Genomic DNA, 54,733 nt, shown 5'->3' with positions numbered 1-54,733 from the left:
TCGATGCGCAGGCCTTTTTTTCAGTTCGGCGAGGCTACAGGATCCGCTTGAACATGGTGCGGCGCGTGTTGCGGAACGACGGCCGCACGCGGCTGCTCCAGTCACTGGCGCGCACGGCCAGCCAGGGCGGGCTGCCGAAGGTCTCGCGCGTGTGCAGGTCGTAGCAGGCCAGGTAGCGCGGCGACTCGTCGCGGCATTCATAGCGCATGGCGCGCACCGTGCCAGGCACGGACGCCAGGCCCGGCAGATGCTCCTGGTCATACCAGGCATTCAGGTCGGTCTCCGCCTCGGGCAGCACATCGGTTTCGACAATGTAGTGCCACGGCGCGTCCTGCCCCGCCGAGGCGCCGGCCAGGTCCAGCGTCAAGTGCAGCACGCGGCTACGGGCGCCCGGAAAGCTCTCGGCCAGGCGGGCCCGCGCTTCCGGCAACGCGGCCGCCGGACCGCGCAGATAGACGTAGGTTTCGTCTTCTTCAACGGCGGCGTACGCGGCGGCGCGCAGGCCTTGCAATCCTTGGGTCAAGGTCCGCCCAAGTTCACCTGCCCGCGGTTCGTCGAAGCGCTCGCCCAGCGATACCAGCAATACGGTTTCCTGCACTCCAGTCTCCTTTTCAATGTCCGACGCGCAAGGCCACCAGGAAGCGCGAGACCATGTTGTACGCGCCCACGGTCGCCGCCAGTTCCACCAGCTGCGTGTCATCGTAGCGCGCGCGCAGCGGCGCGAACACGGCGTCCGGCACCTCGATGTCGCGCGTCATGGCGTCCGTCAGCGCCAGCACCTCGGCCTCGCCCGGCTCCAGGCCCTGCAATTCCGCAGGCGCAGGGCCGCCGCGCAATTCGTCGACCAGCGCTTGCGACATGCCAGCGGCCAGCGCGTGCGGCACATGGGCCTCGAACTCGTACGGCGCGTTGTTCAAGGTCGCCACGCGCAGGATGATCAACTCCCGCAGGCGCGGTGGCACCGAAGTGTTCAGGCGGATCGCGGTCAGCATCGCTTCCCAACCCTGGACCACGGCCGGGCTGTTCAGCAGCACCTGGTACAGAGGCGAGATGCGCCCCCGCGCAGCCGAGATCCGCGCCTCGACTTCAGCCAGTTCCGGGCGAGTGCCGGGCGTCACGAGCCCTACTCTGCATGCGTTCATTTTCACTCCGGACGGATGTTCTTGCGCTGGATCAGCGCGGTCCACTTCTCCCGGTCCGACGCGATCAGGGCAGCCAGTTCCTGCGGGCTGCCGGGCGCGGCCTGGGCGCCAAACTTCTCCAAGCGGGCGCGTACGCTCTCCGTGTTCAGCGCGGCGCGCACGGCCTGGTTGAGCTTGTCGATCGTGGCCGGCGGCGTGGCGGCCGGCGCCACGATGCCGTACCAGTTGTTGGACTCCACCCCGGCAATGCCTTGCTCGGCCAGGGTCTTGACCTCGGGCAGCAGCGGATGGCGGGTCGGCGCGGCGATGCCCAGGGGCTTGAGCTTGCCGCCCTGGATATGGCCGATCAGGCCCGGCACGTCGCCGAAGAAGCCCGACACCTGATTGCCCATCACGTCGTTGATGACCGGGGCCGCGCCCTTGTAAGGCACATGCATCACGTTCGCCTTGCTGGAGTCGGCGAACATTTCCAGCGTCAGGTGGGGAATGCTGCCGATGCCCGACGAGCCGATCGCCACCGATTGCGAGGCGGCTTGCGACTTCTTGACGAAGTCCGCGGCGTCGACCGCCGGATTGGACGGATTCACCACGAACACCGTGGCGTTGTTCACCACCTTGGACACCGGCGCGAAATCGCGCACGGGGTCATACGGCAGGTCCTTGTACAGCGCCGGGCTGATCGCGACCGCGCCCACGCTGGTCAGGAACAGCACCGAGCCGTCGGCGGGCGACTTGGCCACGTAGGCCGCCGCGATGTTGCCGTTGGCGCCGGCCTTGTTCTCCACGATGACCTGCTGCTTCAGCTCCTTGCCTAGTTGCTCGGCCAGCACCCGGCCCACCAGATCCACCGGCCCGCCCGGCGGGAAGGCGATGATGAGGCGCACCGGCCCGTCGGCATGGGCGGAGCCCACAGCGGCCAGGCTCAGCAAGCCGGCGGACAGTATTTTCTTGAACATGATGTCTCCTGATTGAATGGAATTTTCTTGTCATCCGCGCGCCGCCTGATGGCGGCCGCGTTTGCCGCGCCTACTCGAATCCGTACAGCCGCGCCGGGTTGTCCACCAGGATGCGCTGGCGCAAGGCCGCATCGGGGCAAGCTTCGAAAAACAGGTCGACCAACTCGCCGTCATCCGGCATGTCGCCCGCCACGTTCGGATGCGGCCAGTCCGTGCCCCACAGGCAACGGTCGGGCAAAGCCTCGGCCAGCGCGCGCACAAAGGGCAGGCCCTCGGCATACGGACGCGTGCCGGACGCGATGCGGTCGATGCCCGACACCTTGACCCAGGCCTGCGGCACCTGCGCCAAGCCGAGCAGCGCCTGCATCGCCGGCGACTCCAAACCATCGGCAGCTTTCAACCGCCCCATGTGATCGACCACGAAGGGCAACGGCAGCGTAGCCAGGCGCGGCAACAGTTCCGGCAGCATCGCGCCGTCCAGATGCAGGCACAGATGCCAGCCCAACGGCGCGATCAGGGCCACCACCTGGTCAAAGACCGCCGGATCGGGCGCACCGCCCAGATGCGGCACAAAGTTGAAGCGGGCCGCGCGCACCCCGCCCTCATGCAATTGCCTGACGCCGGCCTCGGTGGCGTCAGCCCCCAGCAGCGCCACGCCGCGATAGCGGCCGCCGCTCCGGGCCAGCGCGTCCAGCAACGCCCGGTGGTCGGAGCCATGGCAATTGGCCTGCACCACCACCGCGCGCTCCACGCCCAGGCGCTCGTGCAGCGCCGCCATGGCCTGGTAAGGCGCGTCCGGCGGCGTGTACGAGCGCCCCTCGGCATACGGAAACACGCCAGCCGGCCCGAACACATGGCAATGCGCATCGCACGCGCCAGGCGGCAAGGCGTGGCGGGGACGGGACGGTGAGGCAAGCGGAGGACGGCAATCGGGCACGGGCGGGTTCCTGCGGTGAAAGCGTCATGGTCCCGGATTGCCCGCCGCCCAACAATGCTATATCTTTGATTTCAGATATAGATTTTCCAAATATCCGATGGACCTGAAGCAGATCGAATACTTCCTGCGCGTGGCCGAGAGGCGCAGCTTCTCGCGCGCGGCCGAAATGCTGGACGTGGCACAGCCCACGCTCAGCCGCCAGGTCCGCCTGCTAGAACTGGAACTCGGCCAGCACCTGCTCTATCGCAACGGGCGCGGCGCCGAACCCACCGAGGCCGGACTGCGCTTCCTGGAGCACGCCCGCGCCCTGCTGACCCTGGCCGAACGCGCCAAGGAAGACCTGCAGACCCTGCGCGAAACGCCCACCGGCAAGGTCGTGGTGGGCCTGCCGCCCCGCATCGCGCGGGTGCTGACGCCGCCGCTGGTGCAGGCTTTCCGCCGCGGCTTTCCCGAAGCCTCCATCGCCGTGGCCGAAGGCCTCAGCGCCCAGGTGCGCGAATGGCTGCTGGCCGGCCGCGTCGACCTGGCCCTGCTCTACGATCCCGCGCCCTCACCCCAGCTGGCCTACGAATCGCTGTTCCGCGAAGACCTGGTGCTGGTGGCCGCCGCCGGACACCGGCCCGCCCTGCCCGCGCGCATCGCCGTGGCGCAACTGGGCGACTACCCGCTGGTGGTGCCCAGCCTGCCCAACGCCATCCGCACCCTGGTCGAAAGCGTGTGCCGCGCCCAGGGCGTGCGCCTGACCATCGCCGTCGAGGTGGATGCGGTCCAGACCATCGTCGAACTGGCCGCCCAGGGCGATGCCTACGCCATCCTGCCGCGCTCGGCCGCGCGCGGCCCCGCCGCGGAACACGAGCTGTCGCTCTGCGACATCGTCGACCCGATCATCACCAATGACCTGGTGCTGGCCAGCGCCCGCCACCGCCCCGCCACCCGGCTGGCCGCCGCCACCGCGCTCCTGATCCGGCGGCTGGAGCTGCCAGCCCTATTCGCGCCCCCCGGCCCATCCGCGGCAAAAGAGTTAAAATAGCGTCCGTTTCTCTTGTTTGGCGGCTAGCGGCTGTCCAAGTCTGCTGTCCAAGTCCTGTTGGCGTCTCACTTCAAACAATGACCACTATTCTCCCGAACCTTCCCACCGGCCAGAAGGTCGGCATCGCCTTCTCCGGCGGCCTCGACACCAGCGCAGCGCTCCTGTGGATGCGCAACAATGGCGCCATCCCCTACGCCTACACCGCGAACCTGGGCCAGCCCGACGAGTCCGACTACGACGAGATCCCGCGCAAGGCCATGGCCTACGGCGCCGAGAAGGCCCGCCTGATCGACTGCCGCGCGCAGATGGTTGCCGAAGGCATCGCCGCCCTGCAATCGGGCGCGTTCCACATCTCGACCGCCGGCATCACCTACTTCAACACCACCCCCATCGGCCGCGCAGTCACCGGCACGATGCTGGTGGCCGCCATGAAGGAAGACGACGTCAACATCTGGGGCGACGGCAGCACCTTCAAGGGCAACGACATCGAGCGCTTCTACCGCTACGGTCTGCTGACCAATCCGGACCTGAAGATCTACAAGCCCTGGCTGGACCAGCGCTTCATCGACGAGCTCGGCGGCCGTTCCGAAATGTCGGAATACATGCGCCAGGCCGGCTTCGACTACAAGATGTCGGCTGAAAAAGCCTACTCCACCGACTCCAACCTGCTGGGCGCCACGCACGAAGCCAAGGACCTGGAGCACCTGAACTCCGGCATCCGCATCGTCAAGCCCATCATGGGCGTCGCCTTCTGGCGCGACGACGTCGCCGTCAAGGCCGAGGAAGTCACCGTCCGCTTCGAGGAAGGCCATCCGGTCGCCCTGAACGGCGTGGAATACAGCGACCCGGTCGAACTGATGCTCGAAGCCAACCGCATCGGCGGCCGCCACGGCCTGGGCATGAGCGACCAGATCGAAAACCGCATCATCGAAGCCAAGAGCCGCGGCATCTACGAAGCCCCGGGCCTGGCCCTGCTGTTCATCGCCTACGAGCGCCTGGTCACCGGCATCCACAACGAAGACACCATCGAGCAGTACCGCGAAAGCGGCCGCAAGCTCGGCCGCCTGCTGTACCAGGGCCGCTGGTTCGACCCGCAAGCCATCATGCTGCGCGAAGCCGCCCAACGCTGGGTCGCCCGCGCCGTCACCGGCGAAGTCACCATCGAACTGCGCCGCGGCAACGACTACTCGCTGCTGAACACCGAATCGCCCAACCTGACCTACGCGCCCGAGCGCCTGTCCATGGAAAAGGTCGAAAACGCCCCGTTCACGCCCGCAGACCGCATCGGCCAGCTCACCATGCGCAACCTCGACATCGTCGACACCCGCGGCAAGCTCTTCACCTACGTGAAGACCGGCCTGCTCGCCTCCTCCGGCAGCTCGCTGCCGCAGCTGAGCGACGAAGGCAAGAAGAAGTAATTCTTCAAGGCCCAAAACAAAGCCCTTCGGCATGCCGAAGGGCTTTTTGCTTTACAAACACCAATCGCAAGACACCGCACAAGCCCCCAAAGGCCGCCCGCGCGGCCGGCCGGGGGCGAGCCCCGCAAGATCCTCCGCCACAACCCACTCCAGGCGAGAACGTCAAGCACACCAACCGGCCCAGCACCGGGACACACTCAAGCGACGCAGCCAGTGGCGACGGGGCCTGGGGCGCGCGGGGCGTCGATAAGCCCGAGGGAATCGGAAGGAGTCGCCGAAGGCGAGGACGACGATGACGACGGGGAAGCCCGGAGCGAAGGCTCCGGGCCGCAATCGTTGCCCCGCGCGCCCCAGGCCCCGTCGCCACTGGCGTCATAAGAACTCACCGCATCGGCAAGAACCCAGAGCCTAAAGCTCCACCTGCATCCCCATCTCCACCACCCGATTAGCCGGAATCTTGAAGAACTTGGTACTCCGCGTAGAGTTCCGCGCCATGAACGAAAACACCGCCCGCCGCCACCGCCACAACGCCGGCTTCCTGGCCGCCACCACCGTCTGCCGCGACAGGAAGTAGGAAGTCCGCATCGGCTCCAGATCAATCTCGGGATAGGCCTCCGCCACCAGCCGCAGCGCCTCCGGCACGTCCGGATCTTCCTTGAAGCCGTAATTGATCGTCGCCTGCCAGCTCGACGCCGACAGCTTGGTCACGGAGAAACGTTCTTCCGGCGAGACATAAGGCACGTCCGCCACCAGGATCGTCAGGAACAGCACATGGTCGTGCAGCACCTTGTTGTGCTTCAAGTTATGCAGCAGCGCCGGCGGCACATTGCCCGAATTCATCGTCATGAAGATCGCGGTGCCCGGCACCCGCGACGGCGGATATTCCTCCAGCTGCGCCATGAATTCCTTGAGCGGCTGACGGTCCCGCTGCTGCATCTCGGACAGCAGCCGGCGTCCGCGCCGCCAGGTCATCATCAGCGTGAACACCACGATGGCCACCAGCAGCGGCAGCCAGCCCCCCTCATGGATCTTGAACACATTGGCCGAGAACAGCAGCACGTCAAACAACAGCAGCAGGCCCAGCGCCACCAGCCACAACACACGTTTGATTCCGGTCGAACCGCGCGGCAGCACCGCGAAAGCCAGCACCGAAGTCGTGAGCATCGTGCCAGTGACCGCAAAACCATAGGCCGCGGCCAGATTGTCCGAATTGCGGAACAGCAGCACCAGGATCAGCACCGCGCACAGCAGCAGCGCATTGACCTGCGGCAGATAGATCTGCCCCTTCTCGACCGCCGAGGTGTGCAGGATCTGCATGCGCGGCCAGAAGCCCAGTTGCACCGCCTGCCGCGTGACCGAGTAAGCCCCGGAAATCACCGCCTGCGACGCCACGATGGTCGCGATGGTCGCCAGCGCCACGAGCGGAGCCAGCCCCCATTCCGGCGCCATCATGAAGAACGGATTGCGTATCGCCGTCGGATCGCGCAGCAGCAGCGCGCCCTGGCCGAAATAACACAGCGTCAAGGCCGGCAGCACCATGCTGAACCAGGCGCGGCGGATCGCCGGACGACCGAAGTGGCCCATGTCGGCATACAGCGCCTCGGCGCCGGTCAGGGCCAGCACCACCGCCCCCAGCAGCACGAAACTGATCCACGGAAACTCGACGATGAAGCGCAGCCCCCACATCGGATTCAACGCCCGCAGCACTTCCGGGGTCTGCCAGATCTGCCACCCGCCCAGCGCCGCCAACGTGCCGAACCATAGCAGCATCACCGGACCGAACAGTTTGCCCATGGCGCCCGTGCCGTGCGACTGGATCGCGAACAGAGCGATCAGCACCACCAGCGCCAACGGCACCACCCAGGCATCCAGCTGATGCGACACGATACCTATCCCTTCCAGCGCCGACAGCACCGAGATCGCCGGCGTGATCATGCTGTCGCCATAGAACAGCGCCGCGCCAAAGATCCCCAACACGATCAACACCCAGCGCAGCTTGCCTTCGCGCCCGCGCACCGCCAATTCCAGCAAGGCCAGCGTGCCGCCCTCGCCACGGTTGTCGGCACGCAGCACCAGGGTCACGTACTTGAACGACACCACCACCATCAGCATCCAGAACAAGATGGACAGCACGCCCAGCAGGTGGGCCGGCTCCAGATCGGTGTGCACGCTCAGTCCCGTCAAGCAGGCCCGCAGCGTATACAGAGGGCTGGTGCCGATATCGCCATACACCACACCCAGCGCCCCCATGATGAGAGCCGCGCGCGACGACGGCGCGTGTCCGCCGAGTGCATGCCCATTGGACGACGAAGGAACGCTGGCCGAACCTTGGCTCATGATGTAGGTTCTTGACGAGTGAGTTGGGCTCCCTTGCGGGGGCCGGGAAACACGACGGAAAGCCGTGTTCCTGAAAAGTCCGGGCGGCTGGTGAGCTTCCACCAGGCGCCATGCGCATGCGCGATTTCCCGCACGATGGCCAACCCCAGGCCCGACCCGCCCGCGGTAGCCGTGGGCGAGCGGTAGAAGGCTTCGAACACGCGTTCGCGCTCATCCGGAGAAATGCCAGGTCCGTCGTCCTCCACGGTCAGCGAAGGCGGATTGGCGCCGACGATCAGCGTGATGCGGCCGGTCTTGTTGCCATAGCGCAGCGCGTTGTCGATGAGATTGCCCAGCAGCTCGGCCAACAGCAAGGGATCGGCGTCGATCCAGATCGGCGCATCGGGCGCCACCAGATCCAGCTCGTAGTGCGCCTCGCGCACCCGCGGAAACCACTCCGCGCCGTTCGCGCGCACCCATTCGCACAGGTCGATGCGCACGAAACTGTCTTGCGGGCGGGCGTTGGGATCGGCGCGCGCCAGCACCAGCAGTTGCTGCCCCAGGCGGATCATGCGGTCGCTGACGGCCTTGATGCGTTCCGCCCGCGCCCGCACGTCGTCGGGCAAGGGACGCGCCAGCATCAGTTCGGACTCCAGCCGCAGGCCGGACAAGGGCGTGCGCAACTGGTGCGCCGCATGGCCGATGAAGCGGCGCTGCGCCGCCAGCGAGGCGTCCAGGCGCAACAGCAAGTCATTGGTGTGCGTCACCAGCGGCTCGATTTCGACCGGCACGCCGGCCACTTCCAGCGGCTGCATGTCGTCGATGGAGCGTTGCCTGATCTCCTCAGACAGATGATTGACCGAACGCAGCCCCGAGCGCACGCCCTGCACCACCACCCAGGTGAACAGCGCAATCAGCGCGATCTGCCCCACCACCATCAACCAGAAGAAATCTTCCAGCATCCAGAGCGACATGTCGATCTTGTGCGTGATGACCCAGGTGGCTGCCAGGTCCAGCAGGACCAGCAGCAGGATCGGCGGCATCAGGCGAATGACCAGATGCCGCGCCAGCGAACGAGAGGGAAGCAAGGGGCGAGAAGCCGGAGTAGAGGTAGGAGCGCGTTCCTGCATCATGACGCAATACCCTCGCCCAGGCGTATGGATGCGCTCGGCCGGCGCGATCCGGCCGAGGCCGGCCCGTCAGGCCGTTTCCACATCCAGCATGTAGCCAAAGCCGCGTACCGTCTGAATGCTGGCGCCCGTGCCTTCCAGGCGCTTGCGCAGGCGGTACACATAGACTTCGACGGCGTTTTCGCTGAAGTCGGCATCCCAGGCCGAAAGCGAGTTCACGATCTGGCGCTTGGTCACGACGCGGCCGACGCGGGCCATCAGCATTTCCAGGACAGAAAGTTCGCGCACCGACAGGGACAAGCGCTGGCCATTGGCGCGGACTTCGCGGCCGACGGTGTCGAACACCAGCGGTCCGACTTCGATCAGGGGCTGCGCCTGGCCGGCACGGCGCCGGCCGAAGGCGCGCACGCGCGCCGCCAGCTCGGGCAGTTCGAAAGGTTTGGTGACGTAATCATCGGCCCCAGCATCCAGGCCGGCGACGCGGTCCTCGATGCCATCGCGGGCGGTGAGAATCAGCACGGGGACCTGGTTGCCGTCCTGCCGCAACTGCCGCAGCACGTCCAGTCCGCTCATACCGGGGAGGTTGAGGTCGAGCAGCATCAGGTCGTAGGGCTGACCTGCCAAGGCGCCCAGAACCCGGTCGCCCTCGGTCAGCCAGTCGACCGCATAGCCTTGGTCGGCCAGAAATTCCTGGAGCGCGTGGCCCAGGGTGGTGTCGTCTTCGATTACCAGAACTCGCATGCGGCGATTCTAGCGCGATCCCGGCCGGAACGGGGCGTGAAATACGCCCCGGGGCCGGGAAGCGTTCAAGGTGCGGACGGAGCCGGGGCGGCTCCGGCTGCGGCGGGGGTTGCCCCGCCCGCGGCGCCGCCCGAAGGAGGCGTGGTGACGAACCCGATGCGCGTCATGCCCGAACGGCGCGCCGAAGCCATGACCTTGGCCAGCGTTTCGTAGCGGGTGTTCTGGTCCGCGCGGATGCGGATCTCGGGTTGCGGCTTGGTGCCGGCGATCGACTTGAAGCGGTTGGGCAGGTCGTCGATATTGACCGGCTTCTCGTCCCAGAACAACGCGCCGCTGGCATCGATGGCCAGGTCGACGGTCTTGGGCTCTTCCTCGATCTGCTCGGCGGCCACCTGGGGCATGTTGATCTTGATCGAGTGCGCCAGCAGCGGCGCGGTGATGATGAAGATCACCAGCAGCACCAGCATCACGTCGATCAGGGGCACCATGTTGATCTCGGAAACCGTGTGGCTTCCGGACCCTTTGCCCTCGAAGCTGCCAAAGGCCATTATTCGCTCCCGCGTTGAGCCGCAGCGCCGTTGCCGTTCTGGCGGCGCAGGGCGCGCACCTTGCCGTCGGACAGCGCAACTTGCTGGCCGGTGGTCAGGAACGCGAACAGATCATGCGCGAAGGCATCCAGGCGCGACAGGAACACGCGGTTGTTGCGCACGAAGGTGTTGTAGGCCAGCACCGCGGGAATGGCGACCGCCAGGCCCAGGCCCGTCATGATCAGCGCTTCGCCCACCGGACCAGCGATGCGGTTGATGGTCACGCCATCGGACAGGCCGATGCCGACCAGGGCATGGTACACGCCCCAGACCGTACCGAACAGGCCCACGAACGGCGCCGTCGAACCGACCGACGCCAGCACCGTCAGGCCGTTTTCCAGCTTGGCGGTTTCTTCGTCGATCACCTTGCGCATGGTGCGCGTGACGAAATCGGTATTGCTCCCGGCTTCTTCCAGCTTGGTCGCGCCGAACTTGTTGTGATGCGCCTGCGCATGCATGGCATGGCTGGCCAAGTGCGAGAACGGATCGCGCGCGCCGTGCGTGACGATTTCGTTTTCCACCTGCTCGAGCGAGCTGGCGTTCCAGAACTTGTTCAGGAAGTCCGCCGAGCGCTTGCGCATGCTGACGTTGCTGGCCACCTTGACCAGGATCAGGTACCAGGTCACCAGCGACATCAGGATCAGGATGATGAACAGGCTCTTGCCGACAAAGTCGCTCTGCGCAATGAAGTGCATGAAACCCATGTCGGGGACCGCGATGGGAGCCGGCGCGGCAGGCAGCGCCGAGGGCAGCGCGGCGGCGGCGCCTTGCAGCGTGTCGGCCGACTGCTGGACAGCGCCAGCGGCTTGCTGAGCCACGGCGCCGACGGTCGAGGCGGCTTGTTGGGCGGCGGGCGCGGCCGCAGCCGCGGCAGGCGCAGCAGCGGCGGCAGCCGGCGCTGCCGGGCTGGTGGTCGCCTGCGCCACCAGGGTGGCGCTATGCAGTGCGTTGGACATCTCAGTTCCTCATTACGAAATCGAACGGAATTTTGGCTTTGGCGGGATAGGCCACGCCGTTACGGGTATACGGTTTGAAACGGCCCTTGCGGGCGGCTGCCAGCGCCGACTCGTCCAGGCGCGGAAAGCCCGAGGAAGCGTCGATGGTTGCCCGCTCGACCAGCCCCTGGGTGTTGATCTCGACCAGCACCACCACCCGGCCCTCTTCCCGCATGCGGCGCGAGGCCATCGGGTAATTGGGCATGGGACGCGCGCCCTGGAACTCGATGCTGGAAACCAGCACCGGTTGGTCGGGCGGCGGTCCCTGCTGCGGCCCTTGCGGCGCCTGGGTGCCTTCGGGCGCGCCGCTGGGCGGCGCCTTCGGCGCGTCCGGCTTGGGCTCGACCTTGACGTCCTGCTTGGGCTCCGGCTTGGGCTTAGGCTTGGGTGGCGGCTTGGGTTTGGGCTTGGGCGCCGGCATCGGCGGCTTTTCAACCACCGGCTCCGGTTCGGGTTCAGGCTCCGGCTCGGGCTTGAGTTCGGGCTCAGGCTCGGGTTCCGGTTCAATCTCGGGTTGCGGCTCGGGCGGCGTTTCCGTCACCGGTTGCGGCTCTTCGGGAGTGGGTTCGGCCTTGGCGATCTGGGGAATGGGCGCATCCACCACGCTCACCATGATGGCTTCCGGTTCCTCGAGTTCAGGACGATTCTCGGGCGCCATGAAGATGGCTCCTATCACTGCCGCATGCAGCGCCAGGACCGTCAGGCCAGCGCCTGCGCGTATACCGAATGAAGAGCGCGAAGAAGAATTCCAACCGCGTTGAAAACTAGGCATGAATCAGCCAGAGTGCATTGACTTATCCGGCCAGCCAGTAAAAGACGCACACGCAATGGCGACGGCTGCTGACCGGTACAAGCCCACAATAATATCTTAAATGCGAATGATTCGCACGTCCTATTTCATCTGATCCGGTCCTACATTTCTGACCTGGATCAATGCGCCCGAGCAATGCAAGCCAGCTCAGTCAATGAAGAACAAAACCCAAAACAAAAAACCCGCCACCATGACGTGTGCGGGTTTTGTGTGGAGCGCATATCGGAGCTTTTGGTGGGTGCTACAGGGGTCGAACCTGTGACCTACGCCTTGTAAGGGCGCCGCTCTACCAACTGAGCTAAGCACCCATTTTGATGCAGCCTCAAGACGAAATTCGCGAAAAATCCGTACAAGCAACTGCCAACCGGGGCACTCAAAAGCAATACGCGGGCCGGAGTATACCGGACCGCGCACTTGTGGGCAAATCGCCAGGTCTGCGCCTGCGATCCGCCCGCCGTCCATTAGTTGACGGCGTCCTTCAGGGCCTTGCCCGGACGGAACTTCGGCACCTTGGCCTTCTTGATCTTGATAGTTTCGCCGGTGCGCGGATTACGGCCGGTGCGAGCGGCGCGAGCCGACACAGCGAACGTGCCAAAGCCAACCAACGTAACCGTACCGCCCTTCTTCAGGGTGGTCTTGACGGCACCGATCAGGGCGTCGAGCGAACGACCAGCGGCAGCCTTGGAGATGTCAGCCTTGCTGGCGATGTGATCGATGAGTTCGGTTTTGTTCATTCAGGTGTACCCCTCACAAGGTATTGAGTCTGCCGGTAGTGCAGTTCACGGCCGTCATGATGGACGCCGCTGAAGACGCAAGACCCGACAAACGACGAACAGACAGTGGATAAACTTTTTTCTTGCGCTGCGAAGCACAACTTTTAAACTGCTGCGCCGCTTGGATTCAATGGCAAATTGCCTTCAAATCGTCAGCGACGCAGACGTGTATTAGGCCTTGGCGTGGCGCGGCTGTCAAGCGAAAACCTCACCACAACCCGCGCCAATACTAGCTTTTAGACCTTTTCGCAATAAACAGAAACACGCATTTCGGGATTTGCGCGACACCCCCGAACGCGATAGTTAACTTGCGTCAGACCTCGGCCCATCGACGCAGCAAATTGTGATAGATGCCGGTGAGCTGCACGATGGAAGGATGCCCTGCGGCGTCCTGGTTCAAGCGCTGTATGGCCACGTCCATGTCCAGCAACAGCGCGCGCTGGCTGTCTTCGCGCACCAGGCTCTGCATCCAGAAAAAGGACGACACGCGCGCGCCGCGCGCCACCGGATTCACCTTGTGCAGGCTGGTGCTGGGATACAGCACCATGTGCCCGGCGGGCAGCTTCACCGCGCGCGGGCCATAGGTATCGTCGATGACCAGTTCGCCGCCATCGTAGGAGTCGGGCTCGGAGAAGAACAAGGTGGCCGACAGGTCGGTACGCACGCGTTCGGCCGTGCCGGCAATGCCGCGCACGGCGTTGTCCACGTGATAGCCGAAGGACTCGCCGCCCTCGTAGCGATTGAACAAAGGCGGAAAGATCTTGCGCGGCAACGCGGCCGACATGAACAGGTTGTTGACCGCCAGGCGTTGCAGGATCAGGTTGCCCAGCTCCTGCGCCAAGGGGTGCTGCTCCGGCAATTGGCGGTTGCGCTTGACCTCGGCCGACTGATGCCCGGCCGTGACTTTGCCGTCGACCCAATCGGCGGCGTCCAGGCGGCGCCGGATCTCGGCCGCCTCTTCAGGCGTAAAAACTTCTGCGATCTGTATAAGCATGGGCACTATCCCGATGGCGTTGCAGGCGCGGCCAGCCACCGGCCGCGCGCGTGCCGCATTATCCCTGCAGGCAGCCGTTGAGCGCCTGATCGAAATCAAACAGCAGATCGGCTTCGTCTTCGATGCCCACGGACACCCGGATGAGACTGTCCGCGATGCCCATCTGCTTGCGGCGCTCGGCGCCCATCTCGTAATAGATGGTGTGGGCGGCGGGCAGCGCCAGGCTGCGCGTATCGCCCAGGTGAGTCGCCATCAACACGATGCGCAGGCGGTTCAGGAAATCGAAGCAATCCACCCCATCGGCCAGTTCCACGCCGAGCAGCCCGCCGAAGCGCGAACCGAACAGCGCCGCCGCGCGCGCATGTTGCGGGTGGCTGGCCAGCCCGGGGTAATGCACCCTGGCCACGCCGGGATGCTCTTCCAGGAAGCGCGCCAGCGCCAGCGCGTTGGCGCAATGCTTGGCCATGCGCAGGGCCAGCGTCTCGGCGCCCACCGCGATGCGGTGCGCGGGCTCGGCCGCCAGGGTGCCGCCCATGTCGCGCAGACCCTTCTTCTTGATCTGCGTAAGGCCCCAACTAGTGGGCGCGCCCTTGCGATAGGCCTCGTAGATGTTCGAGTCATCCGACCAATCGTACAAGCCAGTGTCCGTCACGGCCCCGCCCAAGGCATTGCCATGGCCGCCGATGTACTTGGACAGCGAGTTCATCACCAGCGACGCGCCGACCGAGGCCGGCCGGAACATCCACGGCGTGGTCAAGGTATTGTCGACCACGTAGACCAGGCCCTTCTCGCGGCAGATCTCGCCGATCACCGCCAGGTCGGCAACTTGCGTGCCCGGATTGGCGATGGTTTCGGTGAAGACCATGCGGGTATTGGGCTGGATCGCCGCGCGCACCTGCGACGAATCGGTCGCGTCCACGAAGGTGATCTCGATGCCCAGTTCCAGCAGCGTGCCCAGCAGGCTGTTGGTGTTGCCGAACACGAACTGGCTGGATACCAGGTGGTCGCCGCGGCGCAGCAGCGTGGTGAAGATCGCGGCCAGCGCAGCCATGCCGGTCGCGAAGCTGACCGTGCCCTTGCCGCCTTCCATCTGGTTGACCTTGGCCTCCAGCGCAGTGGTGGTGGGCGTGCCCTGGCGGGCGTAGGTAAAGCCAGCTTTGCCTTGGAAGACCGCAGCCAGCTCGCGGGCGTCTTCGTAAGCGAACTCCGAGGACGGATGCATGGGCTTGTGCACCGCTCCGTGCTCGACGGATTGCTTGCGGTCGGAATGGAGGATGGTGGTGGTAAAGCCGTTCTGGTGCATGATGGGCTGACGCGAAGAGGATGTGGTCTACAGGATAGGCAAGACGGATGGATCAGGAACGGCGCTGACGCACGGTTTCGTATAGGCAGACGGCGCTGGCCACGCTGACGTTCAGGCTTTCCACCGAACCCAGCATGGGGATGTTCACCAACTGGTCGCAGGTTTCCCGCGTCAGGCGGCGCATGCCCTCGCCTTCCGCCCCCATGACCCAGGCCATGGGCTGGCGCGCATCGATCTGGTGCATGCTGTCGGTCGCCTGGTCGTCGGTACCCACCAGCCACACGCCGCGGTCCTTCAGGCTGCGCATGGTGCGCGCCAGGTTGGTCACCATCAGATAGGGCACCGTGTCGGCGGCGCCGCAAGCCACGCGTTGCACGGTCGCGTTCAGGCCAACGGCCCGGTCGCGAGGGGCGATGACCGCGTGCACGCCAGCGGCGTCGGCGGTACGCAGGCAGGCGCCCAGGTTGTGCGGATCGGTCACGCCATCGAGTATCAGCAGTAGCGGCGGACCTTCGATGACGTCGAGAACTTCGTCCACGTCCACCGCCAATTGGCGTTCTTCGGCCAGCGCCACCACGCCCTGGTGGCGAGTGCCGCGGGACAAGCCGTCCAGGCGCTCCATGGGGACCGGATGCAGGCGGCAGCCCGCTTTCTCGGCCTGCTCGATGAACGTCTGCATCCGCTTGTCGCGGCGCGATGCCTCTACATAGATTTCCTTGATCGAGTCGGGCGCGTGGCGCAGCCGCGCAACAACCGCGTGAAACCCGGCCAGGACTTGGGTCGACGCCATAAATGCAATACCTTTAGATAAACGAATACCCGCCCCAGAGCGGGGCGGGCCACCGGACCAAGCCGGGCATAGATGCAATGTTACCCCTTATGGCTCGGCCGCCAAACGACGGCCTGGCCATAAAGAAGCATCAGTGGCGCTTGTGCGCGGCCTTCTTGGCCGGCGCGGCGCGCTTGGACGCCTTGGGCGCCCTGGGCGGCTTGCTGGCCTTCTTGGCTTCGGCGCGCCGCTCCTTGGCGGTCTGGCCCTTCAGGGCGGCGGGCTTGGGCGAGGCCGCCTTCTTCACGCGGCGCGACGGCTCGTCCGGCCCGCGGGCCGAGGCCTTGCGCAGAGCGTCGAAGCTCGTACCTTGCACCAGGCGGAACTCGATGCGGCGGGCCTCCAGGTCCACGCGCGAGACCTGGACCTGAACCTTGTCGGTCAGGCGGTAGCGCATGCCGGTGCGCTCGCCGCGCAGCTCGTGCAGGGCGTCGTTGAACTGGAAGTACTCGCCGCCCAGCTCGGAAACATGCACCAGCCCTTCGACGTGCAGCGTGTCCAGCGTGACGAAGATGCCGAAGCTGGCGACGCCGGTGACGGTGCCGCTGAAGTCCTCGCCCACGCGTTCCTTGACGAACCAGCACTTGAGCCAGGCCTCGACGTCACGCGACGCCTCGTCGGCGCGGCGCTCGCTGGCGGACAGGACCAGGCCCATCTTTTCCCAGATGGCGTGTTCGTGCTCGCGCTGCGTACGGCCTATCACCACAGGCTGGTCTTCCAGGCTGGGCACATACCGCTGGCCGGCCAGCAACGCCTTGATGACACGGTGCGTCAGCAGGTCGGGATAGCGGCGGATGGGCGAGGTGAAGTGGCTGTAGCCAGGATAGGACAGGCCGAAGTGGCCCATATTGTCGGGGCTGTAGACCGCCTGCTGCATGGAGCGCAGGCACATGGTCTGCAGCAGCTGATAGTCGGGACGTCCGCGCACCGAATCCAGGAAGTCGCCGTAGTCCTTGGCCGTGGGCGTCTCGCCCCCGCCCAGCGACAGGCCCATGGTGCGCAGGAATTCGCGCAGCGATTGCAGGCGCTCGGGGGTGGGCCCTTCGTGGATGCGGTACAGGCCGGGATGCTTGCTGCGGGTCATGAAGTCGGCCGCGCAGGTATTGGCGGCCAGCATGCATTCCTCGATCAGCTTGTGGGCATCGTTGCGCACCGACGGCACGATCTGCTCGATGCGGCCGAGCTCGTTGCAGACGATCTTGGTCTCGACCGTATCGAAGTCGATGGCGCCGCGCTTCTTGCGCCCTTGCGCCAGCAATTGATAGAGCTCGTACAGATGCTGGACCTGAGGCATGACGCTGCGCATGGCATGCGCCGCCGGGCCGCCGGGTTGCTGCAAGGCGGCCCAGATGTTCGTATAGGTGGTGCGCGCATGCGAATGCATGACCGCGTTATAGAACTGGTAGGCCGTGACCGTACCCGCCTTGGCGCCGCTGGCCGGGATGACCATGTCGCAGACCAGCACCAGGCGGTCGACGTCCGGGTTCAGCGAACACAGGCCGTTGGACAGCGACTCCGGCAGCATCGGGATGACCCGCCGGGGGAAGTACACGCTGGTGCCGCGTTCGATCGCGTCGTCGTCCAGCGCGTCGCCCGGACGCACGTAGTGGCTCACGTCGGCAATGGCCACCAGCAGGCGCCAGCCCGGACGCTTGCGCTGGCCCGTGCCCAGTTCCACGGGTTCACAGTAAACGGCATCGTCGAAGTCGCGCGCGTCCTCGCCGTCGATGGTTATGAGCGGCACGTCGCGCAGATCTACGCGGTCTTTCAGGTCGGTCTTCTTGACCACATCCGGCAGGCGCGCCGCCTGCTTACGCGCGGCCTCCGAGAATTCGACCGGCACGTCGAACTTGCGCACCGCGATCTCGATTTCCATGCCGGGATCGTCGATCTCGCCCAGCACCTCGGCCACGCGGCCCAGCGGCTGCGTGTGGCGCGTGGGCTGTTCCATGATTTCAACCGCGACCACCTGCCCGTGCTGGGCGCCGTTGGTATCGCTGGGCGGAATCAGGATGTCGTGCTTGATGCGCTGGTCCTCGGGAACGACGATGGACAGGCCGTGTTCGTGCAGAAAGCGCCCCACCAGCTTGTTGGTGCGGCGTTCGATGACTTCGACGATGGTGCCTTCAGGCTTGCCGCGGTATTCGCCGGCAGGCTTGACCAGCACGCGATCGCCATGCAGCACCTTGAGCATTTCGCGCGGCGACAGGAACAGATCGGGCCCGCCATCATCGCGCAGCAGGAAGCCGAAGCCGTCGCGATGCCCCAGCACCTTGCCGGCAACGAAGTCCAGTTTGGTGGCCAGCAGCAACACGCCCTTGCGATTGGGCATCAATTGCCCGTCGCGCTCCATGGCGCCCAGGCGGCGCTCAAATCCCACCATCGTCGCGGCGCGCTCGACGCCCATGCGTTCGGCCAGTTCCACCGGAGACAGCGGCGAGCCTGCGGCGCGCAGCGCTTTCAGGATGGCTTCACGGGACGGGACATCAGGATCGAAGTCCGGCGGCGCTTCGGGCAAGGGTGTTGATCTGTTGTTATTCGATTCGTTATTCGATCGTTTTGCCAAAGCTAAAATTTCCGTATATAATGCGCAGCTTCTGTGGTTCGCCCAAGGCTGAACACTGAAGCAGAAAATGGTCAGAAGGTTGGGAAGTTTAAAGCCCAGCCGGGGTTGAAAAGCAAGTTGCTTAAAACCGTATTGTAGAACCAACTGCACTTTGGAAGCATGCTTTAGTTAATGTGTTTTAACTGAAGCGATGCAACTAGGGCGGCAGCGTATCACATACTTCTGACAGTATCTCTCAGTGCCCAGGTGGCGGAATTGGTAGACGCGCACGGTTCAGGTCCGTGTGCCGCAAGGTGTGGAGGTTCGAGTCCTCTCCTGGGCACCACGGAATTTTAATCAAGACTATGCAAGCCAGTCTTGATGGCAACGGCTAAAAAGCCCCGGAAATCGCAAGATTTCCGGGGCTTTTGCTTTGCGCCTTGCAAACCCCGCCCTTCAACGCCAAGGCACTTTGCGGTTCAAATGATGCCGTGCGTACAGGTCGGCGCCCATGCCTTCGATCTGGCCATCGATCAATGCCTCGAAAGGCCGCAGCAGCGCATCGAAATTCATCGGCGCCTCGATGGCGTTCAAGGCATGCGTCACGGCCTCTATCGTGGACAACGCACCTGCCACATCGGCATGGCGCACGCGATAGCGCGTGGATAGTCCCGCAGGCAACATCACGCGCGGCAAAGCGGCAAGCGCAGGATTGATATGCAGCAGCTTGCGCGCATGCCCCCAGGTGCCGTCGGGCACGATCAATCTGATGGGCGCGCCGAGATCCTGCCCGTAGCCAGGCACCAACTCCTCGGCGCCCTCGCCGGGAAACAGCAAGCGAGGCAGGTGGCCGGGCAACGCCCAGTCGTCTTCTGAAAAATATTCGCCCACCACGCGTTGCGCGCCCGCCAATCCCAGCACGGCCAATCTTGCGGTGTTCAAGGCATGACGCGCCTCGCTGGGATGCTGCAGCACCACGACTCGAGTACGGCAGGAAAGCGAGGGAATCAGCGCGCACAGACAGTGCGATAGAGGACGCAGGCAACGCGTGCAAAGGGTACGGGACATGGGGCGACACTATATCGAATGTTCGAAAGCGGCCCGGCAGCAAAAAATATGAAAAAAACCCCACACGACTTGCACACTTCTAAAAAAGTGTGCATAATCTCATTCCTCTGCTGCTGAACAAGAAACAACGCGAAAGCGAAGCAACAAGTAAAGCATCAGCGCCCAGGTGGCGGAATTGGTAGACGCGCACGGTTCAGGTCCGTGTGCCGCAAGGTGTGGAGGTTCGAGTCCTCTCCTGGGCACCAATTATTACATCACGAGGTACCTGCGTGATGCGCCAAAAAAACCCCGAACGCGTAAGCGTCCGGGGTTTTTTCTTTGTCGGGCCCATTTTGCTTGCCCGGCTCGCAATTTTCTTGAGCCGGGCGGGACTGCCCTACTTCAGCACATGCGTCATGACCACGTGCGGAATACCGGCCTCGACGAATTCCTCGCCTTCCACATTGAAACCGTGCGCCTGGTAGAAGCCCGCCGCATGCGTCTGCGCGTGCAGCACCAGCATGCGATGGCCGTCGCCATGGCCTTGTTTGATCAACGCGTCCAGCAACTGGCTGCCGACGCCCATGCCCCGCGCCTTCTTGTGGACCGCCATGCGGCCGATGTGGCCGTCGGGCAAAAGCCGGCCTGTACCCATCGGCGTGCCGTCCGGGCCGTAGGCCACGGCGTGCACCGACACGGCGTCGTCGTCGTCCAGCTCGACTTCGGGTGGCACTTTCTGTTCGACGACGAACACCTCGTGACGCACCGAATATGCGTCGTCGCGCAAACGGTCCCAGGTTCCCAGGGCGATACGCACCGTAGCTTGTTTGTTGGTCGACATGTCCATCCCTCGCGTGCAGCAAATGAATAAAAGAATCCTACGCCTCATTTTAGGCAGGGATGAACAAGTGCCAAAAGGGGGTACGATCGCGGCTTGCCCACGTCGTCCATGTTCCGCCACATGCCGCCTGCCGCTCCCCCCGCCTGGTTGAAAGCCGCGCCCGCGCTCTTCCTGCTTCTCTGGTCCAGCGGTTTCGTCGTGCTCAAAGTGGGTCTGGCCTATGCCGACCCCATGACGTTCCTGGCCTTGCGCTATGCCTGCGTGGTGCTGATTCTTGCGCCGTTCATGCTGGTTCTGCGCCCGCCGCTGCCGCGCGGCGCCAGCGCCTGGGGCCATCTGGCGATGGTCGGGCTGCTGTTGCAGGCAGGCTACTTCTGTTTCACCTACCTGTCGCTCAAACAGGGCATGTCGGCCGGCGCCGTGGCGCTGATCACCTCACTGCAGCCTATCCTGATCGGCCTGCTGGCGCCGGCGATCGCGCACGAGAAAGTCGATGCCCGCCGCTGGGCCGGCCTGGGCCTGGGGGTATCGGGCGCCGCGCTGGTGATCATCGCCAAGGCCTCGATCGACGTGCTCTCGCCGCTAGGCTTGGCGTTCGCCATCTGCGCCCTGCTCTGCATCACTGGGGGCACCCTGTATGAAAAGCGCTACGGCGTGCAAACGCATCCCGTCACCTCCAATATGGTGCAGTACGCGGTCGGCCTGATCGCCACCGCGCCGTTGGCGTTCTGGCTGGAGCCGATGCACATCGAGTGGACCGGCCCCTTGCTGGGTTCGCTGGCTTATCTGGTCGTGGGCAATTCGCTGGTGGCCATCACCTTGCTATTGACCATGATCCGCTACGGCGAGGCCTCGCGCGTGTCCGCGCTGTTCTTCCTGGTACCGCCTTGCACGGCCGTCATCGCGCTGATCATCCTGGGCGAAGCCATCCCCGCGCTGGCCTGGCCCGGCATGGCGCTGGCGGCGCTGGGCATCCTGCTGGTGACGCGCACGGCACAAGCGTCGCCCAAGTAGAATGAGCGCCCCTCCAGGTCCCTGTCCATGAACGCCGTCATTACCTCCGCCCTGCCAGTCTTCGCGCTGATCCTGACTGGCTGGCTCGCCGCGCGCTGGCGCATCCTGGGTTCCGGCGCCACCGACGCCCTGAATCGCTACGTCGTCTATCTGTCGCTGCCCGCGCTGCTGTTCCGCGCCATGACGCAAGTGGACCTGGCGCACATGGCGCATTGGGGTTTCGTGGGCGCCTTCGCGGGCGGCATCGCGGTCACGTTCCTGGTCTCTTTTGCCGGCGCGCGCCGCACGCAGCGCGCATTGACCGACCGCGGCATCCAGGGTCTGGCCGCGTCCTACGCCAACGCCGGCTATATGGGCATTCCGCTGTGCCTGGCGCTGTTCGGCCCCGACAGCATGGCGCCCGCCACTTTCACCACCCTGCTCACCGCCAGCGTGCTGTTCGGCTGCGCCATCGCCCTGATCGAGTTCGACCGCCAGCAGACGCCCAACCTGCCCTCCACGCTGCTCAAGGTCGGGCGCGCGCTGCTGCGCAATCCGCTGCTGGCGGCGCCGCTGCTGGGCCTGGCCTGGGCCTTCACCGGGCTCGCCCTGCCGGAGGGCGTGGACCGCTACGTGGCCTTGCTGGGCGCGTCCGCCAGCCCCTGCGCGCTCGTCACCATAGGCCTGTTCCTGGCGCAGACGGAGACGTCCAGCTCGGGGCCGGGCGTCATGCGCCTGGTCACCGGCAAGCTCTTGCTGCAGCCCGCTGTCACGGCCGTGCTGGCGTTCTATGTCTTCACCATGCCGCCGGTATGGGCCTGGACCGCGGTGCTGATGAGCGCGCTGCCGATCGGCACAGGGCCTTTCATGCTGGCGCAGATGTACGGCCGCGACGCCCGCGTGACCTCGCGCGCCATCCTGGTCTCCACGGTGGCGTCGGTGCTGACTGTCAGCCTGCTGGTCGCCTGGATCAGCGCCCATCCGCTTTCCTGACGCCTTTCACCATGCTGCTCGCCGCCGCCATTTTCGTACTCACCATCACCCTGGTCATCTGGCAGCCCAGGGGCCTGTCGATAGGCTGGAGCGCCGTGCTGGGCGCCGCGCTCGCGCTGGCCACGGGGGTGGTCCACCCGGCCGACATCGCGGATGTCTGGCGCATCGTCTGGAACGCCACCGCCACCTTCATCGCCATCATCGTTACCAGCCTGATCCTGGACGAGGCCGGCTTCTTCGAATGGTCGGCGCTGCACGTGGCGCGCTGGGGCGGCGGCCGGGGCCGGCTGCTGTTCGTCCTGATCGTGCTGCTGGGCGCGGCCGTTTCCGCACTGTTCGCCAACGACGGCGCGGCGCTGATCCTCACGCCCATCGTCATGGAAATGCTGGTGGCGCTGGGCTTCGGCCCCGGCGCTTCGCTGGCCTTCGTGATGGCCGCGGGCTTCATCGCGGACACAGGCAGCATTGCGCTGATCGTGTCCAACCTGGTCAACATCGTCTCGGCCGACTTTTTCAACATCGGCTTCGGCGAGTACGCGTCGGTGATGCTGCCGGTGAACCTGATGGCCGTGGCATCGACCCTGGCGGTGCTGTTGCTGTTCTTCCACCGCAGCATTCCGCCGCGCTATGACGTAAGCCAACTGCCCGCGCCCGCTTCCGCGATCCGCGACCTGACCACGTTCCGCGCCGGCTGGATCGTGCTGGCGCTGCTGCTGGCGGGCTTTTTCATCCTGGAACCCATGGGCATCCCGGTTAGCGCCATCGCCGCCGTCGGGGCGCTGGGCCTGCTGCTGATCGCCGGGCGGCAGCATATCGTCGGCACGCGGCGCATCATGCGCGAGGCCCCGTGGCACATCGTGGTCTTCTCGCTGGGCATGTACCTGGTGGTGTACGGCCTGCGCAACGCCGGCCTGACCGCGCACCTGGCGCAGGTGCTGGACCGTTGCGCGGAATATGGCGTGTGGGGCGCGGCGATGGGCACGGGCCTGATCACCGCCTTTCTGTCGTCCATCATGAACAACCTGCCCACCGTGCTCGTGGGCGCGCTGTCGATCGCGGACACCAGCGCCACCGGCGCGGTGAAGGATGCCATGATCTACGCCAACATCATCGGCAGCGATCTCGGCCCCAAGATCACGCCCATCGGCAGCCTGGCAACGCTGCTATGGCTGCACGTGCTGGCGCGCAAAGGCCTGCGCATCACCTGGGGCTATTACTTCAGGGTCGGCATCGTGCTGACCTTGCCGGTGCTGCTGCTGACCTTGGCGGCGCTGGCGTGGCGGCTGCAATAGGCGGCCAGGCGGTTTTATATTACTTTTAGTTATTTAAAAGGCATTAATAGATGGTTTGAGTTAGGCTTGCGCCGCTTTAGACTTTCAAACCTACACGGGTGCCTGCGCGCGCCCGTTTTGCTTTCTTACGCATCAGATCCCCGGGACTCGCCCATGAGCACCAACGCTTCCACCCTCCCCCTGCCGTCTTCCGCCCTGCCGCCCATCCAGATCAACCGCAAGCCGCTCTGGATCGCCTTGCTGCTGGTGCTGGCGGGCGCGCTCTACCTGAACCAGACCGTCAGCTGGCGCCAGGGCGCGCTGTGGGTGATCGGCGCCCTGCTGGGCGTAACGCTGTACCACGCCTCTTTCGGCTTCACGCAAGCCTGGCGCGTGTTCGTGTCCGACCGCCGCGGCGCCGGACTGCGCGCGCAGATGCTGATGCTGGCCGTGGGCGTGCTGCTGTTCTTCCCCTTTCTGGCGGCGGGCTCGCTGTTCGGCCAACCGGTCAGCGGCTTCGTGTCGCCGCCTGGCGTCTCGGTCCTGCTGGGCGCCTTTCTGTTCGGCATCGGCATGCAGCTGGGCGGCGGCTGCGCCTCGGGCACGCTGTTCGCCGTGGGCGGGGGCAATACCCGCATGGTGGTCACACTGCTGTTTTTCATCGTCGGTTCGGTCATCGCGACGGCCAACTTCGGCTGGTGGTCCAATCTGCCGGCACTGGCGCCGACCTCGCTGATCAAAACGTGGGGCCTGGCGCCCGCGCTGGCCATCAACCTCGCCGTCTTCGCGCTGATCGCATGGGCGACCACGGCGCTGGAAAAGCGCCGGCATGGCCACCTGATCTCGTCTGCCTCGCGCACGGCGCGCCCGGCGTCCTTGCTGCAAGGTCCCTGGCCGCTGATCTGGGGCGGCGTGGCGCTGGTGGTGCTGAACTTCGCCACGCTGGCGCTCGCCGGCCGCCCCTGGGGCATCACCTCCGCCTTCGCGCTGTGGGGCGCCAAGACGCTGGACGCCTTCGGCGGCGACGTGGCCACCTGGGCCTACTGGGCCAAGCAGCCCTCGCTGGCCGCGCCGCTGCGCCAGGACGTCACCACCGTCATGGACATCGGCCTGATGCTGGGCGCGCTTGCCGCCGCCAGCGCCGCCGGCAAGTTCGCGCCCATCTGGAAGGTGCCGACCCGCTCGCTCGTGGGCGCCGTCATCGGCGGCCTGCTGCTGGGCTACGGCTCGCGCCTGGCCTTCGGCTGCAATATCGGCGCCTACTTCAGCGGCATCCTGTCGGGCAGCCTGCACGCCTGGCTGTGGCTGCCTGCCGCCTTCGCCGGCAGCGCCCTGGGCGTGCGCCTGCGTCCGGCGTTCGGCCTCGCGGTCGAGAAGACTCCGGCCGCTTCCAGCTGCTGAGAAACAGTATTCCAGGACCTTCCCCCGGCACGAGGGGACGGCTCCTGGTGTATGGTTGCTCCATCCCGAAATGCGGAGATGGACATGAGCTGGTTTTTCGGCCGTTACACGGCTTTTTTGTTGACCCTGATCGGCGCCGCGGTCACCGCGACCCTGGCCGCGACCAGCTCGCTCTGGTGGCTGTGGCTGGCCGTGCCGCTGGCGCTGCTGGGCGCGCTGGGCGTCTATGACCTGGTGCAGACCCGCCACGCCATCCGGCGCAACTATCCGGTCCTGGGCAATCTGCGGTTCCTGTTCGAGTTCATCCGGCCCGAGATCCGCCAATACTTCCTGGAAGACGACACGCAGGCCGCGCCGTTCTCGCGCGCGCAGCGTTCCATCGTCTATCAGCGCGCCAAGCGCGAAATCGACAAGCGCCCCTTCGGCACCCAGGAAGACGTCTACGGCGACCGCTACGAATGGATCAACCATTCCATGTCGCCCTCGCAAATCCCCGACACCGACTTCCGCGTCACGGTGGGCGGCCCCGAGTGCAAGCAGCCGTACTCCATGTCCGCGTTCAACGTGTCGGCCATGAGCTTCGGCGCCTTGTCGGCCAATGCCGTCCTGGCCCTGAACGAGGGCGCCCGCCAGGGCAACTTCGCGCACGACACCGGCGAAGGCGGCATCAGCCGCTACCATCGCCAGCCGGGCGGCAGCCTGGTCTGGAATATCGGCTCGGGCTACTTCGGCTGCCGCGATGAACACGGCGCGTTCTCCGAAGAGGCCTTCGTCAAGAATGCCTGTACGCCGCAGGTCAAGATGATCGAGATCAAGCTGTCGCAAGGCGCCAAGCCCGGCCACGGCGGCATCCTGCCCGCGGGCAAGGTCACGCCCGAGATCGCCGAGGCGCGCGGCGTCGTGGCCTGGCAGGACTGTAATTCGCCGGCCACCCATTCCGCCTTCGACTCGCCCATCGGCTTGATGAAGTTCGTGGCGCGCCTGCGCGAGTTGTCCGGCGGCAAGCCGGTGGGCTTCAAGTTCTGCGTGGGCCACCCCTGGGAATGGTTCGCCATCGTCAAGGCCATGCTGGAAACCGGCATCACGCCGGACTTCATCGTGGTGGACGGGGCCGAAGGCGGCACCGGCGCCGCGCCCGTGGAATTCGTGGACCACGTCGGCACGCCCCTGCGCGAAGCGCTGCGGCTGGTACACAACACGCTGATCGGCGTAAACCTGCGCGACCGCATCAAGCTGGGCGCGTCCGGCAAGATCATCACGGCCTTCGACATGGCCCGCGTCATGGCCATGGGCGCGGACTGGTGCAACGCCGCGCGCGGCTTCATGTTCGCCATCGGCTGTATCCAGGCCCAGGCCTGCCACACCGGCAAATGCCCCACCGGCGTCACCACGCAAGACCCGCTGCGGCAGCGCGCGCTGGTGGTGCCGGACAAGGCGCAGCGCGTGGCCAACTTCCACCGCAACACCCTGCATGCGCTGGCGGAACTGTTGGCGGCAGCCGGCCTGACTCACCCTGGCCAGCTCCGTCCGCACCATATTGCGCGCCGCATCTCGTCCAGCGAAATCCGGCTGCTGTCGGCGCTGTTCCCGGAGCTGGCGCCCGGCGAACTGCTGCGCGGCGAATTCCGTCACCAGGTGTTCCGCGCCGGCTGGTCGATGGCCCAGGCCAGTTCGTTCCAGCCGACCCACGACATCACCACGGCCTTGGCGCAAGAACACGCCGCCCACTCCACACCGGCCGCCGCGCAAGTCTGAGCCGGTTGGCGCCTGGCGCTACAACCAGCGCTCGAACATGCGCGAGAAGAACTCCATCGAACGGTCTCCCACGCCCCTGGCCTGCCAGGCCTCGGGCGTGATCCGCACCGCATCGGCGACGTCGCGCTGGAACAGCGACTCCATTTCCGCCGCGAATTCAGGCCCCAGCACCACCGCGTTGATTTCGTAGTTCAGGGCGAAGCTGCGCCAATCCAGGTTGCTGGAACCCACCGTGGACCACACGCCGTCCACCACCGCGGTCTTGGCATGCAGGAGCGCATCGCGCCGCTCGTAGATCTTCACGCCGGCCGCCAGCAGATCCGTGTAGTGCGACCGTCCCGCATGGAACACCAGCGAGGAATCGCTGAAGCCGGGCAGTACCAGCGCCACGTCCACGCCGCGCCGCGCCGCGTCCGTCAGGACGTCGATGAAGGCCGGGTCCGGCACGAAGTACGCCATGGTGATGTGGATGTATTCCTGCGCGCTTTCAAACGCCGACATCAGCGTCAGGTAGACGGTGTAGCCATCGCTGCGGTCCGGCTGGTTGGCCAGGATCCGCACGGTCGTCGCGCCTGCTGGTGGCGCCACCTGCGAGTCGCCGCCCTTGATCGGTTCCTTGGACTGGGATTCCCAACCTGCGCGGAGGACTTGCTCCAGCTGGGCCACTGCTGGCCCCTCGATACGCAGGTGCGTGTCGCGCCATGGCGCCGCCTTGGCGTCCGCCGCAGCGGGCGCGTCGGCCTTGCCGGCGCCGCTTCCCGATCCCGATCCCGATCCCGATCCCGATCCTGATCCCGATCCTGATCCCGATCCTGATCCAGACCCGGGCGAAGATTCGTAGACGCTGCTGACGTTGATGCCGCCCAGGTAGCCGACCTTGCCGTCCACCACCAGCACCTTGCGATGGTTGCGCTGGTTCGGCGACCAGCCCGCGCGGCCGCTGGCCGGGTTGACCGGATTGAATATCGCCACCTGCACGCCCGCGTCGCGCAGGCGCTGGAACAAGGCATCGGGCGTCTTGATGGTCCCTACCGCGTCGACCATCAAGGACACCTCGGCGCCGCGATTGCGCGCCGCGATCAAGGCCTCGGCAAAGCGCGCGCCTTCGGCATCATCGTCGAAGATATAGGTTTCCATGTGCACATACCGGCGCGCCTGCGCAATGGACTGCAGCATGGCGCGATAGGTGCTGGGCCCGTCGGCCAACAGCCGGACGCGGTTGCCGGCCACCAGCGGCGCGCCACTGACCGCCTGCTCGACGGCAAGGTGACGCGCGAGGAAATCATCCTTGGGAGTCCGCGGATCCGCCGCGATGCCCTGGCCGCGGCGATAGCTGTCCTGCGCGGCGTCGGCCGACAGGCCGGCCTGCGACTCGCGCGCGCGGCGCTCCTGCGCGTCGGGAACGCTGGCGCACGCCGCCAGCAAGGCCGCGCACACCAGCGGCAGCAGCCACCGGTACGCGCCGGCCAGCCACGGCCACTTGTCCCGCCGCAGTCCCGGCCGGCGCACCGCCGCGGGCGGCTTCATGGCTTTCCGGCTTAGCGGCGGCCGCCCGAAGCCAGCAGGCAGCCGAGCAAGGCGCCCACCAGCGCCGCCACGCCCACCGACTTCCAGGCATGTTCATGCACGTACTCGTCGGCGTAGGCGGTGGCGCGGCGCGCGCGCTCCCGTGCCGCGCCCTCCCAATCACCGGCGGACTCGCGCGCCTCGGCCACCTGGCGCTTCAGGCGCGCGCGCGCCGCCTCGATCTCGGAACCTGTGTATGTAGCGGTCGACCGCAGGAGGTCTTCCGTACCGGCGAGCAGTTCATGGAAGCTGTCGCTCACCCGTTCACGGTGCAGGGCCATTTCGGCGCGTTGGTGCTTACGGTTCATCGTCGCTCCTTGTCGTTGTCGGGCCTCGCGGAGTCGGGCCGCCTGACGCAACGCAGCATGCCGCGTTCCCGGACCGGCCCGCGCATCGCGTGGCCCCATTGTGACCATCATCGGCTGCCCCCGCCAGAGCTTTGGCAACCAGCGGTAAACCGATATTTCAACGCGAGCAAACGTATCGGAAGACAGCGTGCGCTCACCGGCGCAGACGCTCGCGCTCCTCTTTCGAATTCGTAAAAGTCCATTGCATTCAGCGGCTTGGCGCTTGACACCGGCCCTGCCCTGGCGGCCACAATAGACTTTTGCAATGCGCCAGAACCGCCTGGTCTGGACCTCCCAACGCCGTGTTTCCCAAGCGCTTGCCGCCCAGGGGTAGTCCGGCGACAGAAAAGGAACAGGACGCATGGTTTCGCCTTCCGCACTGTTTGCCCCCGCCGCGCCGACGTTCATCGCCCAAGAGCCGCAGCCTCCCAGCGCCGAACAAATCGAACTGCGCGACGGCTTGCTGGCGCGTCACGCGCACATCGATCCCAAGTTCCTTTATGACGCGCTGGGCTCGGCGCTCTTCACCGCCATCACGCAGTTGCCGGAGTACTACCCGACGCGCTGCGAGTCGGAAATTTTTCAGCGTCACGGCGCTGATATCGCGCGCCACATCGGCCCGGTGCTCTCGATGATAGACCTGGGCGCGGGCGATTGCGTCAAGGCCGAACGCCTGTTTGCCAGCCTGCGCCCGCGCCATTACGTGCCCATCGACATCTCGGCCGACTACCTGCAAGCCGCGGTGCGCCGCCTGCAGCTGTCCTACCCCGACCTGCAGATCACCGCCCTGGGCCAGGACTTCACGCATGCGCTAGCCCTGCCCGCCAGCGTGCCGGCCGAACAGAGGCTGTTCTTCTATCCCGGCTCCAGCATCGGCAATCTCAGTCCCGAGGACGCGCATGCCATGCTGCGGCGGATCCGCGAACAATGCGCGGGCGGCGGACTGCTGGTGGGCGTGGACCGAGTCAAGCCCAAACAGGTGCTGGAGCCCGCCTACGACGACGCGCTGCACCTGACCGCAGCCTTCAACCTGAACCTGCTGCGGCACGTGAACAGCGTGCTGGACGCCGATTTCGACGTGGACGACTGGCGGCACGTGGCGCTTTTCAACAGCGCCAGTTCGCGCATCGAAATGCATCTGGAAGCGCAGCGCGCGGTGCGCGTGGCCTGGCCCGGCGGCGCGCGCGCATTCAGCGCCGGCGAACGCATCCACACCGAGAATTCCTACAAGTTCACCCCCCAAGCCTTTGCCGACCTGCTGCAAAGCGCCGGCTACCACGATGTCGCGCACTGGTCGGATTCCCGCGGCTGGTTTTCGGTTTTCAGCGCCCGCGCCTGAAGCGGGCCCGCCCTCAACGCCACTGGAGGATCGCCATGGAACCTGCGTGCCTGCTGACTCACCCCGCCACCGGACCTTACGCTGCCGGCCAGGCGGGGCAGCACGACCGCTACGACGCCGTGCGCTCGACCAGCACGGCCCTGGCCGCTCCCCTGAGCCCCGAGGATTGCCAGGTGCAATCCATGCCGGACTGTAGCCCGGTCAAATGGCATCTGGCCCATACGACCTGGTTCTTCGAGACCTTTCTGCTGACGCGCTTTCATCCGCCCTATTCGGTCTTCCATCCGCAGTACCGCATGCTTTTCAACTCCTACTACAACGCCGTCGGCGCCAAGCATCCGCGTCCACACCGAGGCCTGCTGTCGCGCCCCGCGCTGGCGGAGGTGCTGCACTACCGCCGCCACGTGGACGAGGCCATGCATGAGCTGATCTCGCGCCTGGGCGGCAACGACCCCGCCTTCGATGCCTTGCTGGAGCTCGGGCTGAATCATGAGCAGCAGCACCAGGAACTGATCCTGACCGATCTGAAGCACATGCTGTCGGCCAATCCGCTCAAGCCCGCCTACGTGGCACCCGGCACGCCCGCGCTGCCGCCTGGCACGCCTGCCGGCTGGACCCGCTACGCCGGCGGCGTCAGCCGCATCGGCCACGACGGCAGCGGTTTCGGTTTCGACAACGAAGGCCCCGCCCATGACGTGCTGCTGGCCCCGTTCCATCTGGCCGACCGGCTGGTGACCCAGCACGAGTACCTGGCCTTCATCCGCGACGGCGGCTACAAGCGCCCCGAGCTCTGGCTGTCGCTGGGCTGGGATCGGGTCTGTGCCGAAGGCTGGCGCGCGCCGCTCTACTGGGAAGGACAACGCGAAGACTGGCGCATCTTCACGCTACGCGGCATGCAGGAACTGGAACTGCAGGCGCCGGTGACGCACATCAGCTACTTCGAGGCCGATGCCTACGCGCGCTGGGCGCGCGTGCGGCTGCCGCGCGAAGCCGAATGGGAACATGCCGCCCGCCAACTGCCCGAAGGCGCGCTGACCGCGCGCGCCAACATGCTGGAAAACGGCCACCTGGACACACGCCCCGCCCCCGCGCGCAACGGCACGGGCGGCCCCGTGCAACTGTTCGGCGATGCCTGGGAATGGACCTCCAGCGCCTACGACGCCTACCCCGGCTTCAAGCCCGACAGCGGCGCGGTGGGCGAATACAACGGCAAATTCATGTGTAACCAGTACGTGCTGCGGGGCGGCTCCTGCGCCACGCCCAGGGACCACATCCGCCCCAGCTATCGCAACTTTTTCCCGCCCGAAGCCCGCTGGCAGTTCTCCGGGATCCGCCTGGCGCGGGACGCATGAGGCACTTCTTTGAAATTTGAGTACGGATCGCTTGCGCACGCCAAAAATTTCATGCTAGAATTTCGTTCTTCGTTGATCACTGATTGCGACACGGATGTGACGCAAATTCAGGGATTGATCGAAATGGCGCATTAGCTCAGCCGGTTAGAGCGACGGAATCATAATCCGCAGGTCCCCTGTTCGAATCAGGGATGCGCCACCAGGAATTCAAAGGGCGCCCACGCAAGTGGGCGCCCTTTACGTTTGTGCATCGGAACTCTGCACGCAGGTAGCCAGTCTCACGACCCGGCACCAGCGCTGGCATGGAGCACTACTACTCCACCCTGTCACGACGCGGCCGCCACCCCGAGCAATCCTCAGGAGCGATCAAATTTCCTTGCGCCGACTTATCCGTAGAGCAAAAAAAAAGCTGTTCCACTGGTCTCCTGAACTGGCCGCGCGCTGCGGGATCGATTTCCGGCTGAAGGCTCCGAATCGCAGTTTCCTGGAACAGCAGATATTCGACTACCTGAACCAACAAGCCGCCCGGTCAGGCACGCCCATGCAATGCCTGTTCGTGGGCATGCATGAATACACGTGGCACTACCCCCGTTTGCTGAAGATGGATTTCCATTCGCTGGATATGGATCCTGAACAAGCCGCCTATGGGTCCGCCGGCAAACATACGATCGGAAGCGCGACGAACATGTCGGCGCACTACGCCGAAGCTTCGTTCGACGTCGTTGTGGCCAATGGCGTGATCGGCTGGGGACTCAACGAACGGCCCGATTTCGAACGCCTGCTTAAGCAATGCCACCGCGTGCTCAAGCCTGGAGCCCTTCTGATCCTCGGCTACAACGACACACCGGAACGTGCGCCCTTCAACGTGGACATCGGGTGGGGGGATTTGTTTGCCCCCATGGTTCCGACGATCCCAGGAGTCACTCAGGCGCGCCATGCCATGAATGACAGCTACGCCCATGTGTTCCTCTTCGGAGAAAGGCGCGAACCGGCGGCCGCCACCTGACTGAAGCAGCGCCCGCCTTGCGGCTAAGGCAGCCGCACCGCATCACGCCGCCTGCCGCCCCAGGTCGCCGCCAGGCTGGCCACGAAGGCGCCTATCAGCATTGAGGCGAATCCCCACAACGCGAATGCCGCCGCGGCCTTGCGCGCCTGGTCCGCGGCCTCCTTGGCCTTTTGCTTGGCGTCGTCGGCGGCCTGCTTCACGTTCTGCACGGCCTGATCGACGCGGCGCTGCGCCGCTGCCGGCTCCATGCCGGTCTGGGCGGCCACGACCTTCACGACATAGTCGCGGTCTTCGCCTGTCATGGAGCCGCGCGCCACGCTCATCGCCACGATGCGGGCCACTTCATCTCTTGCCCCGTTGCGATCGGCGCCAGCATCGGGCCGTTCCGGACGCAACAAGGCATCGGAGAAATAGCCCCTGACCTGCGCCATCCCATCGCCCCCACCCGCAGCGGCCGCAGCCGTCGCAGCCGTGCCGGCTCCCGCAGCGACGGAAGCGCCCGCCTTGGCCACACCGGAAGCCAGGGTCGCGATGGACGCACCCAGCAGGACGGCGCTGACGACCGCGCTCAGTGCCCACACCAGAAAGCCGTGCGCCGTGTCGCGGAAATAGACCTCGTCCGAATGCACGTCGACCCATTTGGTGCGCAGCCGCCCCGCGACGTAGCCGCCTATGCCATAGGCAACGATCTGCGTGGCCAGCATCCATATGATGAGACCGATGCCTATCGCAGGCGCCGACACGCCCTCGCCGCTCCAGGGCGAAACAGAAAGAAAGCCCAGGCCCGTGCCGCCGGCGAACAGCGCCAGCGAAAGCGCCGCGGCGATGACCGCGCCCGCAATCACGGCGGCCCACGACACGGCCGAAATGGCGGATTCTCGCGGCGGCACGCCACCTGCGTACGGCTGACTCAATGAAGATGCGTTTTCCATGGATATGTTCCTTGTTCACGGTTCATTGCGGCTGCGCCAACATGCGCCACAGCTGCAGGAAAATCTCGCGGTCAATGCCAGAAAAGCGCCAACAGGATGATGATGGGAATGGGCACGCCAAGCAGCCACAACAAGATGGAACGCATAAAACCTCCTTGGATGATGTCCCGCGCCTTGCGCGCGGCGCTCAGGCCAGATCGATCGTGCCCGGCGCGCGAGGATTCGGCGGCGGCTGCACGGGATCGATGACATCGGGATCGTTGCGAGGCCGATTCGGATCCAGCGGCGGGTCGTCAGGCGGCGGATTGTTGGGAAAGGCGGGATCGTCGGGTACGAGCTCGTCGCCGCCGCCGGGTTCGCGATGCATGGACTGGGACATGGTGTTCTCCTCGAGCAGCGCCAGGCGCGCCGCTCCATCCCTCCAGCAAGCCGCATGCCCGCCTCGCGCCCGCGGACATGAAAAAGCCCTCTTACGAGGGCATCATGGCGCGCATAACGGTGAAGGCATCAGGACTTGTTCTTGCCGTCCTTGGCCGTTTCGGTCACTTTCTGGCCCCCGCTACCCAGAAATTCGACCACGGCAGCCTTGCCCGCCGCCGAAGCCTCATCCTGGCTGCCATAGCGCCTGGCCGAATAATTGGTGCTGCGCACATTGCCGGTTTCGGGATCGAACAGGGTAATGATCCAGGCGAATTCTCCCGGCATCAGTTGCCTGACTTGCAACGTGGCGCGCGTGCCTGGGCGCAGTTGCGGCATATGGCGGCCTTTAGCGTGGTTCGACGCCGCCATGGTAGCGCAAACGCGCCGACGCACACGCGCCGACGCAAACACGTCGGCGCGAGCCCTGGCAAAAATGCTGCGCCCGCACATGAATTCATGCTGCACACCCCGCGGCAAAAACGCCACACGCGACGCAGCGCGTCAGGAAAACCCTAGGGCCGAATGCCCGAATACAGGCGCACAATCGATACAAACATCTAGACCGCATCAGCGGCAGCCGCATCCCTTTAATCAGGCGAGGACGGAGACAACATGACTTATGTAGCAGTGGTTATGAGCTGTTTGATGGTTGTGGGTATCGTCGCGTTGGTGATTCAAACGGTTCAAAGCGCAGGGTCCGAACCCTGGCTGAAGATCTCGGCGGCGATCGTCAGTTCCTTATTTGCTTCGCTCTTGCTGATTCCGCTCGGATACGCGGTCGCGCAGACCGTGCTGATCGAATAACTCCTTTATTACGGCATACACGCCTGGGGCTAAGCGCCCCGGGCGGTCTTGCCGCGGGTCGCAGCCCAGCACAAAAGCGACCCGGCGGTCACCATGGCCACGCCCTGCCAGAATGACGCGGTCAGGCGGGTCGACAGCCACACGGCAGCGAAGAATGTCGAGAACACCGGAGTGAAGTAGGACGCCGTGGCCAGCAAGGTCAGGTTGCCCTTGAGTATTCCCACGTTCCATAGCGCATAGCCTGCCGCCATGGCGCCGCCGGCCACCAGCAGTTCCAGCGTGGCGGGCCAGGTGTAGGTCCAGGCAGGTTCGGCGCCCAGCAGGTACTTGATCCACAGGGCGGCCGCGGTCAGCATGAAAAACAGGACAACGCCATTCCTGCCGTTGGCAAACCTCGTGGTCACGTTGCAATAGACGGCCCAGATGATGGCGCCGCTGAAGGCCAGTCCGTAGCTGAGAGGATTGCTGGAAACATTGGCGATGGTGCGGTCCCAAGACAAGCCGCCGGATCCGCCCAGAACCCAGACGATGCCGCACAACGACAACAGTATGCCCGGCACCACCCATGCGCTGGCCCGCTGGCCGTTGATGAGCATGGCGAGAATCACAGTGAAGCAGGGCCAGAGATAGTTGACCATGCCCAATTCGATCGCCTGTCCGCGATTAGCGGCATAGCCCAAAGAGAGCGACAGGCAGATCTCGTAGGCGACGAACAGCAAGCTGCCGACAATGAGATAGGAGCGCGGAAAGGTCCGCAGCTTCGGAAAGCCCAACAGCAGCACCAGGAACGCGGAACCCGTCGTATAGATCAGCGCGGCGCCGCCCACCGGACCGAAGCTTTCGCTGACACCGCGTATCAGGCCGACGACGGTGCCCCACAGCAGCACCGCCAGCAAACCTAGGGAAGTCGCCGTGTTCCGGCTCAGGGAGAGTTGCATTACCGATTCCGATTGCCCGCTTTGGGGCGCCAAGCCGGGCAGTTTAGCGAAAACCTGCTCGATTCGCGGCCAGCCTTCGGCCTGCGGCAGAGTCGGCGCCCCACCCTCGAATGCCCGCCAGAACAATGCAGAACAAGGAGCAAGCGCCGCATGACCATCTCCACACGCAGATTGAGCGACGTGCTTGCCAGCACGGAATCGGGCCGGCTCTACCGGATTGAAGTATTCCTGAGGACGGAAGAGCCTGGCCACGCGGCCCGGCCTGACGCGGCCCGCTACATACTCCGCACCACGGAGGGGGAGCTCGTGGTGCCGCTGGATCGGAACCGGTACCGGCTGAAATCGGGCGAAGTACTTACCGCCCTGGCGCCGCCGCCCCACGACGCATGACGGCACATGGGCGGCAGGCGGGCCAGATCACTGATCGGCCTCCACCCTGCGCTTGCCCTGCCCCTTGGCCTTGTAGAGCGCCATGTCGGCGCGTTCCAGCAGCTCGCGCACGGCAACGCCGGACTGCGGATACACCGCGATTCCGACGCTGGCGGATACCGAGACGCTGACCTCGGGATACGGCAGCGACAGGCTTTCCACCAACGCCTGCGCGACACGCCGCGCGTCGTCCCGGCTGGCGCCCAGCAACAGCACCGCGAATTCGTCGCCCCCAAGCCGCGCCGCCACGTCCGACACGCGGATCGCGTCGGCCATGCGTTCCGCCGCCTCCTGGAGCACCGCGTCGCCGGTTGCATGGCCATGCAGGTCGTTGACCGCCTTGAATCCGTCCAGGTCGATCGCCAGGATGGCGAAGGACTCGCCGCTGCGCTGCGCCACCGTCAGTTCGCGCAACACCAGTTCGTTGAACAGCACTCGATTGCACAGGCCCGTCAGCGGATCGTAGTGCGCTAGATGCTGGGCATGCGCCAGCATGCGCGAGGCCTGCACCAGCGCGCCGCCCACTTCCGCTACCTCCTTGACCCGCGTGCCCGGCACCGTCACCGCGTGCCCCTTGCCCAGCGCGAGCGCGGGCGCAACCAGACTCTGCACGGCCGAGGTCAGGCGGCTGGCGAGCCGCAAGGCCAGCAGCAGGCCCAGGCCGAAAGCCAGCAAGGTTCCCAGGGCGATCCAGGCGATGGAGCGATACAGGTCCGTGGTCAGCAAACTCATCGGCGCGCCGGCCGCGACCGTCCAGCCGGACAAAGACGAGCGGCTGAAGGCGGTGTAGACGGGCGTGCCTTCCTTGGTGACGGTTTCCAGCGAGCCCTCGCTTTCCTGCTGCACCGCCCGCGCCAACTCGGGCACGGCCTTCTGGCCCACGAACTTCGAGGTATCGCGGGTGCGCGCCAGGATCGTGCCGCTGTCGTCCAGCACGGCAGCCACCCAACCGTCAGGCAATGCCCGCCTGCCCAGCAGGTTGCCGATGCGCTCGGGCAGAATGCCGACATTAAGGCTGTAGGCGACCTCGCCGTTGCGCATCACCGGTACGCCCAGCGCAATGAGCGGCCCCTGGTTGACCTTGCTGGCAAAGAGACCCGTCAACACCGCCGCGCGCGTCTGGAACACCTGGGCCAACTGCGCGGACGCGCCGGTCAGTGGCAAAGGGTTGCCGAACGGCACGGACGTGTTGATCAATTGGCGGCCATCCTTATCGGTCAGGACGTAGCTGTCGATGATCTGGAAGCGCACGGATTCGCGCGCCCGCCGATGAAAACCGGCCAGGTCGCCAGCCACCAGATCCGGCGACGAGGCCAGCATCTGCAAGCCAGCCTCAACGCCAGTGAGTTCGCGGTCGAGGATCGCGGTGAGATTGCGCGCCAGGAATATCGTGTCGCGGAAAATCCGCTCTTTCTGGATGACGTAGCTTTCGTAGACTGCCACCGAAGCCATGACCAGCGCGGGCGTGATACAGGCAAACACCAGTGTCAGCAGCCCTGTGCGCATGGAATAGCGGCGCGGCCGACGCACCCGCGCGCCCGCCAGGCTTTCGGCGTCAGCCACGGGAACCTCGCCCTGCGACGTCCGCAAGCGTCGACCTGCCGATCGAAACCACACCTCTGGACCCATGCGCCTCCCGATGCGCTCCCCTCGGCCCACGGCCACAGGACGAATGAACGCCAGAAATTATTGCAGAAGTTCGCAATCGCACAATCCGCGCCATGGGAATCCCCTCGCCGCGTCGATACCGATGTGGTGAAAACAGCGCGTCCCCAATTTATTGCGAACGCGCGGCGCCCGTCGGCTACCGGTCTTCCAGGTCCGGGGTGCCGGTGAACTGGGTCTTGAGCAGCGTCAGCGCCCCTTTCTCGGCCAGCGCCTCATTGGGGAACACGTGCTTGGTGTCTTCCAGTACTGGAAATCCGAAGATCCGCACCCGGGCGTGATAGCCCTCGGGGGTCTCGGCGAATTCGATGTCGAAGTTGCGTTCTTCGATCCAGCCCGATCGATGCAGTTTCCATTCCATATCCAACGCGCTCCCGATTAGTCGAGGTTTGATACGAAAGGCCGGCCTCGATGGAAGCCAGCGCTGCTACACCATACACCCGCCGGGCCGAGGCGGGCCACCGGGCCGCCCTCCGCGCCTATTTTTCGACGCGCGGCGGGTCCCCGGCGCTGTCCGCCAATCCGTCCACCGGCGGCGCGAACAGGTCCCAACTGGCCATGAACAGCGCGGCGATCAGGGGGCCGATCACGAAACCGTTCAGGCCGAACAAGGCCATGCCGCCCAGCGTGGAGATCAGCACCACATAGTCAGGCATCTTGGTGTCCTTGCCGACCAGGATGGGGCGCAGCACGTTGTCCACCATGCCGATGACCAGCACGCCGAAGAGTATCAGCACGACGCCCTTGATCGTGGCGCCGGTCAGGAGGAAGTAGATCGCCACTGGCGCCCAGATCAACCCGGCGCCGATCGCGGGCAGCAAAGACAGAAAGCCCATGATCACGCCCCACAGCAGCGCGCCCTGGATCGACAGGATCGAGAAGATGATCCCGCCCAGCGCGCCCTGCGCCGCGGCCACCGCGACGTTGCCCTTGACGGTGGCGCGCACCACGGTGGTGAACTTGCGCAGCAGGTGCTGCTTGTGCGTATCGCTCAGCGGCATGGCGCGCTTGAGCCGCGCCGACAGCAGCGGGCCGTCGCGCAGCAAGAAGAACAACAGATACAGCATGATGCCGAAGCTGATCACGAACTGGAACGTGTCCTGTCCGATGTTCAAGGCCTGGGTCGCCAGGAACTGGCTGGCCTGCATGGCGCCCGCGCTGAGCTTTTCCTGCAGGCTCGGTATGTCGGTCAGGTCGAAGCGCGCCAGCAGGTCATGTACGGACGGCGGCAGGGCCGCCATGGCCTGCTGGAAATAGGCGCCGAAGTTGATCTGCCCGGACTTGACGCTCTGATAGAGATTCGCCCCTTCGCGCACCAGCGATCCGCTGATGACGACGAGCGGCAGGATCACCAGCAGCAACACCAGCAGCAAAGTGATCAGCGCGGCCAGGTTGCGCCGTCCGCCGATGCGCGCCACCAGCCGGCGCTGCAGCGGCGCAAAGATGATGGCAAGAACGGCGCCCCAGAAAACGGCGCCGTAAAAAGGCCACAACAACCAGCCGAATGCGATGGTGACCACCACCAGCAGGAGCAGAAAGGTTCTGTAGTGCACGCTGGAAGATTGGCTCATATTCCGTCCCAGGCTCGGCTGACGCCGCGAGACCCGCATTGTACAAAGCGCAGCTCAGCGGACGTCCGGCGGCTGCCCGGCAGCCTGCAGCAGCACGATGCGCGCATGCTCCAGGACGTCCGACTGCGCATTCAAGCCCTGCAGGCGCAGGTTCAATTCCTGCTGCAGCGTGAGCGTCGCGACGCGGGCCTGCCCGTCCGCCAGCAGGATGTCCTGCGCATGGGCGGCGACGAAATCCGCCACGCCGAGCGCATCGCGCGCCACCGCATCCATGGCGGCCGCGGCATCCAGCAGCTCGCCGGCGGGCGCCGTCACGGCTTCGTCATAAACGCCGTCATAGACCGGCGCGAGATCCACCGGCAAGGCCAGCGCCGCGCGCGCCTTGTCGGCCTTGGCCTGGGCCTGCTGAACCTCGGCCGCCTGCTCGGCCAGCGTCTTGCGCGCCGCCTCGAAGCGAGCCCGCCGTTCCACGATCTCGGCCACTGAATGGATGGTCTCGACTTCCAGCACGCCGCGCATGGACAGGGCTGCCTGCGCCAGGGTTTCCTGGAAGCCGGTGATCACTTCATAGGCGTCGGCATAGCCGCCGACGGCCTCCTTTTCCGGCTCGCTCAGCACGCCTATGGGCAGCAGCGACGCGCTGCTCATCCGGCTTTGCAGCAACTGGATGAACGCAACCCGCTCCTGGGGCTCCTTGTTGACGCAGGCCGACAGAAACAGCATCGACGCCATCGTCAGGCCCAGCAGGCAAGCTCGCAGCAGTGCCATGCCCATCCTCCTTGCATGCGGGTTCGCGAAACCGCCGCCCCCCAGCAGGGCGGCCGCCCTTCGGCAGATTATCCCGAAGGCGCTTCCTGCCGCCGCCAGCGGGCGGATTTTGTTGCTATCGAAGCGTGTTGACACAGGGTCTGTCGCCCGCATCATGGCGCCAGGGGATACGCCATCGCGCATCGCAGCGCCGGGTCAAAGCCCATGGCTGCCTCGTGCCGCAAACGCGCCCGCAGCCCCGGCGAGAGCTCCTCCGCCGGCACCTCGGCAAAGCCTTGCCGCAGGTAAAACGGCCGGTTCCAGGACAATTCGCGGTCGGTGGTCAGCACCACGGACCGGTAGCAGCCAGCAGTACGGGCGTGGGCGCATACGGCGCGAAGCAGCGCCCGCCCCAGGCCGCGCCCCTGCCAGGGCAAGGCCACCGCCATCTCCGCCAGGTAGAGATCGCCATCCATGGGCCGGGTCAGCGCAAAACCCGCGGGCAGGCCCTCGGACTCCGCAACCCACAACAGGCCGGCCGCCTGCGCCTGCGCCAACTCGGCCTGCGGCGCCGTGTCGCCGCCGGCCGCCCAGGCCATGTGCGTGTCCAGGAACCGCCGCGCGGCGGAACGTTCGATATCGGCCAGGCTGGCCAAGTCTGAAGGTCGAGCGAGTCTGATCATAGGCATGGCAGTATGCCTCAAGCGGCACTGCCGTCCGATCCCATAAAATGGCGTCTTCGGCCCCCACGGCCCTCGCAATACAGGCTAGCCCCAAGACATGACTCAAACCGCCACCTCCGATACCTGGGGCTTTGCCCATCCCGATTGCCGCGGCGCGGCCGCCCTGCTGTTCTTCATGAACGACCTGGCGCGAGTGGTCAACCAGTACCTCAGCCCGGGCCAGTTGTCCGATGAAGCGCTGGCCGACGCGCAAAAGGCAGTCGACGCCTTGCTGGCCCGCTACGTGGAAATCCAGGCCGCCCCCGAGGCTTTCGACAACGAGCGCATCGAACTCGCGCTGGAAACCGAAAACCAGCCCGACGGCCAGACCAGCGCGCAGGTCGCCTTGCGCATGTCCGCGCGTCTGGAAGGACTCATCATCGAAGCCCAGCGCCAGGCCCGCCCGACTGCACATTAAGGGACGGATAAGGGGAGATATCTATCTCCTCTACCACAAAACGCTTGCAAAAAGCGTCGACCACCCGTATCATCAGCGGTTGAGTTCTGCGGTTTGCGCCAATTTCCATTCGAAAATAAAACGGCGCAGGTCCTGAGGGCTGAGCATCAGTCCCATTCCAAGCACCAAGCAGAACCTCAAAAAAACACCCAAGCCCGAGCATTCCGTCCCGTTTGCGAAGAACGCAAATCCGGATCATGGCCTTGGGGAAAACGCCTTCACCAAACCGCCAGTCCGGCTTGGCAAGAAGCAACAAGACAATCTGCGGCGCCTGCAACACGCGCAAGCGACAAGTACCGATAACCGCGCCGCAATCGCCAGGGCCTGCACGCCCTGCTTGAATCCTCGGACCCCTGCATGCCTTGCGCATCGCACAGCCCGAAATGATGCCGTCCCGGACTGATGGACAGCATCGCACCGTCAGCCCGCGCGCGCAAAAAACATGAGAATGCGCAAAGGGACGGCGGCAGAAATGCGTTAGTGTCACCACACGCCCGCCCGATTCGATACGGCTGGCAGCGGCAGGAATGCCGCGCGTCATGTGGCCTGACGCGGCTTTTCACATAACTAGAAACCAAGAGAACAAACACCATGAATACTCGTTTCACTACCTCGGATCTGATCCGACGCCCGGCCCACAGCACGCTGGACAACATGCCGATCCATATTGGCGACATCGTTTACCTGAAGCCCGCGAATGGCCCGGAAATCCGCGCCACGGTCATCTACAACGCGCCGATCAACGGCACCACGACCTACACGACCGAAGTCGTGCCCTGCGGAGCGCCTGCGCAAGAGGCTCCTGGCCAACGCATCCGCTTCCGCCATGAGCACGTGCATCGCATCGTGCCGGTGCGCCGCAACACCCACTGAAGCAGTGCCCCGCCCCGTTGCACACGCAACGGGGCAATTTGTGCGTGATAAAGTCCCCGGCAACACAGCCCTGGCGATCCCTCCATGCAGAACAATCGTCTCGCGGTCCATATCTGGGACCTTCCCACCCGTCTATTCCACTGGGCGCTGGTCGCCTGTATCGTCGGCGCGTTCGTCAGCGTCAAGCTGGGCGGCCTGTACATGGATTGGCACGTGCGCTTCGGCTGCGCGGCGCTGGGCCTGATCCTGTTCCGCCTGCTGTGGGGATTCTTCGGCCCCCGCTACGCCCGCTTCTCGCAGTTCGTGCGCGGCCCGGCTGCCGTGGCCCGATACCTCAAGGGCGCCGCGGCGCCCGCCGGCCACAACCCGCTGGGTGCGCTGTCGGTGCTGGCGCTGCTGCTGGTGATCGGCTTCCAGGCGGTCAGCGGCCTGTTCACAACCGACGACATCATGACGCAGGGTCCGCTGTTCGGGCTCGTCAGCGAAACCGTGTCCGGCGCCATGACCTCCTGGCACAAGCTCAACGAGTGGGTCATCCTGGCGCTGGTCGCCCTGCACCTGGCCGCGGTGCTCTGGTACGCGCTGGTGCGCCGCAAGCGCCTGGTGCGCGCCATCATCACGGGCAAGGTCGACGCCAAGGACGTGCCCGCCGGCACCCCGCCCACGCAGGACGGCTTTGCCGTCTGGCTGCGCGCCCTGGTGCTGGGCGCATGCGTCACGGGCCTGGTGCTGTGGATCCGGTCGCTGGAAGTGGCCGCCGATATGTCTTTTTCCTGATCCGTCCGCGCGGCGCGAAAGCAGCGCTGCGCAGCCTCAACGCCGCGCCTCGATCAGATGCCGCGTCGAGTGAGCCACCAACGGCTCCCCGCGGCGCATCCGCATATCCAGCGCCAACAGCGCGTCATGGTACTTCCGCGCCGAAAAGCCCGGCACCCACCACACGCACTTGCGCAGAATCCAGACCACGGCGCCCACGTCGTGGAACACCATCCGGCAGCGCGCCGTGCGCAAATCCGTCACGGTCAGCCCTGCCGCCGCGGCGTCGGCGGCTTCATCCCGCGGATCGCGCAGGCGCCGTTCCTGCGGCAATGGCCCGAGAAAATACTCAATCAGTTCGAACGCGGAAGCCGGCCCCACGTGCTGCGCAAAGTAATGTCCGCCCGGCTTGAGCACACGATGGATCTCTATCCAGTCCGGACTCACGGGATGCCTGGACGTCACCAATTCGAACGAGGCGTCGGTGAATGGCAGCGCGGCGCCGTGCGCGGTCTGCACCACTTGCACGCCGCGCGCGGCCAGGCGCTCATGCGCTTTCCTGGCATTGGGCGGCCAGGCTTCGGTCGCATGCATCACCGGCGGAAAGCTGGCGGCCTCGCCCAGCACCTCGCCACCGCCCGTGTCCAAATCCAGCGCCGACTGCACACGGGCCAAGCGCTGGGCGAGTCGATTGGCATAACCCCAAGGCGGGCGCTCCTCGGAGGCCCGCCCCGACAGCCAGTCGAAACCCCAACCGTTCACGTCGGCAGCTTCGGCCTCGGCCACCAGATCCTCAAAGGATTTCATGCGCTCTCCCTGAAACGGGATGCGCCCATGGTCCGAGAACCGCGGCCCACGCCCCGCAATGACCAAAAAAAAGCGCCAACGATTCCGCTGGCGCCTCTTTGCCCACATGCCGCCCGCGGACGGCCGGCGCTTTATTTCTTCTTGCGGTACGAGTCGTGGCAGGCCTTGCAGCTTGCGCCGACATCGCCAAACGCGGCGCGCAGCTTGTCCAGGTCGCCGGCATCGGCGGCGGCCGACAGCTTGACGATGTTGTCCTGGAAGGCCTGCTGCTTCTGCTTGAAGCCCGCAGCGTCGCTCCAGACTTCGGGACGCGCATCGCCGCCCTCCGTGCCCGCGCCGAAAGCCGTCCACGGCAAGGCCGACAAGGTCTTCAGCACTTCCACATTGGCCTTGATCTGCGCGGCGTCATAGGGTTGCTGGCCCTTGACCACCGGCGCCATGCGGCCGAAGTGGGAAGCCATCAGCGTCAGCGCCGACTGGCGGTATTTGACCGCATCCTCGGGCTTGGCGAACTGCGCGGACGCGCTCGTCGCCAGCAGCGGCCCAACCGTCATACAGGCCAACGCGGCGAGCGTGGACAACTTCTTCATTGCAATCTCCCGTAAGGTCAACAGAGGCCGCGCGCCCCAGGCGCGCGGCAAGGCGACTATACCGCCCGGGCCAAGTCGGCCGCCAGCCCGATATAGGAGCGCGGGGTCATCGCCAGCAGGCGCGCCTTGGGCTCTTCGGGCAGGGCCAGGCCCTGGATGAATTCTCGCAGACCTTCCTCGGTGATGCCCTTGCCGCGCGTCAAAGCCTTGAGCTGTTCGTACGGCTGCGGCAAGCCATAGCGGCGCATGACGGTCTGCACCGGTTCAGCCAGCACTTCCCAGCAAGCGTCGATGTCGGCGTCGATGGCCGCGGTGTTGACTTCCAGCTTGCCCAGCCCGCGCATGCAGGCGTCCCAGGCCACCAGGCAGTAGCCCAGGCCCACGCCCAGGTTGCGCAGCACGGTGGAGTCGGTCAGGTCGCGCTGCCAGCGGGAGATCGGCAGCTTGTCGGCGAGGTGGCGCAGCACGGCGTTGGCCAGGCCCAGATTGCCCTCGGAGTTTTCGAAGTCGATCGGGTTGACCTTGTGCGGCATGGTAGACGAGCCGACCTCGCCTTCCTTCAGGCGCTGCTTGAAGTAGCCCAGCGCCACGTAGCCCCAGATGTCGCGGTCCAGGTCCAGCACAATGATGTTGGCACGCGTGATGGCATCGAACAGCGCCGACATCCAGTCGTGGGGTTCGATCTGGATGGTGTGGCGGTTCTGGGTCAGGCCCAGGCCAGCCAGCACGCGCTGGCTGAAAGCGGGCCAATCGATCTCGGGGTAGGCCGAGAGGTGGGCGTTGTAGTTGCCGGTGGCGCCGTTCAGCTTGGCCAGCGGTTCGACGGCCTCGACGGCGGCGATGGCGCGGTTCAGGCGCGCGGCCACGTTGGCGAATTCCTTGCCCAGGGTCGTCGGGCTGGCGGGCTGGCCGTGCGTGCGCGACAGCATGGGCTGGTCGGCCTGGGCCACGGCCATGTCGTTCAGCTTGGCGGCCAGTTCACGCAGGCGCGGCACCACGACCTCGTTGCGGGCGCGGGTCAGCATCAGCGCGTGCGAGGTGTTGTTGATGTCCTCGGAGGTGCAGGCGAAGTGGATGAACTCGGCGGCGCGGGCCAGCTCGGCGTCATCGGCCACTTTTTCCTTCAACCAGTACTCAACGGCCTTGACGTCATGGTTGGTGACGCGTTCGATGTCCTTGATGCGGGCGGCGTCCGCTTCCGAGAAGTCGCGCACCAATTGTTGCAGGCGGGCGCGGGCGGCTTCGGAGAAGGCGGGCAGTTCCGGCAGGCCGGCATCCGACAGCGCGATCAGCCAGGCCACCTCGACTTCGACGCGATGCGCCATGAAGCCGGCTTCGGAGAGCAGGCCGCGCAGCGCGTCGCCCCGGGAAGCGTACCGGCCATCCAATGGCGAAAGGGCGTTGAGTTGGCTGAGCTGATCGGCGATTTGCATGGTATGGGAAAGAAAAAGCGGGGAATGAGCGAATCGGGCGATTTTATCATCCGGAAGCATGCAACATTGTGGCAAACTGACGAAGATTCCGGCCTCTTGGCCGTCTGCCGTCATGCGGCCTGCTATACTTCGGCCGCTTTCCGACTCCGCTTGTGACTCCATGAAACTGATCGGCTCGCTTACCAGTCCTTACGTGCGCAAAGTGCGTATCGTCATGGCCGAGAAAAAGCTGGACTACCGGCTTGAACTCGAAAACGTCTGGTCCGCCGACACGCAGATCCAAACGTACAACCCGCTGGGCAAGGTACCTTGCCTGGTCATGGAAGATGGCGGCGCCCTCTTCGATTCGCGCGTCATCGTCGAATACGTCGACACCCTGTCCCCGGTCGCCCGCCTGATTCCTCAGCCGGGGCGCGACCGCGCGGCCGTCAAGTGCTGGGAAGCCATCGCCGATGGCCTCCTGGACGCCTGCGTGACCATCGTCAAGGAAAACCAGCGTCCCGAGGCTCAGCGCAGCCCCGAATGGATCGAACGCCAGTACTCCAAGATCCACGCCAGCCTCGACGCCATGAACAAGAGCCTGGGCGACAACGCCCACTGTATGGGCATCAACTACAGCCTGGCCGACATCGCCGTCGGCTGCGCGCTGGGCTACCTGGACCTGCGCTTCGCCGCGCTCGACTGGCGTACCAACCACCAGAACCTGGCCCGCCTGTACGACAAGCTGTCGCAACGCCAATCGTTCGTCGATACCGTTCCAGGATAAGCCCCCCCCGAGGCGCTGCGCGCCTCCCCCCAGGGGGCGCCGCTACGGACCGGCGGAGCCGGATCCGTGCGGCCTCGCTTCTCGTAGGCGGCGCCTCTGCTCCGCCTACGTTTCTGTTCCGCCTACGTTTCTGTTCCGTCTACGCTTGCGCGTCGGCTGCGCCTATCCATCGGCGCAGCCGTACCCGGCTCAACTGGTGAACGTCTGCCAGGCCTTGAACAGCATGTACGCGGCCAGCGCGAACAGCAGGCAGGCAAACACTCGCTTCAAGGTCTGCACCGGCAGGCGGTGCGCCATGCGCGCGCCCAGCGGCGCCGTCAGCACGCTGGTGCACACCAGCGCAATCAAGGCCGGCCAGTAGATGTAGCCCAGCATGCCGGGACGCGCTTCGCCCGAATTCAGTCCTGACACCACGTAGCCCACGCTATTGGCCAGCGCGATGGGAAAGCCCAGCGCTGCCGAGGTCGACACCGCGTTGTGCAAGGCTACGTTGCACCAGACCATGAACGGCACCGACAAGAAGCCACCGCCCGCGCCCACCAGGCCGGACAGAAAGCCGATGCCCGCCCCCGCCGCGCTGGTGCCCACCACGCCCGGCATCTGGCGGCTGGGCTTGGGCTTCTTGTTCTGCAGCATGCTCCAGCCGGAATAGCCGACGAACAGCGCGAAGAACAGCGACAGCCACAGCGTGCTGAGCGCGGCGAACACCGCGCCGCCGGACAGCAGGCCGCCGATGATGATGCCCGGCGCCATCGCCCAGACGATGTTCCATTTGATGGTGCCGCGCTGCTGGTGCGCCCGCACGCTGGAAATGGAGGTGAACAGGATCGAGGTCATCGACGTGGCGATGGCGGCGTGCACCACCAGGTCGGCAGGCATGCCCTTCCACGCGAACAGCATTGTCAGGAATGGCACCAGCAGCATGCCCCCGCCTATGCCCAGCAGGCCCGCGGCGAAACCCACCACTCCGCCCAGCACCAGCAGGCAAATCACCATCGTTACATCCACAACTCTCTCCTCTTTCTTCTTGGTAATGAACAAAGCCCCACGGGCCGCGCCCGAGGGGCTTTGATTGAAGTCCGTACACGCCGCGCGGCGGATGCCGGCGCGGCGCCTACAGGATGATGCCGCCGCCCAGGCAAACCTCGCCATCGTAAAGCACGGCGGACTGTCCGGGGGTCACCGCCCACTGCGGCTCGCTGAAGCTCAGGTTGAAGGTGCCGTCGGCAGCGCCGTCCAGGCGGCAGGCAGCATCGGCCTGCCGGTAACGCGTCTTGGCGCCATACGTGCCGGCGGCCGGCGCGTGGCCCGCGACCCAGCTGGCGTCCTGCGCCCGCAGCTCACCCGACAGCAGCCATGGGTGGTCGTGCCCCTGCACCACGTAAAGCACATTGCGCTCCAGGTCCTTGCGCGCCACGTACCAGGCTTCGGCCGTGCCGTCCTCGCGCTGGCGTCCCTTCACCCCGCCCACGCCCAGGCCCTTGCGCTGGCCCAGCGTGTAGAAGGACAGCCCTTCGTGGCGTCCGACCTTCTGCCCTTCCGGCGTCATGATCGGACCCGGCTCGGTCGGCAGATAGCGGTTCAGGAATTCCCGGAACGGCCGCTCGCCGATGAAGCAGATGCCGGTGGAATCCTTCTTGGCGGCGTTGTGCAAGCCGATCTCGTGCGCGATGCGCCGCACTTCGGTCTTGTGGATCTCGCCCAGCGGGAACATGGTGCGCGAGAGCTGCGCCTGGTTCAGGCGATGCAGGAAGTAGCTCTGGTCCTTGGATGCGTCCAGCGCCTTGAGCAGCTGGAACTGCGTGCCGCCGCCCACGGCCGGCACCTCGCGCACCCGCGCGTAGTGGCCCGTGGCGATGTGCTCGGCGCCCAGCGCCATCGCGTGGTCCAGGAAGGCCTTGAACTTGATCTCGGCGTTGCACAGCACGTCCGGATTGGGCGTGCGGCCCGCGGAGTACTCGCGCAGGAACTCCGCGAACACGCGGTCCTTGTATTCGGCGGCGAAATTGACGAACTCGAACTCGACGCCGACCAGGTCCGCGACGCTGGCGGCGTCCAGCAGGTCCTGGCGGGTGGAGCAGTATTCGGAATCGTCGTCGTCTTCCCAGTTCTTCATGAACAGGCCGACGACCTCATAGCCTTGCTGCTTGAGCAGCCAGGCGGTGACCGAAGAATCGACCCCGCCGGACATGCCGACGACAACGCGGCCTTTCTTGGTAGATTTTTGATTCATGATGGATCTATTTTAGATCGGACGGGGCATCTTCCCGCGGCTGCGGCTCGGCCGCGCGCGATACTTCCATCAGCCAGGTGCGGAAAGCCTGCAAAGTGGGCAGATTGGCTTTCTGCTCCGGATAGCACAGGTAGTACCCCATGCGCGCCCGGATAGGCAGCTGGATAGCGACGGCCAACTTGCCGTCGCGCAGTTCGTCCTCGATCAGGCAGCGCGGAATCAGCGCCACGCCGAAGCCGGCCGCGGCCGCCTGCGACAACAGCGCGTACTGGTCGAAGCGCGCGCCTTCCAGGCTGCGCCGGGTATCGCAACCGGCTTGCTCGAACCAGTCGCGCCAGCCGTCCAGCGCCGAGGTATGGTGCAACAGCGGGTAGGCCAGCAGATCTGCCGGCGTGGCGCAACCGCCCGGAATCAGGCGCGGACTACAGACCGGCAGGATTTCGCGGCCGACGATGTAGTCCGCCCCGCTGCCCGGCCAGATGCCCTCGCCGAAGCGCACGGCGGCGTCCAGTTCCGGCGTGGAAAAGTCATAGCCCTGCCGGTGGGGCAGGAACTCGACATGGATGTCCGGCCGCAGGCGCATGAAGGCGGTCAGGCGCGGGATCAACCAGCGCGCGCCGAAGGTCGGCATACAGGTCAGGTTCAGCGTGCCGCCCTGCCCCTGGTGCGCGATCAGCTCCACGGTCGCGGCTTCGATCTGCCCCAGGCCGGCCTGGATCTTGGTCAGATAACTGCGTCCAGCCTCGGTCAGAACCAGGCCTTGCCTGATCCGCAGGAATAGTTCGATGCCGACGAACTCCTCCAAATGTTTCACCTGCTTACTGACCGCGCCCTGGGTGACACACAATTCCTGAGCCGCGCGCGTGAAACTGCTATGTCTGGCGGCGACTTCAAACGCCTGGAGATCGGTAAGAGAAGGACAGAAACGCCGCATGGATGGGGTACGCAAATTGTTTCAGGCCGCACAGTCGAAACAGCCGCGTTCCGGGCCGCCGCGAAAAGAGGCATGAAAAAAACTCATAGCTTACGGAGAAACTTTCGTTTGCGCAAACCCGACCGCCAGGAAAGAATCGTTGCGTTTGCGTCTGCCTTTGCGCATCCGCTTTCCAATTCATTAGGGGAATCCATGCAACGCCGTAATGTAGTACTGGGCCTGTGCGTCGCCGCCGCGACCCTGGCCACGCCGCTGACCTCGGGCATCGCGCACGCTGAAGACGCGTATCCGACCAAGCCCATCCGCCTGATCGTTCCGTTCCCGCCCGGAGGCACCACCGACATCGTCGGCCGCCTGTTCGCCGACAAGCTGGGCAAGGAACTGGGCCAGACCGTGGTGGTGGAAAACCGCGGCGGCGCCGGCGGCTCGATCGGCAGCGCCTTCGTCGCCAGCAGCGCGCCTGACGGCTACACGCTGGGCATCGCCACCGTCAGCACCCACGGCATCAACCCGGCCATCTACCCGAACCTGCCGTTCGACGGCGAGAAGGACTTCACGCCCATCTCGAACCTGGCGGCCGTGCCCAACATCATGACCATCAACCCGAAGGTCCAGGCCAAGAACATCGCCGACTTCATCAAGCTGGCCAAGAGCGAGCCGGGCAAGCTGACCTACGCGTCGGCCGGCAACGGTTCGGTCTCGCACATGATGGGCGAACTGTTCAAGATGGCTTCGGGCACCAACCTGATGCACGTGCCGTACCGCGGCGTGGGTCCGGCGCTGAACGACGCGCTGGCCGGCCAGGTCGACGTCATGTATGACAACCTGCCTTCCTCGCTGCCGCACGTGCAGTCCGGCCGCCTGATCGCCATGGCCGTCGCCTCGCCCAAGCGCGTGGCCGCCCTGCCCGACGTGCCCACGTTCGCCGAAGCCGGCCTGCCGGCTGTGAACGACGCGTCCTGGTTCGGCCTGGTGGCCCCCGCCAAGCTGCCCCAGCCCGTGCTGGACAAGCTGAACGCCGCCGTGCAGAAGGTCAGCGCCGAAGCCGACGTCAAGACCCGCCTGGAAGCCCTGGGCGCCGCGCCTGCCGCCAACACCCCGGCCGAATTCGCGGCGCAGATCTCGGCTGAAATCGCCAAGAACAAGCGCATCGCCAAAGAAGCCAACGTGAAGATCGACTAAGCGGTCTTCGATCCTCGCCGTCCCTCGCGGCGGCGAGGATCTCCGATTCACGAACGCAACACCCCCTTATGCGAATTACCCAACCCCTGTCTTACCGGCTCGACCTCCCGCAGCAGTATCCTGATTCGGACTCCTCGGCTCCCCTTGTGCTGGACTCCCCGCACAGCGGCACCGCCTACCCCCCCGATTTCGCGGCTGCGGTGGACTTTGGCGCCTTGCGCACCGCCGAGGACACCTGGGTTGACGACCTGTGGGGCGACGCCTTGGACATGGGCGTACCGATGATTGCCGCCGCGTTTCCGCGCGCCTACATCGACGCCAACCGCTCGCCCGACGAAATCGACGAATTGCTGCTGGACGAGGCCTGGCCCGACGCCGTCAACGCCTCGCCCAAGGTCAAGCTGGGCAAGGGCCTGATCTGGCGCATGCTGGACGACGGCACGCCGCTCTACAACCGCAAGCTGACGGTGGCGGAAGTGCGCCACCGCATCGACGCCTGCTGGAAGCCCTACCACGCCGCGCTGGGCCAGGTGCTGGACGCCGCCCACCAGAAGTTCGGCAAGGTCTGGCACATCAACTGCCACTCCATGCCCAGCGTCGCCGGCGCCTACGCCACCGACCGTCCTGGCCTGGTGCACCCCGACTTCGTGCTGGGCGACCGCGACGGCAGCACCAGCGACCCGGCCTTCCGCGAATTCATCGCCGCCTGGCTGCGCGAACGCGGCTACAACGTCACCGTCAACGATCCCTACAAGGGCGTGGAACTGGTGCGCGCCTTCGGCCGTCCCGAAGAAGGCCGCCACAGCCTGCAGATCGAGATCAACCGCAAGCTCTACATGGACGAAGTCTCGCTGCGCCCTTCTGAAAACTACGGCCGCCTGAAGGCCGATCTGCGCGAGCTCACCGCCGCGCTGATCACCTGGACTCGTGCGCAAACGGCTTGACGCCGGACGTTTGCGCACTGGTGCCGGCCAGCGCAAAAGTCAGACTGGCCGGAGCAGTTGGGTCGCAAGACCCCAGCCCCATGGTTCGCCATGGGGCTTTTTTTTGAGTTGGCAGATCGCCTTGCCGTTCCGGCAATGCCGGATTCTTCCCCCTCGCCCCCTGGGGGCGGGACACCTTTCCTTTCACTTTCCCGTGTATAACTGATGCCAACTAATGAGGAGAGGCGTAGATGCACATCGGGATACCAAAAGAAACCCGAGACGGGGAAACTCGTGTCGCAGCAACACCGGAGACCGTCAAGAAGTACGTAGGCGGCAAACACACCGTCGTCGTGGAGCGCGGGGCAGGCACTGCCGCCCGCTATCTCGACGAGGCCTATGAGGCAGCGGGCGCCACGCTCGGCAGCGCCCAGGATGCGTTGGGGGCAGACCTTGTCATGAAGGTGCGCGCGCCTTCTGCCGCGGAACTGCCTCAGATGAAATCCGGCGCCGTCGTGGTCGGCATGCTGGATCCCTTCGACGCCGAAGGCATCCAGCAAATGGCGGCCGCGGGGCTCACGGGATTCGCGCTGGAGGCCGCGCCCCGCATCACGCGGGCGCAGAGCCTGGACGTGCTGTCCTCGCAGGCCAACCTGGCCGGCTACAAGGCGGTGCTGCTGGCAGCGCATCACTACGGCCGCCTGATCCCCATGATGATGACCGCCGCAGGCACGCTGAAAGCGGCCCGCGCCGTCGTGCTGGGCACCGGCGTCGCCGGGCTGCAGGCCATCGCCACCGCCAAGCGGCTGGGCGCGGTGGTCGAAGCCTCGGACGTGCGCCCCGCCGCGCGCGAACAAGTGGAATCGCTGGGCGCCAAGTTCATCGACGTGCCTTTCGAAACGGATGAAGAACGCGAAATCGCGCAAGGCACGGGCGGCTATGCGCGGCCCATGCCGCCCGCCTGGATGGCGCGGCAGGCCGCGCTCGTGTCCGAACGCTGCAAGCAGGCCGACATCGTCATCACCACGGCGCTGATCCCCGGCCGCCCCGCCCCCACGCTGGTGTCCGCGGAAACCGTCGCGGCCATGAAGCCGGGTTCGGTACTGGTGGATCTGGCGGTCGAACGCGGCGGCAATTGCCCGCTGTCCGAGAAAGGGCAGATCGTGGAAAAGCACGGCGTGACCATCATCGGGCTGACCAACCTGCCCGGTCTGGTCGCGACCGACGCGTCGGCGCTGTATGCGCGCAATATCCAGGATTTCCTGAAACTCATCATCAATGCGGACGGCGCGCTGGCGATCCAGCGCGACGACGAAATCGTCGCGGCCTGCCTGATGTGCGAAGGCGGCAACGTGGCGCGGAGGAACTGACAGCATGGAAGCGATCAACCCCACCCTGATGAACCTCATCATCTTCGTGCTGGCCATCTATGTCGGCTACCACGTCGTATGGAACGTCACCCCCGCCCTGCACACGCCGCTAATGGCCGTCACCAACGCCATTTCCGCCATCATCATCGTGGGCGCCATGCTGGCGGCCGCACTGACCGAAGGCGGACTGGCGCGCGGCATGGGCGTCTTTGCCGTTGCGCTGGCCGCGGTCAACGTGTTCGGCGGCTTTCTCGTGACCCGGCGCATGCTGGAAATGTTCAAGAAGAAAGACCGCAAGGCAGGCAAGGAGGAAGCGAAATGATCTCGCTGAACCTCGTCACCCTGCTGTACCTCATCGCCTCGGTCTGCTTCATCCAGGCGCTCAAGGGCCTGTCGCATCCCACCACCTCGCGGCTGGGCAATGCGTTCGGCATGGCCGGCATGGCGATCGCCGTGCTGACCACGGCCGCGCTCATCGTCGCCCTGGCCCGCAGCGGCGCCGCCACCATCGGCCTGGGCTGGGTCGTGCTGGGCCTGCTGGTGGGCGGCTCCATCGGCACGCTGATGGCCAAGCGCGTCGAAATGACCAAGATGCCCGAACTGGTCGCCTTCATGCACAGCATGATCGGCCTGGCGGCGGTCGCCATCGCGGTGGCCGTGGTGGCCGAGCCGCATGCCTTCGGCATCGTGCCGGCCGGCATGCCCATCCCCACCGGCAATCGCTTCGAGCTGTTCATCGGCACCTTCGTCGGCGCCATCACGTTCTCGGGTTCGGTCATCGCCTTCGGCAAGCTGTCGGGCAAGTACAAGTTCCGCCTGTTCCAGGGCGCGCCGGTGGTGTTCTCGGGCCAGCACATGCTGAACCTGGCGCTGGCGCTGCTGATGCTGGGCTGCGGCATCTGGTTCATGCTCACGCAGGAATGGACGCCCTTCATCGTCATGACGATCATCGCCTTCGTGCTGGGCGTGCTGATCATCATCCCGATCGGCGGCGCCGACATGCCGGTGGTGGTGTCCATGCTGAACAGCTACTCGGGCTGGGCGGCGGCGGGCATCGGCTTCTCGCTGAACAACCCCATGCTGATCATCGCCGGTTCGCTGGTGGGCTCGTCGGGCGCGATCCTGTCCTACATCATGTGCAAGGCGATGAACCGCTCGTTCTTCAACGTGATCCTGGGCGGCTTCGGCGGCCAGGCCGGCGGCGCTGCGGCAGCGGGCGATGCACAGCAGCGCAGCGTCAAATCGGGCAGCCCCGACGACGCCGCCTTCCTGATGACCAACGCCGAAAGCGTGACCATCGTTCCGGGCTATGGCCTGGCGGTGGCGCGCGCGCAGCACGCGCTGAAGGAACTGGCCGAAAAGCTCACCGAGCGCGGCGTGACGGTCAAGTACGCCATTCACCCGGTGGCAGGACGCATGCCCGGCCACATGAACGTGCTGCTGGCCGAGGCCGAAGTTCCCTACGACCAGGTCTTCGAAATGGAAGACATCAACAGCGAGTTCGGCCAGACCGACGTGGTGCTGGTGCTGGGCGCGAACGACGTGGTCAACCCCGCCGCGAAGAACGACCCGCAGTCGCCTATCGCCGGCATGCCCATCCTCGAAGCCTACAAAGCCCGCACCGTGATCGTGAACAAGCGCTCCATGGCCTCGGGCTACGCGGGCCTGGACAACGAGCTCTTCTACATGGACCGCACGATGATGGTTTTCGGCGACGCCAAGAAGGTGCTGGAAGACATGGTCAAGGCGGTGGAGTAAAACGC

Annotated in this window: 55 protein-coding genes and 4 tRNA genes; 24 read left to right on the top strand and 35 right to left on the bottom strand. The window is 65.5% G+C overall.

The annotated features are described in order from the left end of the window. Positions 1-34: 34 nt before the first annotated feature. The 4 genes from AC6LKD_RS18785 to AC6LKD_RS18770 all read right to left on the bottom strand — a co-directional run bounded on the left by AC6LKD_RS18785 (position 35) and on the right by AC6LKD_RS18770 (position 3,035). Entirely contained in the window at positions 35-598 is a 564-nt protein-coding gene (locus AC6LKD_RS18785) for a hypothetical protein (RefSeq protein ID WP_498117072.1), read from the bottom strand. Positions 599-611: 13 nt separating this feature from the next. Further along, entirely contained in the window at positions 612-1,142 is a 531-nt protein-coding gene (locus AC6LKD_RS18780; RefSeq protein WP_498117071.1) for a carboxymuconolactone decarboxylase family protein, read from the bottom strand. Between the two features lie 2 nt (positions 1,143-1,144). After that, entirely contained in the window at positions 1,145-2,098 is a 954-nt protein-coding gene (locus tag AC6LKD_RS18775; RefSeq protein ID WP_013392630.1) for a Bug family tripartite tricarboxylate transporter substrate binding protein, read from the bottom strand. Positions 2,099-2,168: 70 nt separating this feature from the next. After that, a complete protein-coding gene (locus tag AC6LKD_RS18770; protein WP_492274657.1) occupies positions 2,169-3,035 on the bottom strand; it encodes an amidohydrolase family protein in 867 nt (288 codons plus the stop codon). A 97-nt stretch (positions 3,036-3,132) separates the two neighbouring features. On the opposite strand from AC6LKD_RS18770, the gene AC6LKD_RS18765 reads away from it, so the two are divergent. Together AC6LKD_RS18765 and argG are read left to right on the top strand one after the other, a co-directional pair. Next, complete coding sequence (locus AC6LKD_RS18765; RefSeq protein ID WP_013392628.1) at positions 3,133-4,065, top strand: LysR family transcriptional regulator; 933 nt, start codon at positions 3,133-3,135, stop codon at positions 4,063-4,065. 77 nt (positions 4,066-4,142) lie between these two features. Continuing rightward, the gene (gene argG, locus AC6LKD_RS18760; RefSeq protein WP_013392627.1) at positions 4,143-5,483 is read left to right on the top strand and encodes an argininosuccinate synthase; all 1,341 of its coding nucleotides are present in this window, start codon (positions 4,143-4,145) and stop codon (positions 5,481-5,483) included. 408 nt (positions 5,484-5,891) lie between these two features. Here the strand turns inward: argG and AC6LKD_RS18755 are convergent, their stop codons facing one another. The 12 genes from AC6LKD_RS18755 to rnr all read right to left on the bottom strand — a co-directional run bounded on the left by AC6LKD_RS18755 (position 5,892) and on the right by rnr (position 18,528). Beyond that, positions 5,892-7,820, bottom strand: coding sequence for a potassium transporter Kup (locus AC6LKD_RS18755; RefSeq protein WP_041653043.1), 1,929 nt, complete (start codon positions 7,818-7,820; stop codon positions 5,892-5,894). Continuing rightward, on the bottom strand, positions 7,817-8,932 hold the full coding sequence (locus AC6LKD_RS18750) for a sensor histidine kinase (protein ID WP_013392625.1): 1,116 nt from the start codon (positions 8,930-8,932) through the stop codon (positions 7,817-7,819). Before AC6LKD_RS18750 ends, AC6LKD_RS18755 begins: the two co-directional genes overlap by 4 nt. Before the next feature lie 66 nt (positions 8,933-8,998). Further along, the gene (locus AC6LKD_RS18745; RefSeq protein ID WP_006218435.1) at positions 8,999-9,670 is read right to left on the bottom strand and encodes a response regulator transcription factor; all 672 of its coding nucleotides are present in this window, start codon (positions 9,668-9,670) and stop codon (positions 8,999-9,001) included. Positions 9,671-9,735: 65 nt separating this feature from the next. Beyond that, entirely contained in the window at positions 9,736-10,218 is a 483-nt protein-coding gene (locus AC6LKD_RS18740; protein WP_498117070.1) for an ExbD/TolR family protein, read from the bottom strand. Further along, entirely contained in the window at positions 10,218-11,213 is a 996-nt protein-coding gene (locus AC6LKD_RS18735) for a MotA/TolQ/ExbB proton channel family protein (RefSeq protein ID WP_013392623.1), read from the bottom strand. Before AC6LKD_RS18735 ends, AC6LKD_RS18740 begins: the two co-directional genes overlap by 1 nt. Before the next feature lies 1 nt (position 11,214). Beyond that, a complete protein-coding gene (locus AC6LKD_RS18730; RefSeq protein ID WP_013392622.1) occupies positions 11,215-12,024 on the bottom strand; it encodes an energy transducer TonB in 810 nt (269 codons plus the stop codon). A gap of 271 nt (positions 12,025-12,295) precedes the next feature. Continuing rightward, positions 12,296-12,371: transfer RNA gene (locus AC6LKD_RS18725), tRNA-Val, on the bottom strand. A 153-nt stretch (positions 12,372-12,524) separates the two neighbouring features. Beyond that, positions 12,525-12,797, bottom strand: coding sequence for an HU family DNA-binding protein (locus AC6LKD_RS18720; protein ID WP_003812968.1), 273 nt, complete (start codon positions 12,795-12,797; stop codon positions 12,525-12,527). 352 nt (positions 12,798-13,149) lie between these two features. Further along, positions 13,150-13,830 carry a Fe2+-dependent dioxygenase gene (locus tag AC6LKD_RS18715; protein ID WP_013392621.1) on the bottom strand — a complete coding sequence of 227 codons (681 nt, stop codon included), beginning with the start codon at positions 13,828-13,830 and terminating at the stop codon, positions 13,150-13,152. A gap of 58 nt (positions 13,831-13,888) precedes the next feature. Then, positions 13,889-15,133, bottom strand: coding sequence for a cystathionine gamma-synthase family protein (locus tag AC6LKD_RS18710; protein ID WP_492274659.1), 1,245 nt, complete (start codon positions 15,131-15,133; stop codon positions 13,889-13,891). Positions 15,134-15,185: 52 nt separating this feature from the next. Beyond that, complete coding sequence (gene rlmB, locus AC6LKD_RS18705) at positions 15,186-15,923, bottom strand: 23S rRNA (guanosine(2251)-2'-O)-methyltransferase RlmB (RefSeq protein WP_013392619.1); 738 nt, start codon at positions 15,921-15,923, stop codon at positions 15,186-15,188. 130 nt (positions 15,924-16,053) lie between these two features. Continuing rightward, positions 16,054-18,528 (bottom strand): ribonuclease R, encoded by a 2,475-nt coding sequence (rnr, locus tag AC6LKD_RS18700; protein WP_013392618.1) that lies wholly within the window; start codon positions 18,526-18,528, stop codon positions 16,054-16,056. 240 nt (positions 18,529-18,768) lie between these two features. Between rnr and AC6LKD_RS18695 the strand changes: the two genes are divergently transcribed. Further along, a tRNA-Leu gene (locus AC6LKD_RS18695) sits at positions 18,769-18,853 on the top strand. 110 nt (positions 18,854-18,963) lie between these two features. Here the strand turns inward: AC6LKD_RS18695 and AC6LKD_RS18690 are convergent. Beyond that, the gene (locus AC6LKD_RS18690) at positions 18,964-19,575 is read right to left on the bottom strand and encodes a tRNA-uridine aminocarboxypropyltransferase (protein ID WP_498117068.1); all 612 of its coding nucleotides are present in this window, start codon (positions 19,573-19,575) and stop codon (positions 18,964-18,966) included. Between the two features lie 160 nt (positions 19,576-19,735). Here AC6LKD_RS18690 and AC6LKD_RS18685 point away from each other — a divergent pair. Next, positions 19,736-19,820 (top strand) — tRNA-Leu (locus AC6LKD_RS18685). Positions 19,821-19,951: 131 nt separating this feature from the next. On the opposite strand, the gene AC6LKD_RS18680 is transcribed toward AC6LKD_RS18685, so the two are convergent. Then, positions 19,952-20,401, bottom strand: a complete 450-nt coding sequence (locus tag AC6LKD_RS18680; protein WP_162470883.1) for a GNAT family N-acetyltransferase — start codon at positions 20,399-20,401, stop codon at positions 19,952-19,954. 114 nt (positions 20,402-20,515) lie between these two features. Between AC6LKD_RS18680 and AC6LKD_RS18675 the strand changes: the two genes are divergently transcribed. The 5 genes from AC6LKD_RS18675 to AC6LKD_RS18655 all read left to right on the top strand — a co-directional run bounded on the left by AC6LKD_RS18675 (position 20,516) and on the right by AC6LKD_RS18655 (position 26,808). Continuing rightward, positions 20,516-21,409 carry a DMT family transporter gene (locus AC6LKD_RS18675; RefSeq protein ID WP_041655327.1) on the top strand — a complete coding sequence of 298 codons (894 nt, stop codon included), beginning with the start codon at positions 20,516-20,518 and terminating at the stop codon, positions 21,407-21,409. A 27-nt stretch (positions 21,410-21,436) separates the two neighbouring features. After that, entirely contained in the window at positions 21,437-22,381 is a 945-nt protein-coding gene (locus AC6LKD_RS18670) for an AEC family transporter (protein ID WP_013392614.1), read from the top strand. 11 nt (positions 22,382-22,392) lie between these two features. Then, on the top strand, positions 22,393-23,673 hold the full coding sequence (locus tag AC6LKD_RS18665) for an arsenic transporter (RefSeq protein WP_013392613.1): 1,281 nt from the start codon (positions 22,393-22,395) through the stop codon (positions 23,671-23,673). A 153-nt stretch (positions 23,674-23,826) separates the two neighbouring features. Beyond that, on the top strand, positions 23,827-25,053 hold the full coding sequence (locus tag AC6LKD_RS18660; RefSeq protein ID WP_498117067.1) for a YeeE/YedE family protein: 1,227 nt from the start codon (positions 23,827-23,829) through the stop codon (positions 25,051-25,053). Positions 25,054-25,137: 84 nt separating this feature from the next. Beyond that, on the top strand, positions 25,138-26,808 hold the full coding sequence (locus AC6LKD_RS18655) for an FMN-binding glutamate synthase family protein (protein WP_492274663.1): 1,671 nt from the start codon (positions 25,138-25,140) through the stop codon (positions 26,806-26,808). An 18-nt stretch (positions 26,809-26,826) separates the two neighbouring features. On the opposite strand, the gene AC6LKD_RS18650 is transcribed toward AC6LKD_RS18655, so the two are convergent. Together AC6LKD_RS18650 and AC6LKD_RS18645 are read right to left on the bottom strand one after the other, a co-directional pair. Next, the gene (locus AC6LKD_RS18650) at positions 26,827-28,335 is read right to left on the bottom strand and encodes a phospholipase D-like domain-containing protein (RefSeq protein WP_498117066.1); all 1,509 of its coding nucleotides are present in this window, start codon (positions 28,333-28,335) and stop codon (positions 26,827-26,829) included. Positions 28,336-28,346: 11 nt separating this feature from the next. Beyond that, the gene (locus AC6LKD_RS18645; protein ID WP_013392609.1) at positions 28,347-28,682 is read right to left on the bottom strand and encodes an ElaB/YgaM/YqjD family protein; all 336 of its coding nucleotides are present in this window, start codon (positions 28,680-28,682) and stop codon (positions 28,347-28,349) included. 400 nt (positions 28,683-29,082) lie between these two features. Between AC6LKD_RS18645 and egtD the strand changes: the two genes are divergently transcribed. The 4 genes from egtD (at position 29,083) to AC6LKD_RS18625 (ending at position 32,418) form a co-directional block, all read left to right on the top strand. After that, positions 29,083-30,060: an L-histidine N(alpha)-methyltransferase gene (gene egtD, locus AC6LKD_RS18640; RefSeq protein WP_013392608.1), complete on the top strand. Its 978-nt coding sequence runs from the start codon at positions 29,083-29,085 to the stop codon at positions 30,058-30,060. A gap of 35 nt (positions 30,061-30,095) precedes the next feature. After that, positions 30,096-31,412, top strand: a complete 1,317-nt coding sequence (gene egtB, locus AC6LKD_RS18635; RefSeq protein ID WP_498117065.1) for an ergothioneine biosynthesis protein EgtB — start codon at positions 30,096-30,098, stop codon at positions 31,410-31,412. Positions 31,413-31,537: 125 nt separating this feature from the next. Beyond that, positions 31,538-31,614: transfer RNA gene (locus AC6LKD_RS18630), tRNA-Met, on the top strand. A gap of 174 nt (positions 31,615-31,788) precedes the next feature. Further along, positions 31,789-32,418, top strand: a complete 630-nt coding sequence (locus tag AC6LKD_RS18625; protein ID WP_498117064.1) for a class I SAM-dependent methyltransferase — start codon at positions 31,789-31,791, stop codon at positions 32,416-32,418. Positions 32,419-32,441: 23 nt separating this feature from the next. Here the strand turns inward: AC6LKD_RS18625 and AC6LKD_RS18620 are convergent, their stop codons facing one another. The 3 genes from AC6LKD_RS18620 to AC6LKD_RS18610 form a co-directional block, all read right to left on the bottom strand. Beyond that, positions 32,442-33,350 (bottom strand): hypothetical protein, encoded by a 909-nt coding sequence (locus AC6LKD_RS18620; RefSeq protein WP_013392605.1) that lies wholly within the window; start codon positions 33,348-33,350, stop codon positions 32,442-32,444. A gap of 187 nt (positions 33,351-33,537) precedes the next feature. Further along, the gene (locus AC6LKD_RS18615; protein ID WP_013392604.1) at positions 33,538-33,729 is read right to left on the bottom strand and encodes a hypothetical protein; all 192 of its coding nucleotides are present in this window, start codon (positions 33,727-33,729) and stop codon (positions 33,538-33,540) included. A 128-nt stretch (positions 33,730-33,857) separates the two neighbouring features. Then, positions 33,858-34,106 carry a hypothetical protein gene (locus AC6LKD_RS18610; RefSeq protein ID WP_013392603.1) on the bottom strand — a complete coding sequence of 83 codons (249 nt, stop codon included), beginning with the start codon at positions 34,104-34,106 and terminating at the stop codon, positions 33,858-33,860. A gap of 276 nt (positions 34,107-34,382) precedes the next feature. Between AC6LKD_RS18610 and AC6LKD_RS18605 the strand changes: the two genes are divergently transcribed. Further along, positions 34,383-34,574: a hypothetical protein gene (locus AC6LKD_RS18605; RefSeq protein WP_013392602.1), complete on the top strand. Its 192-nt coding sequence runs from the start codon at positions 34,383-34,385 to the stop codon at positions 34,572-34,574. Positions 34,575-34,603: 29 nt separating this feature from the next. Here the strand turns inward: AC6LKD_RS18605 and yddG are convergent, their stop codons facing one another. Next, positions 34,604-35,512, bottom strand: coding sequence for an aromatic amino acid DMT transporter YddG (yddG, locus tag AC6LKD_RS18600; RefSeq protein WP_498117063.1), 909 nt, complete (start codon positions 35,510-35,512; stop codon positions 34,604-34,606). A 150-nt stretch (positions 35,513-35,662) separates the two neighbouring features. Between yddG and AC6LKD_RS18595 the strand changes: the two genes are divergently transcribed. Further along, positions 35,663-35,902, top strand: coding sequence for a 6-phosphofructokinase (locus AC6LKD_RS18595; RefSeq protein ID WP_492274669.1), 240 nt, complete (start codon positions 35,663-35,665; stop codon positions 35,900-35,902). Between the two features lie 27 nt (positions 35,903-35,929). Here the strand turns inward: AC6LKD_RS18595 and AC6LKD_RS18590 are convergent, their stop codons facing one another. The 5 genes from AC6LKD_RS18590 to AC6LKD_RS18570 all read right to left on the bottom strand — a co-directional run bounded on the left by AC6LKD_RS18590 (position 35,930) and on the right by AC6LKD_RS18570 (position 40,613). Beyond that, the gene (locus tag AC6LKD_RS18590) at positions 35,930-37,504 is read right to left on the bottom strand and encodes a sensor domain-containing diguanylate cyclase (protein ID WP_013392599.1); all 1,575 of its coding nucleotides are present in this window, start codon (positions 37,502-37,504) and stop codon (positions 35,930-35,932) included. Between the two features lie 241 nt (positions 37,505-37,745). Continuing rightward, positions 37,746-37,967 (bottom strand): hypothetical protein, encoded by a 222-nt coding sequence (locus tag AC6LKD_RS18585; protein ID WP_492274671.1) that lies wholly within the window; start codon positions 37,965-37,967, stop codon positions 37,746-37,748. Between the two features lie 118 nt (positions 37,968-38,085). Then, entirely contained in the window at positions 38,086-39,177 is a 1,092-nt protein-coding gene (locus tag AC6LKD_RS18580) for an AI-2E family transporter (protein ID WP_498117062.1), read from the bottom strand. A gap of 54 nt (positions 39,178-39,231) precedes the next feature. After that, complete coding sequence (locus AC6LKD_RS18575) at positions 39,232-39,945, bottom strand: DUF3053 family protein (RefSeq protein ID WP_013392596.1); 714 nt, start codon at positions 39,943-39,945, stop codon at positions 39,232-39,234. Between the two features lie 152 nt (positions 39,946-40,097). Then, positions 40,098-40,613, bottom strand: a complete 516-nt coding sequence (locus tag AC6LKD_RS18570) for a GNAT family N-acetyltransferase (RefSeq protein WP_498117061.1) — start codon at positions 40,611-40,613, stop codon at positions 40,098-40,100. A gap of 91 nt (positions 40,614-40,704) precedes the next feature. On the opposite strand from AC6LKD_RS18570, the gene AC6LKD_RS18565 reads away from it, so the two are divergent. The 3 genes from AC6LKD_RS18565 (at position 40,705) to AC6LKD_RS18555 (ending at position 42,753) form a co-directional block, all read left to right on the top strand. Beyond that, positions 40,705-41,064, top strand: a complete 360-nt coding sequence (locus tag AC6LKD_RS18565; protein WP_013392594.1) for a hypothetical protein — start codon at positions 40,705-40,707, stop codon at positions 41,062-41,064. 630 nt (positions 41,065-41,694) lie between these two features. Beyond that, complete coding sequence (locus tag AC6LKD_RS18560) at positions 41,695-41,976, top strand: hypothetical protein (protein WP_013392593.1); 282 nt, start codon at positions 41,695-41,697, stop codon at positions 41,974-41,976. Positions 41,977-42,060: 84 nt separating this feature from the next. Beyond that, positions 42,061-42,753 carry a cytochrome b/b6 domain-containing protein gene (locus AC6LKD_RS18555; protein WP_013392592.1) on the top strand — a complete coding sequence of 231 codons (693 nt, stop codon included), beginning with the start codon at positions 42,061-42,063 and terminating at the stop codon, positions 42,751-42,753. Positions 42,754-42,789: 36 nt separating this feature from the next. On the opposite strand, the gene AC6LKD_RS18550 is transcribed toward AC6LKD_RS18555, so the two are convergent. The 3 genes from AC6LKD_RS18550 to purB all read right to left on the bottom strand — a co-directional run bounded on the left by AC6LKD_RS18550 (position 42,790) and on the right by purB (position 45,562). Continuing rightward, positions 42,790-43,539, bottom strand: coding sequence for a class I SAM-dependent methyltransferase (locus tag AC6LKD_RS18550; protein WP_498117060.1), 750 nt, complete (start codon positions 43,537-43,539; stop codon positions 42,790-42,792). 131 nt (positions 43,540-43,670) lie between these two features. Beyond that, positions 43,671-44,129: a c-type cytochrome gene (locus AC6LKD_RS18545; protein WP_013392590.1), complete on the bottom strand. Its 459-nt coding sequence runs from the start codon at positions 44,127-44,129 to the stop codon at positions 43,671-43,673. A gap of 56 nt (positions 44,130-44,185) precedes the next feature. Then, positions 44,186-45,562 carry an adenylosuccinate lyase gene (purB, locus tag AC6LKD_RS18540; RefSeq protein ID WP_013392589.1) on the bottom strand — a complete coding sequence of 459 codons (1,377 nt, stop codon included), beginning with the start codon at positions 45,560-45,562 and terminating at the stop codon, positions 44,186-44,188. Between the two features lie 160 nt (positions 45,563-45,722). On the opposite strand from purB, the gene AC6LKD_RS18535 reads away from it, so the two are divergent. Next, positions 45,723-46,328 carry a glutathione S-transferase gene (locus AC6LKD_RS18535; protein WP_013392588.1) on the top strand — a complete coding sequence of 202 codons (606 nt, stop codon included), beginning with the start codon at positions 45,723-45,725 and terminating at the stop codon, positions 46,326-46,328. 189 nt (positions 46,329-46,517) lie between these two features. Here AC6LKD_RS18535 and AC6LKD_RS18530 read toward each other — a convergent pair whose 3' ends face one another. The 3 genes from AC6LKD_RS18530 to gcvA all read right to left on the bottom strand — a co-directional run bounded on the left by AC6LKD_RS18530 (position 46,518) and on the right by gcvA (position 49,495). Next, complete coding sequence (locus AC6LKD_RS18530) at positions 46,518-47,336, bottom strand: sulfite exporter TauE/SafE family protein (RefSeq protein ID WP_498117059.1); 819 nt, start codon at positions 47,334-47,336, stop codon at positions 46,518-46,520. 106 nt (positions 47,337-47,442) lie between these two features. Further along, positions 47,443-48,561 (bottom strand): tRNA 2-thiouridine(34) synthase MnmA, encoded by a 1,119-nt coding sequence (gene mnmA, locus AC6LKD_RS18525; protein ID WP_498117058.1) that lies wholly within the window; start codon positions 48,559-48,561, stop codon positions 47,443-47,445. 7 nt (positions 48,562-48,568) lie between these two features. Beyond that, positions 48,569-49,495 (bottom strand): transcriptional regulator GcvA, encoded by a 927-nt coding sequence (gene gcvA, locus AC6LKD_RS18520; protein ID WP_013392585.1) that lies wholly within the window; start codon positions 49,493-49,495, stop codon positions 48,569-48,571. A 192-nt stretch (positions 49,496-49,687) separates the two neighbouring features. Here gcvA and AC6LKD_RS18515 point away from each other — a divergent pair, with 192 nt between their 5' ends. The 5 genes from AC6LKD_RS18515 to AC6LKD_RS18495 all read left to right on the top strand — a co-directional run bounded on the left by AC6LKD_RS18515 (position 49,688) and on the right by AC6LKD_RS18495 (position 54,728). Further along, positions 49,688-50,677, top strand: coding sequence for a Bug family tripartite tricarboxylate transporter substrate binding protein (locus AC6LKD_RS18515; protein WP_013392584.1), 990 nt, complete (start codon positions 49,688-49,690; stop codon positions 50,675-50,677). Between the two features lie 68 nt (positions 50,678-50,745). Further along, complete coding sequence (locus AC6LKD_RS18510; RefSeq protein ID WP_492274677.1) at positions 50,746-51,621, top strand: N-formylglutamate amidohydrolase; 876 nt, start codon at positions 50,746-50,748, stop codon at positions 51,619-51,621. Positions 51,622-51,851: 230 nt separating this feature from the next. Then, positions 51,852-52,970, top strand: a complete 1,119-nt coding sequence (locus tag AC6LKD_RS18505) for a Re/Si-specific NAD(P)(+) transhydrogenase subunit alpha (protein WP_013392582.1) — start codon at positions 51,852-51,854, stop codon at positions 52,968-52,970. Between the two features lie 4 nt (positions 52,971-52,974). Further along, positions 52,975-53,292, top strand: a complete 318-nt coding sequence (locus AC6LKD_RS18500; protein WP_013392581.1) for an NAD(P) transhydrogenase subunit alpha part 2 — start codon at positions 52,975-52,977, stop codon at positions 53,290-53,292. Then, on the top strand, positions 53,289-54,728 hold the full coding sequence (locus AC6LKD_RS18495) for an NAD(P)(+) transhydrogenase (Re/Si-specific) subunit beta (protein ID WP_013392580.1): 1,440 nt from the start codon (positions 53,289-53,291) through the stop codon (positions 54,726-54,728). Before AC6LKD_RS18500 ends, AC6LKD_RS18495 begins: the two co-directional genes overlap by 4 nt. Positions 54,729-54,733: the final 5 nt, after the last annotated feature.

It is taken from the genome of Achromobacter sp. D7-1, from assembly GCF_059760445.1.
The sequence above is the reverse complement of the archived record's forward strand: the minus strand, read 5'-3'. Positions and strand labels throughout refer to the sequence as shown.

Coding starts and splice junctions, on each gene's coding strand:
- egtD (WP_013392608.1), top strand. CDS start 29,083: ATGGTTTCGCCTTCCGCACTGTTTGCCCCCGCCGCGCCGACGTTCATC.
- AC6LKD_RS18575 (WP_013392596.1), bottom strand. CDS start 39,945: ATGGCACTGCTGCGAGCTTGCCTGCTGGGCCTGACGATGGCGTCGATG.
- AC6LKD_RS18690 (WP_498117068.1), bottom strand. CDS start 19,575: ATGTCCCGTACCCTTTGCACGCGTTGCCTGCGTCCTCTATCGCACTGT.
- AC6LKD_RS18750 (WP_013392625.1), bottom strand. CDS start 8,932: ATGATGCAGGAACGCGCTCCTACCTCTACTCCGGCTTCTCGCCCCTTG.
- AC6LKD_RS18735 (WP_013392623.1), bottom strand. CDS start 11,213: ATGTCCAACGCACTGCATAGCGCCACCCTGGTGGCGCAGGCGACCACC.
- AC6LKD_RS18505 (WP_013392582.1), top strand. CDS start 51,852: ATGCACATCGGGATACCAAAAGAAACCCGAGACGGGGAAACTCGTGTC.
- AC6LKD_RS18500 (WP_013392581.1), top strand. CDS start 52,975: ATGGAAGCGATCAACCCCACCCTGATGAACCTCATCATCTTCGTGCTG.
- rlmB (WP_013392619.1), bottom strand. CDS start 15,923: ATGGCGTCGACCCAAGTCCTGGCCGGGTTTCACGCGGTTGTTGCGCGG.
- AC6LKD_RS18675 (WP_041655327.1), top strand. CDS start 20,516: ATGCCGCCTGCCGCTCCCCCCGCCTGGTTGAAAGCCGCGCCCGCGCTC.
- AC6LKD_RS18555 (WP_013392592.1), top strand. CDS start 42,061: ATGCAGAACAATCGTCTCGCGGTCCATATCTGGGACCTTCCCACCCGT.
- AC6LKD_RS18585 (WP_492274671.1), bottom strand. CDS start 37,967: ATGGAATGGAAACTGCATCGATCGGGCTGGATCGAAGAACGCAACTTC.
- AC6LKD_RS18670 (WP_013392614.1), top strand. CDS start 21,437: ATGAACGCCGTCATTACCTCCGCCCTGCCAGTCTTCGCGCTGATCCTG.
- AC6LKD_RS18665 (WP_013392613.1), top strand. CDS start 22,393: ATGCTGCTCGCCGCCGCCATTTTCGTACTCACCATCACCCTGGTCATC.
- AC6LKD_RS18610 (WP_013392603.1), bottom strand. CDS start 34,106: ATGCCGCAACTGCGCCCAGGCACGCGCGCCACGTTGCAAGTCAGGCAA.
- AC6LKD_RS18780 (WP_498117071.1), bottom strand. CDS start 1,142: ATGAACGCATGCAGAGTAGGGCTCGTGACGCCCGGCACTCGCCCGGAA.
- mnmA (WP_498117058.1), bottom strand. CDS start 48,561: ATGAATCAAAAATCTACCAAGAAAGGCCGCGTTGTCGTCGGCATGTCC.
- AC6LKD_RS18745 (WP_006218435.1), bottom strand. CDS start 9,670: ATGCGAGTTCTGGTAATCGAAGACGACACCACCCTGGGCCACGCGCTC.
- AC6LKD_RS18650 (WP_498117066.1), bottom strand. CDS start 28,335: ATGAAGCCGCCCGCGGCGGTGCGCCGGCCGGGACTGCGGCGGGACAAG.
- AC6LKD_RS18595 (WP_492274669.1), top strand. CDS start 35,663: ATGACCATCTCCACACGCAGATTGAGCGACGTGCTTGCCAGCACGGAA.
- AC6LKD_RS18535 (WP_013392588.1), top strand. CDS start 45,723: ATGAAACTGATCGGCTCGCTTACCAGTCCTTACGTGCGCAAAGTGCGT.
- AC6LKD_RS18570 (WP_498117061.1), bottom strand. CDS start 40,613: ATGCCTATGATCAGACTCGCTCGACCTTCAGACTTGGCCAGCCTGGCC.
- AC6LKD_RS18660 (WP_498117067.1), top strand. CDS start 23,827: ATGAGCACCAACGCTTCCACCCTCCCCCTGCCGTCTTCCGCCCTGCCG.
- AC6LKD_RS18775 (WP_013392630.1), bottom strand. CDS start 2,098: ATGTTCAAGAAAATACTGTCCGCCGGCTTGCTGAGCCTGGCCGCTGTG.
- AC6LKD_RS18755 (WP_041653043.1), bottom strand. CDS start 7,820: ATGAGCCAAGGTTCGGCCAGCGTTCCTTCGTCGTCCAATGGGCATGCA.
- argG (WP_013392627.1), top strand. CDS start 4,143: ATGACCACTATTCTCCCGAACCTTCCCACCGGCCAGAAGGTCGGCATC.
- AC6LKD_RS18580 (WP_498117062.1), bottom strand. CDS start 39,177: ATGAGCCAATCTTCCAGCGTGCACTACAGAACCTTTCTGCTCCTGCTG.
- AC6LKD_RS18710 (WP_492274659.1), bottom strand. CDS start 15,133: ATGCACCAGAACGGCTTTACCACCACCATCCTCCATTCCGACCGCAAG.
- AC6LKD_RS18605 (WP_013392602.1), top strand. CDS start 34,383: ATGACTTATGTAGCAGTGGTTATGAGCTGTTTGATGGTTGTGGGTATC.
- AC6LKD_RS18510 (WP_492274677.1), top strand. CDS start 50,746: ATGCGAATTACCCAACCCCTGTCTTACCGGCTCGACCTCCCGCAGCAG.
- egtB (WP_498117065.1), top strand. CDS start 30,096: ATGGAACCTGCGTGCCTGCTGACTCACCCCGCCACCGGACCTTACGCT.
- AC6LKD_RS18680 (WP_162470883.1), bottom strand. CDS start 20,401: ATGGACATGTCGACCAACAAACAAGCTACGGTGCGTATCGCCCTGGGA.
- AC6LKD_RS18740 (WP_498117070.1), bottom strand. CDS start 10,218: ATGGCCTTTGGCAGCTTCGAGGGCAAAGGGTCCGGAAGCCACACGGTT.
- purB (WP_013392589.1), bottom strand. CDS start 45,562: ATGCAAATCGCCGATCAGCTCAGCCAACTCAACGCCCTTTCGCCATTG.
- AC6LKD_RS18730 (WP_013392622.1), bottom strand. CDS start 12,024: ATGCCTAGTTTTCAACGCGGTTGGAATTCTTCTTCGCGCTCTTCATTC.
- AC6LKD_RS18495 (WP_013392580.1), top strand. CDS start 53,289: ATGATCTCGCTGAACCTCGTCACCCTGCTGTACCTCATCGCCTCGGTC.
- AC6LKD_RS18560 (WP_013392593.1), top strand. CDS start 41,695: ATGAATACTCGTTTCACTACCTCGGATCTGATCCGACGCCCGGCCCAC.
- AC6LKD_RS18765 (WP_013392628.1), top strand. CDS start 3,133: ATGGACCTGAAGCAGATCGAATACTTCCTGCGCGTGGCCGAGAGGCGC.
- gcvA (WP_013392585.1), bottom strand. CDS start 49,495: ATGCGGCGTTTCTGTCCTTCTCTTACCGATCTCCAGGCGTTTGAAGTC.
- AC6LKD_RS18515 (WP_013392584.1), top strand. CDS start 49,688: ATGCAACGCCGTAATGTAGTACTGGGCCTGTGCGTCGCCGCCGCGACC.
- AC6LKD_RS18565 (WP_013392594.1), top strand. CDS start 40,705: ATGACTCAAACCGCCACCTCCGATACCTGGGGCTTTGCCCATCCCGAT.
- AC6LKD_RS18720 (WP_003812968.1), bottom strand. CDS start 12,797: ATGAACAAAACCGAACTCATCGATCACATCGCCAGCAAGGCTGACATC.
- AC6LKD_RS18545 (WP_013392590.1), bottom strand. CDS start 44,129: ATGAAGAAGTTGTCCACGCTCGCCGCGTTGGCCTGTATGACGGTTGGG.
- AC6LKD_RS18645 (WP_013392609.1), bottom strand. CDS start 28,682: ATGAACCGTAAGCACCAACGCGCCGAAATGGCCCTGCACCGTGAACGG.
- AC6LKD_RS18615 (WP_013392604.1), bottom strand. CDS start 33,729: ATGTCCCAGTCCATGCATCGCGAACCCGGCGGCGGCGACGAGCTCGTA.
- AC6LKD_RS18620 (WP_013392605.1), bottom strand. CDS start 33,350: ATGGAAAACGCATCTTCATTGAGTCAGCCGTACGCAGGTGGCGTGCCG.
- AC6LKD_RS18550 (WP_498117060.1), bottom strand. CDS start 43,539: ATGAAATCCTTTGAGGATCTGGTGGCCGAGGCCGAAGCTGCCGACGTG.
- yddG (WP_498117063.1), bottom strand. CDS start 35,512: ATGCAACTCTCCCTGAGCCGGAACACGGCGACTTCCCTAGGTTTGCTG.
- AC6LKD_RS18715 (WP_013392621.1), bottom strand. CDS start 13,830: ATGCTTATACAGATCGCAGAAGTTTTTACGCCTGAAGAGGCGGCCGAG.
- AC6LKD_RS18655 (WP_492274663.1), top strand. CDS start 25,138: ATGAGCTGGTTTTTCGGCCGTTACACGGCTTTTTTGTTGACCCTGATC.